We start from the raw sequence: 57,395 nt of genomic DNA, 5'->3' as shown, positions 1-57,395 counted from the left end.
GACAGATTCCTCTTTGGTACGGGTTTTCAGACCACAATCCGGATTAACCCAGAACAAATCTGATGGCAGTACGCGCAGGGCACGCTGGATCATGCTTAGCATTTCAGATACATCGGGGATGCGCGGACTGTGGATATCGTACACGCCCAGACCAATGCCTTTGTCGTATACCTGATCTTCAAAGCTGACAATCAGTTCTCCGTGGCTTCGCGAGGTTTCAATAGATATAACGTCGGCATCCATATCGGAGATGGACTGAATCATATGCTGAAATTCGGAATAGCACATATGCGTATGGATTTGGGTCGCTGGCTCTACGGTGGCCGTGGTCACAAGGAAGGCTTGAACCGCCCAATCCAGATAGGCTTGCTGCTGTTCTTTTTTCAGCGGAAGCCCTTCACGAATTGCAGGCTCATCGACCTGAATCATGCCGATGCCCGCTTGTTCCAGTGCCTCTACCTCTGCCCGTAATGCCAGAGCCAACTGTAAAGCAACTTGACTGCGTGGAATGTCATTACGTTCGAAAGACCAGTTCAAAATGGTCACAGGACCCGTAAGCATTCCCTTAACAGGTTTGGAAGTTAACGATTGGGCGAATGCCGTTTCTTCCACGGTCATGGGCTGATCGAAGGAAACGTCTCCGTATATAATCGGCGGTTTGACACAGCGGGAGCCGTAGGACTGCACCCATCCGTTTTGCGTAAAAGCAAAGCCGTTCAGCTTTTCGCCAAAAAATTCAACCATGTCGGTCCGCTCAAATTCCCCATGTACAAGCACGTCAATGCCAATGTCCTCTTGGATATCAATCCATTCCTTAATTTGCTGTTGGATGAACGTTCGATATTGCTCGGCAGACCATTCTCCTTTGCGATAGTGCAGGCGGGCCTTGCGGATCTCGGCGGTTTGCGGGAAGCTACCAATGGTCGTCGTAGGCAGTGGAGGCAACTTCAGCTTATTTTGCTGAATCTCACGACGCTCGGCGAAAGGAACGCTGCGTGACAGAGGCTCTTTGGCCAACAGGTCGGCCAGATCGGCAGCTGTCTGTACGCGTGCCGCTGAACTGTTGAAACGGGCTACCGCATCTGCACTTTGTCCAAGCTTGGTGAGTGCGGATGGATCGTGTTTGCCAAGTGCAGCCGTCAGGATGGCGATTTCCTCTAGCTTTTCATCAGCAAAGGCCAGCGCTTGTACCAGCTCCTTGTCCAGCTTGTGCTCTGCCTCCAGGCTGACTGGCACATGAAGCAGACTGCATGATGGCTGTACGATAAGCTGCTCGGCAGTGGTCTGTTCTGCTAACTGACCCAGCAGAGCAGCTACAGCGTTCAGGTCGCTGCGCCATATATTGCGTCCGTCAATGACACCAGCGCCCAGCGTTTTTCCTTTAGGGAAGCCATGCTGCAATATATGCTGAAGATTTTCGCCATCATCATATACAAAATCAAGACCCAGCCCCTGTACCGGAAGTGCGGACAGACGCTCATAATGATCTAGGCTGCCAAAGTAGGTTTGCAGCATTATATTTAAGGAGGGCGCAGCCTGGTTCAAAGCTTCATAGACTTCCTGAATAATGTCCAGATCCTCTACTGGGAATGAGGTGGTCAGGACAGGTTCATCGATTTGGACCCACTGAACACCTTCTGCTGCTAGTTCAGACAGGACACGGGTGTATAAAGGCAGGAAGGTTCTTATAATAGAGGCAAGCTCCTTACGATCATAGCCTTTGGAAAGGGTAACGAATGAATAGGGGCCGATGAGGACCGGTTTCCCATCAATACCTAGTTCTTGTTTTGCTTCACGATAAGCCTGTAAAGGTTTATTTTCAGTGAACACCGGAACTGCGTTCGCCAATTCAGGAACGATGTAGTGATAATTGGTATTCATCCATTTGGTCATTTCACTGGCGGTTGCTCCCTTCTGTCCACGAGCGATCCCGAAATACACGGACAGAGGAACCGGACCCGCGGGACGATAGTTGAACCGTCCGGGAACCAGACCGAACATCACAGATGTATCCAGCATGTGATCGTAATAGGAGAAGTCTCCGACAGGAATGCGATCAATCCCCTTATTGCGCTGCTTGCTCAGATGCTCCAACCGTAATTTTTTCATTTCCGTCTGCAGTTCGCTTTCGTTAATGCTGCCGTTCCAGAAGCGTTCCAGTGCTTTCTTCCATTCCCGATTTTCGCCGATACGCGGATATCCCAGATTACTGCTAATTAAGCCGGACAATTCAGGCCATTCAATAATGGACATGTACTTTTCCTCCTAGTGGGTAGCTGTTTTATTTTTACGTACCAAAAAAAGGCATTCTTCCCCCCAAGGTTAAAAATAAGTAGGGGAAAGAATGCCTCCGTGATTAAAAAATCAAAAATACGGCGACTGCTCTTAACACCTCCCTATCTTCCGTAGGTACTTGCGATGTTGTTAAAATAGGCAGGTCTCCTGACTTACGGATCATGACACTCAGCATTCCTTCCCGGTCTGTGGACCAGTGGATATATGAACAGCTGAAAGTTCCCCGTTTACAGTGGCGGGACCGTGCCGGATTTGCACCGGCTTCCCTTTTAAGCCTGATCTGAATAGAACAGACACCTATCTCCAAGCTATGCGGTTAAGGTATGACGAATAATTATGCACTCGTATACTTGTTCACCATCATAAGTGAAACTTACAGGATGCGCAATAGAAACTCCAATGGAATCTGTTAGCCATATGAAAAAAAGACAAGCCTTACCCATGATGGGGGCTTGTCTTAGATTAGATATAGCATCTTGCTTGCTGGGTAAGCATCGCCTTATGTCAATGAAACGACATAACCTGCCTGAATACTGGCTTTCACATCTACCAGACGCTGGTTGCGACTGCCCCGGAAGGGAAGGGTCAGGTCCTTTTGCTGTTCTACAAAACGACCGTCCACAATCACATCGCACAAAAGCGCCAGTTCCTGTCGCTCCGGATCTGTGAGTAGATCTTCATAGACAAAGCCAGTGTAAGCCCACACGGTTCGGTCGGGACAGGCTTCGCGGAAGTCACGCACAAATTGCGAGCATTCTGCTGCTGAGAAAAACGGGTCTCCCCCGCAGAGAGTCAGTCCATCCAACAACGGATTTTCCATGATGTCACGAATGACCTCCTGTTGTCGTTGGGGGGTGAATGGCTCGCCTGCACGGAAGCTCCACGACGCTGGATTAAAGCATCCAGGACAGGCATGACGGCAACCGCTAATGAACACAACGGTGCGCAGGCCGTATCCTTCGTTCAGAGATTCCGGAATGTAGCCACACAAATTCACTTATGTTTCACCCGGTCTCGAACTTCTGCCTGTTTTGCGGCATTAAAGCGAACGGTATAATCTCCTGTCAGATATCCGGTTACCCGACGTAAGCGCTGAAAGTGTGTGTGCTCCTCATCTGTGCCACATTGGGGGCAGCTTGTCCCGATAATCCCTTCATAACCACATTCCGTACAACGATCCACCGGATGGTTGATGGAAAAGTAGCCGATGTTCTGATGCAGCGCATACTGAACAATTTTAAGAAACGCATCCGGGTTATTCCGCGCATTACCGTCCAGCTCAATGTATGAAATCGCACCAGCGTTGCATAGGTTATGGAACGGAGCTTCCAAGCTGATTTTACGAGCAGCCGGGAGCGTATAATACACGGGAATATGAAAAGAATTCGTGTAATATTCTCGATCATTTACTTCAGGAATAATCCCGAAATCACGTTGATCCAGCAATGTGAACTTGCCCGACAGACCTTCGGCAGGCGTAGCGAACAATGTAATATTTAAATTGTGATGTTCACTCATTCGATCGCAATACACGCGCATGGAAGTGATGATTCGCTGTGCCTCTCGGTATACAAAATCATCCTCCCCGTGGTGTTTCCCGTATAGTGCCTTCATGCACTCAGCCAGCCCGATGAACCCAATCGAAAGCGTACCGTGTTTTAGTACGCCTCCCACCTTATCATCTGGTGCCAGTTGTTCTCCACCTTCCCATACCCCTTCGCGCATCATAAAGTCCGAGGCTTTGGCCGGTTGGCTGGTCTGGATTTGATAGCGATGAATTAGGCCATCTACCGCAATGCGCATAACTTCTTCTAGTCTCGCATCAAAGCGATCACGGTCAGGTGTCAGGCGTTTGCCTGTGCAAATACCATATTCAATGCCAAGCCGCACCAGATTAATGGTATTGAAGGAGAGATTCCCCTTGCCACTTTGCCGGTTTCTACCGAAACGGTCAGAAATGGTGCGGGTACGGCAACCCATTGTCGCTATAATGGTATCTGGATCATCAGCACGGTAAAAAGGCAGGTTGAAGGTGGCATCCACATTCACAAAATTGGGATACATCCGTCTGCTAGAGCATTCTACCGCCCGTAAGAACAAATCATAATTGATGTCGCCTTCTGCCTGGTTGATTCCCTCTTTACATTGGAAAATATGTTGTGGAAAAATAGGAGTTTCCCCGCTGCCCAAGCCGCGAATGGTGGCCTCCAGCAGCGATTGAGTAACAAGCCGTCCCTCAGCAGACGTGCACATTCCGTAATTCAGTGAAGTGAATGGAATCTGTCCCCCCGCCCGACTGCTCATGGTGTTCAGGTTATGAATGAGCGATTCAGCAGCCTGCCGGGTTTCCGTCTCCGTTTCTTCGCGTGCGAATGCGTAGGAACGAGGGCAGACTTCTTGCAAATGGGGATTGGCCATATGTAGTTCGTCGTCAGACAGACTGGATTCTATCTCTTCCTCGAACAACCGGAGTCCCTTGCGCAGATGCTTGCGGAAGGACCGGGCAACGTATGGGGCAAGGTCCCAATCGATTTTATTGGCAGAGACACCTCCGAATTGGCTGTTTTGCTGAGACTGGAATATGATGGCGACTAGTGCCATAGCAGACATAATCGTTTGCGGTGTGCGCACAGAGCCGTTGCCTGTATTGAAGCCGTCTCGCAGTAAACGACCAAAAGGAATAAAGATACAATTTGTAGTTCCGAGTGCATATTGGTCCAAATCGTGAACATATACATACCCGTGGTCAATCGCGTTCGTCAGCTCAGGCGGAAGTACCCGCAGGCGCACATACCATTTGGCATACTCGGACCCAAGCTTGCTCATTTTGCCGCTGAACGATTCTCCATTCAAATTTGCATTCTCCCGTAGCATGTCCAGATCTTGTGCCCCAATGACCCGCTCGCCGATGTCGTATAATTGATGTTCCTCCAGCACCTTCATCGTAAAACCCTCCATATAGTAAAATATATATATTTTTCACAAAAACAACATATTGATGATATCTTGTGTTAACCAATTGTTTCGATCTATATATTGTATATACGTATACATTGAGAGTATGTGACTATTGTCACATTGGTAGGGGCGGGCAGCATAAAAAAGCCAGATACAGAGTAAGGGACACATCCACGGATATGCACCTTACTCTATATCTGGCCATCGTAGTTGCGATGAAAATGATAGGCTTGCGAGTACATAGTATATGATCTTGGGATATTGTTTTGAGAAGGTTTAGAGTAGCTTTTTCAACTGGGACACCCGGCCTTGAGAAATATCTAGCATTTCTGCATATACTTTTTGTGGCAGGTTCGGGTGTTCCTGAATTAGCTTGCGTAGCTTTTTTACCATTTCACCTTGTTGCACTCTAGATTGCTTGGGTTGCCAGGTTGTGTTGGTTCGGGTCGGCTTAGAATCTTCTTGAGCCTGGATAGCATCGGTGCTTGTGGCATGCACATTTTCATCGGTCTTTAATACCTGGATGCACTCTGCGCAAATAAAGCTGTCGCGAAAATAAGTTAAATGATCCACCGCGCCGCAAAATTTGCAGGAGACACCGGTGTATTTTCTTAGTACAAACCCTTCTTCATCTACGAAAAATTCAAGTGAATCACCGATATTGATATCCATTGTGGTCCGCATTTCCTTAGGAAGTACAATCCGGCCCAATTGATCTAGAGGCCGTGTCATTCCAGTATTTTTCATTAGAGCTTCCTCCTTCCATGATATATCCTGATTATACCAAAAAATATTATTTTTAGCTTTGTATATTGAAGGTAAAATACAACTTTTTTTGTCTTTATGCTGCGGTCTCTCTTTCAACCAGTATAGGATGTTTTCGGTATTGTTGCCGGGGTATCCCTTTTTAGCTATGATATATTAAAACGCTTTCATAAATAAACTTTTTATCATCTTAATTAAGCTTATGCCACAATTGAGCTGCGTTTGGATGCGCCGGACAACGAAGCTGTGGCACGTGTGAACGTGGGCAATACAGGAGGGGCGCAAGCATGGACTACGCTCGCGGAAGCGGTACATTCAGTCTCTGGCACACGTGATGTATACCTGTTGTTGAGCGGAGAAGTGCGGCTAGCTCATTTTACTTTGGGCGCTAATGCTACAGAGGATTCCGGCTTTCAGGCTTGAACTTACTTCTGACATCACGTACAATGCATTCAACGAAGTTTCTACAGCTTAGGGGTGTCATCTCATTTGAATAGTGAAAAACGACTACGCACCGCAACGCCCAAATGGCTTGGGGTGGCGGTAAAGGCGCTTGTCTATTTGGAAAAGCACGGAGAACTCTGTGCCAGCGGTTCAATTGCCCGTTCCATTGACTGCGAAGTCACTTTGGTGCGCAGGGTGCTGACGCGACTTGTACAGGCAGATTTGATTGCAGCACGCGAAGGTCGTGAGGGAGGCTATGTGCTTACCCGCTCGGCCGACCATATTACACTTGCCGATATATATCACGCCATTGAAATATGTGATCCGATTTTCCCGGGTATGATGCATGAACCGGAAACCAATCCTTTTTGTGAGGAGTTGGCGATAGCCGTATCCGAAATTTTAGCCGAGAGCGAACGACGTATGCTAGAAGTATGGGGGTCCCATACGCTGGCTTCGCTTGCCAATCGTACATCACTCGTGGTGGAAAAATGCAATCATAATGAAGATTCAAAATGATAATAGCCGATACGACTCTCAAGAGAGGGTTGTATCGGCTATTTCTATGAAATGGTCATGCCTCAAATTATATTTCATATGAGCAAACCCGGTTACGTCCTGCATTTTTAGCTTCGTATAGTGCTTTATCTGCCTGCTCCAGCAGGGCTGCCCCGGACATATCTTCCCCGGTACCAGGAAAGGTCGTCACGCCGATGGACACCGTGATTTTAAGAACAAGATCGTCCGCTAAAATAAACTCGTGCTGATTTACTCCACTTAGAATCTGATTAGCTATGCGCAGCGCTTGTCGAAAAGCACAATTCGGCAAAAGCACAGTAAATTCTTCCCCCCCGCTGCGGGTGACTACATCATTAGGACGACATTTTTCCATTAAAATCTGCCCAAGCTGGCGCAGCACTGCATCTCCTGCCGCATGTCCGTAGGTATCGTTGACTTCCTTGAAGTGATCAATATCCAACACCAGTACAGATAAGTGCTCATGACGTTGGCGAGCTTGAGGGAGCTTTTCTTCCAATGAAAACTCAAGCTGTCTTCTGTTGCTTAAATTAGTGAGATGGTCTGTGTAGGAGGTATGCTCCAGTCGAAGTAACAGCTCATTGGATGTGTTGATAGATTCAGCAATGAGGTACAGAAGACATCCGCCGACCATGGAAATGAAGAATTGGAGCGGATACACGTGCAGAACATCATCAAGATCTTTTAAATTAACCATCAGGGAACAAAATATAAAGCCCAAAGCAAAAATGTTCATCATAATCAGCTTGGGCAAACGTGACCACGACAAATGTGACAGTATAGCGCACCCCAGACCGGCAAACAGCATAAAAACAGCGCCTACGATGGCTTGAGTGTTAATACCAAACAGTAATAATCTACCTACACATATAAACAGGGTAGCCATGAGTGCTGCTGGGGCGCCGATATACGTTGCGGTAGCTACGATGGCCAAATGACGAAGATCGGCAATCGTATTAAATCCTACTGGAATTGAATAGTACATCATAACTATGCCGTAGCACCCAAAAAGGGCGCCTCCAATCCAATGTACCTTACGTTTCAAGGTGTGCAGTCGGATTTTATATCTTTGTGATATAAGGCCTGTTATGTACAAAAAGGTGACAAGGATACAGGTATTTACAAAAAACGTACTGAACAAGATGCTAACCCTCCCGAGAGGCATATTCCTTCATTTTATCAAAAAAACTGACATTAAGCTTGCAAATGAAGAATTTATTGAAATTTATTACGCGGGTGCGCTTATAGCGTTTCGTTCACATGTTTGGTGCATAACTGGGAATAGATTGAGCATACTCCAAAGATACAAGAATAAGGAAAAATGGGCGGTAGCTATTGCTGCCTTACTGGAGATGAGGTTTGCTCATGATTCGCTATCCCTATCGCAAACATAATAAAAAGTCGGGTGCGGACAGGAATAAAGAAAATTCTTCACGTTCTTTAAAGATCGAGGCTCATTTGGATACCAACTTGCAGCAAATTAAGGAATCGACGTCTAACAGCCCAGACTTCTTGATTCGCCGTTTTAATATCGGACTAAAGGCGGATGTTCCTGCCGCCATTGTATTTCTAGATAGTATGGTCAAGACGGATACGGTGAATGAGCTCGTCATGAAATCATTGCTTAGCCGCCCATCTGCCGAGGTGGCTGCTGAGGTAGAAAGTGCAGAAGAGCTTTACAATCGGATACAGGCTCATGCGCTGGAACTGGGTGAAGTGAAGGATTGCGATGATTGGAATTCCATGATGGAACAACTCTTGATGGGAGATACGATCATTCTGCTGGAAGGCTGTAAAAAAACCATCGCATGCGGCACACGCGGAGGAGAGACGCGGGGGGTTAACGAGCCCTCCACACAGTCTGTCGTCCAGGGGCCGAAGGATGGATTTGTGGAATCCCTGTTCACGAACGTCTCTCTTGTACGTCGGCGGATTAAAAGCTCCGATCTTACGATGGAGATGTTCAAAGTGGGAAGTACGTCCCTCACGAATGTGGCCATACTGTATATGAAAAATATTGCAGATTCAAGTGTCGTAGATGAAGTTCGCAAACGAGTAAAAGCCATCAATATTGACGCCATATTTGAATCCGGCATGGTAGAAGAGATGATACAGGACCAAAATCTCACACCATTTCCAACGATCTATAACTCGGAAAGACCGGATACGATTAGCAGCAACATTATGGAGGGTCGGGTGGCACTCATCGTCGATGGAAATCCATTTGTACTGGTGATGCCCACTGTATTTGCTCAATTTTTTCAAAGTTCTTCCGATTATTCGGAACGTTATGACATGGCAACTGTCATCCGAGTCATACGTTATATCAGCTTTATTATTCTGATTTTGGGGCCTTCTCTCTACATCGCCTTAACCACTTATCATTATGAAATGATACCAACCCCACTGCTGATCAGCATACTAGCGCAGCGGGAATCCGTCCCTTTTCCGGCATTTCTGGAGGCGTTTATTCTGGAAATCACCTTTGAAATCTTGCGAGAAGCAGGTATTCGAATGCCCCGTGTGGGCGGACAAACGGTATCCGTTATCGGTGCGCTTGTATTGGGACAAGCGGCTGTGGAGGCTGGAATTGTCACCCCGCTGCTCACGATTGTAGTAGCGCTAACGGGGATTGCCAGCTACGCGATTCCGGCATATAACATGGCGGTAGCCGGGAGACTGTTCCGGTTTGTTTTTATGGTGCTGGCTGCATTTATGGGGCTGTATGGCATTACATTGGGGCTCATTGCGCTGATCGCCCATATGAACAGCCTTCGCTCTTTTGGGGTACCCTACATGGCCCCTTTCAGTCCTTTTGTGCTGGAGAGTCAAAAGGATGCGGTATTGCGAATGCCATTTTGGATGATGCGGAAACGTCCTAAAAGTATTACATCAACGAATCAGACACGAATGAAGGATGGAAGCGGGATGTCCCCTTCCGATAAAACTTCACCGATGCGGGAGGGGGGCGTTCAGGGTGCATCTGGAGAAGGGGAGTGAACGAAACACAGTAACCTTTAAACGGAGAATATGGATGCTGAGTTTGGTGGGGCTACTAGTCATGCCGCTTCTCTCTGGCTGCTGGGATTCAGTGGAGTTGAACCAGCGGGCAGTAGTCGCGGCTATAGGCATTGATGCGGATGGTGAATCCGATTATGTGGTTTCACTACAGATTATCGTAGCGGATGAAATTGCCGGGGCTAAAGCCCGAGGAAATACCCCAGTTGTGCTGTATCAGCAAAAGGGAAGCAACCTTTTTCAAGTGATTCGCAAAGCTTCACAGAAGATTCCGCGGGTAGTTTCTCTGGCCCATGCGAGGATAGTCGTTTTTGGAGAAAAGCTGGCTCGACGTGGTATCGGGGATACGTTGGATTATTTGGAAAGGGCTGCGGAGCCCCGACTAACGATGAAAATGCTGGTAGCACGCGGTGAAACGGCCAAGAACGTACTGACATCCATGACTGCAATCGGTCGTATTCCTGCTAATGATATCTCGGGTAAGCTAGAAGCGTCCCAGCGTATGTACGCCGGGGATTACGCAGTGAGTCTAGACGATGTTATCCGGAGTATGTCCAATAAAGGTAGTGGCCCTGTCCTTACTGGTGTAGAAGTAGAAGGTAATTTGGAGCAGGCCCCCCTTAAGGCTAACGTGGATACTATTTTGCCCGAAGCGGTTGTTCGCATTAACGGTATGGGTGTGTTCCGTAAGGATCGTCTCGTCCATTGGCTGGACGATAACCGAGCTATTGGATTATCTATAGTAAACAATAAAGTGAAAAGTGCTGAAACCGCGTTGGGCTGCGGCAAAAAAGGTGAAACCATTGGAATCGAAACCTTGTATTCTAAAACACATGTACACAGTCTGATCGAGCAAGGGAAGCCGGTATTTGTTATTAATTTGGAGCAGACCGGGACGATTCAGGAAGCCGAGTGCTCGATTGACTTAAAAAGTCCAGAGGTTATGTATAGCTTGCAGAAACAGTGGGGAGAAGAAACAAAAAAAGTGATTACTTCAACGGTTAAGGAGGTTCAGCGTAGCCGTAGTGATGTACTCGGCCTAGGCCATGCACTGGAGAAAAGCCATCCTGAACAGTGGAAAAAACTCTCACCTGAATGGAGCCGCTATTTTGCAGAAAGCACCGTTCGTGTTCAGGTGACTTCGGTACTGAAGCATACACAGTCACGGACTAGCCCTTATTCAAAGGGAGAGTCCAATTAGTGAAATCGGGAAAGGAGGGAAGGCATTGAAAAAGATACAAATCGACGCAAAAGAGATGATTTCCCTGATGATGCTGTTTGAGTTGGGGACGTCCATGATGTCTATTCCCGGAAGAGATGCGGGCAAGGATGCGTGGATTGCTATTCTTATCGCCGCAGGTTTGGGAGCCCTACTTTTTCTATGCTACGGCAGCCTTCACCGCCACTTTCCCGACCTACTCATGACACAGTACTGCAAGGTGCTTCTGGGCAAAACTGCTGGGAGCGTGCTTGCCTTTTTATATATTGTGTTTTTTCTTTACGGTGGAGCACGCGATCTTCGAGATACTGGAATACTGATTGCCGACCGGACATTACAGCATACGCCGTTAACTATCGTCTGTGTCCTGATGATTGGTCTTGTTATGTATGTGATGCATTTGGGAATTGAGGTCGCAGGCCGCACGGGACTTATGCTGTTATTTTTGCTGCTGCTGCTGGGCTTCGCTACGAATATCATGATTTTATTGTCAGGCATTGTTCATATGAGCAATATATTGCCTATTGCTCAGCATGGCTGGCAGCCGGTATGGGAGGTTGTCTATTCACAAGCCTTGATGTTGCCATACGGTGAGATGGTCACGTTTGCGATGATCCTTCCCACATTAAAGAAAGGCTACCGTGCCAACGGGGTTGGGGTCACCGCTGTATTGTTGGGAGGCGCAATCCTGTCTTTTGTTACACTGTCAAATGTGGTTGTGCTTGGGGAGGACGTATTCAAACGGGCCACTTACCCGCTGCTTTCTATGATCAGCAAGGTGGAAATATCAGATTTCGTCGATAGAGTGGATGTAATTGGGGTCATGACTGTCATTATTTTTGATTTTTTCAAAATTTTTATTTTCTATTATGCGGCGGTTAAGGCTGCTGAAGATGTATTACGTGTTTCATACCATAAACTGATTCTGCCGTTTGGGCTTATCATGCTTGTTTCTTGCGTGTTGATGGCTCAGGGCTATCAAGAACATCTTACAACAGGCAAGTTTGTACTGAAATGGGTGTTTCCGATATTTGCTGTGTTCTTTCCTTTCTTGTTGCTTATGGTGTCATGGCTGAAAAAGTTTCGCAACAAAAAAAGAAAGGAGTATGCCTCGTGAGTCATCGTCTTGAAAACAAAACATACATCAGCACGGGGCAATTGCTCATTCTTATGTTTCATTTTCTTACAGGCAACGCAATTACCATTAATATGGATAGTTATATGCAGCGGGACACCTGGATTATCCAACTCGTTGCTATGATTCTGGGTATGGTATTGTTCCGAATGTACTGCTACACAGCTGAAACGTTCCCTGGTAAGCCTCTCACAACCTATGCTAGCGAATTGGTCGGTCATGCATGTGGAACAGTCATGGGAGTATTATATATTTTGTTTTTTTTATTTCTAACAGGCGGGAATTTGCGCGATGAGACAGAGCTAATTCGTATTTCCGTACTGGAGCAAACGCCCAACCTCGTCGTTGCCTTCCTTATGGTTTTGTGCGTAATGTATGTCCTTTGGTTAGGATTTGAAGTATTAGCTCGAACAGGACAAATCATGCTTATTGCAGTGGTGACCGTCATTTTTGTGGGAAATGTACTGTTGATTTTATCGGACAGCATTCATTTGCATGAGCTGACGCCGGTGATGGAGCATGGTTTTAAATCTGTGCTTCATTCAGCCATTCGGGAACATTTGGCATTTCCATACGCAGAAATGATTTGTTTTATGATGTTCGTGCCCCATTTGGAAAAAACGTCGCAGATGGCCAGAACAGGCTATGCGGGCATTATCGTAGGTGGTTTCGTTTTAGCTGAAGCCGCAATACTAAATGTGGCTGTTATGGGCACTGACATTGCACAGCGCTCCATCTTTCCTTTACTCAGCACATTTGGGAATGTACAATTTTCAGAATATTTACAACGTCTGGATGTGATTGTTCTGATGACGATGATTGTGGGCGATTTTTTTAAAATTGCCCTGTTCTTCTATGCTGCGGTGCTCGGGATCTCCGATATTTTTAACCTCCCCTACCGGAAAACACTACTTTTTGTCGGGATCATTGTCTTACTGTGGTCACAGGTACAAACACCCAGCATGATTGAGCACCTTTCTCTTGCACGATTATCTTTTATTTATATTCATCCGTTATTTGTTTTCATCTTTCCCTTGCTGCTCTTTTTGGCCGCTCTTTTGCATCGAAGCAGAGTTAGAACCCGAGGAAGAAGCGGAAACTTTAAGAAAACGGGACCATCGTGAAAAAAGGAAGTGAAATCCGTATTTAATTTGTTTTTTTGCCACGGTCACAAAGAATACGAGCAGCATTCCTGCCAAGACGATATATTCGGATGGACGCATAGTGCTAAAAGCCAATGCCATCGGCTCCCACGGGGTATGAGTACTGAATAGCCAGTTCACTAGCAGATTGGTGCCGAGCATAAGCATCATAAAGAGTGTGAATATCCACAGTATTTTCATAAAATATTCCTCCGATGTGTATGAGCTGAGATGTACCATGTATACATTGTGTTGCAAAGCCGTTCAATTTATCCGATCCCATTGACTTGAAATAAATTAAGATTTATACTTATTCTAAATTGATCTTTATTATGATTGTAAGTTTGTAATTAATATAATCTGCGTTGGTTAAGGGAGATGCGGCATGAGAACTTTAAATTTAACTTCGCAGCGCCAAGCGGTATATGATGTGGTTCGTGAAGCCCACGATCATCCTACTGCGGCCGATGTTATGAATCGGTTGATGGAGCGCGGATATAATCTAGCCTATGGAACGGTATATAATTCACTGCGTTATTTGACGGATAAGGAATTAATCCGTGAATTGAAGCTGGGGGAAGCTGCTAGTCGTTATGACGGACGGATGGACGATCATCAGCATATTATTTGTCAGGTTTGCGGCCGGGTAGATGAAGTAATGAGTGAAGTCCCCCATGATTGGATTGACACGGTTGCGCATGAAACGGGGTATAATATTGCCCATGCCCATGTCGTATTCGGAGGAGTGTGTAAGGAATGCCAAAGCAAGCGAATCAGATAACGAATCGTTTCAAAGTGGCTGACATGCCTAGACGGGTGAAGGGCAGTTGGACATCGATGTTAGCAGCTCCCTCTACACCTACGGTGCAGACCGTTCCCTCCAATGAGCCTTTGTATTGTCCGACCACACGTCGTATCATTCTAATCAGTTCGGTACCGGGTGTAGTTCACGGGTTGGTGCGTACGTTGTCAGATGCGTGTTTTGATGTGATGGTTTTTCATCGCTGGGAGCCTGAAGTGCAGCGTCATCTGGGAAGCGATCTGTTGATTTACGATTTGACCGCCACCGAACCACAGAATGAATTACTGGATATCCGCAATCGTCTGGAGGTAGAACACATGAAAGACACACCGGTTATGTACGTGGTTCAGGATCGGGTGTCTGTACATGCGAATGAGCTGCTTCCTTCAGAAGAGGTGCTGGTGTGGCCGCTGGCTTCCAATCATATGGTGCATGACATTGAACGGATGATTGTACGCCATCCTGCCGTTTCCCGTCAGGCAGCGCAAGCCAGCCGTCGTACGGTGTTCAAGGACATCTGGATTGACCGAGATAAAATGCTGGTATATAAAGAAGAGAGTCAACTGAATCTGACTAAAACAGAATACGATTTGTTGCTGAAGCTGATTGATGCTCAAGGCAAAGTGATCTCTCGCGAGCAAATGATGCACGATATCTGGGAGACGGATTTTGTAGGCGGTAGTAACGTTGTAGATGTGCATGTCAAAAGTTTGCGTAAGAAGCTAGATGATCGACCTGCGGAACCTGAATATATTGCAACCGTAAGAGGTGTAGGATACAGATTGGCAGATTGACCTGAAAGTTATGAATACCGATGAATTTCCGCCGGATGGAGACATTCGGCGGTTTGTATATGATTCCATGAAGAAACTGACATTAGGTGTGACGGTTGACTTTAGCCGGATATATACACTACAATCGGTAGTGTGAGGTGCTTCTTATGAAACGACTGAATTTTAAAGCTGGCGAAACTGGGCTTAACCGATTTTTCGGGCCTCTGGAAGCCAAGATTATGGATATTTTATGGTCCACTTCGGATCGGAGTATCAAAGAAGTGCAGACCGCGTTGGAGGGGGATCGGGACTTTAACTTCAATACGGTAATGACCGTGATGAACCGTTTAGTGGACAAGGGGATACTGAGTAAGAGTATACGTGGGAGAACGTCTTTATATCGTCCAGTTTTAAGTAGGGAAGAGTTCATGGATGAGCAATCCAAGGGACTCAGTCACGAATTGGTGGATGAATTTGGTCCGCTTGCTGTCAATCATATGATTGATGCTCTGGAGGTGGCCGATCCGAAGTTGATCGAACGTCTGGAACAAAAAATTAAACAATGGAAAAAGGATATGTAGCGATGTGGAAAACACGTTCTAAATTACTGTTTACAGCAGGCGCCTTGATTTCGGGTTTCGCCCTTATACAGATGGGTATGTACGCCGGGCAGCATGTTTTCGGCTGGAAATTGAATTATAACGTGTTTCAAATTTGCAGAAGTTTGTTGCAGCACTACGGAATTGGCTACATGGTGGATGCGCTCAGCGGGCTGGTTTTCGTTACCTTTGCTATCGCTGGAGGAGAAGCAGTCAGACAGTGTATGGCTACCAGGGCAGCCTTTCGCAGACTGCACCGAATGCGTGACCTCTCTCTGACCGAGGCACTGGGTGAGCGATATCGTGAACTCGGGACCGATCGGATATGGGTCATTGATTATGCCAAGCCAGCCGCCTTTACCATGGGATTATGGAAGCCACGCATTGTATTGTCCTCTGCACTATTGTCCGTACTGGACAAGCACGAGGAAGAGGCTGTCATATACCACGAAGCCTATCATATGAAACATTATGATCCGTTGAAGACCTGGTTGCTGCAAGTGTGTGCTAAACAGCTGTTTTACTTGCCGGTGCTGCGTCACATTACCAATCATTATAAGACGGCCCGTGAAATTTTGGCTGATAACGAAGCGATCCATCGAGCTGGTTCACCCGTTGGGATTGGGAGCGCATTGCTCAAGCTTCTGAGTATGACACCTGCCAATACTCGCCTGGTAAACTCGGCCGCTTGTTCCTCGTTTGCAGAAACGTCCATTAATTATCGTATCTCACGTATTTTAGACCCTCAGCAAGAACCTGTCATTCAAATGCCTTGGCGTTCGATTATGTTTTCCAGCTATGTGCTAGTGATGCTGACACTTATGTTCGCACTGGCGCTAATCTAGTTGGACAAGATGTTTCTTACGGGTGGCGCTTTTCGCGCTCCCGATTCTCGATGTGCAATACACTACACTATGTAGTTTGTTGCAGGATTTTTATACAATTTAAAAGGAGATGAGCAAATGAATCAAACGCTTATGAATATTGGATTATTGTTGGTACGAATCTTTACAGGGGTTATTTTTATCGTTCACGGTGCACAAAAGTTTCAGGGATTAGACGGAACCTCCGGCTTCTTCCAAAGTATCGGACTCCCTGGTTGGATGGCCCCTGTGGTCGCTACGGTTGAGCTGGTGGGAGGAATTGCACTGGTTCTGGGTATCGGAACACGACTGGCTGGAGCGGCATTGACCATTGTTATGATTGGTGTATTGCTAACCGCTAAAAAAGGACAGCCTTTTGGCTCGATTGAATTTGATCTGCTGATTCTGTTCACCAGCCTTCAGCAAGCGCTTGTCGGTGGACGTTTTCTGGCAGTGGATCAGTTATTTGGCCGCAAAAAGGCTGAAAACAGTAACGTACAGGTCTAAATGTTCATATAACCGCGTCCTTAGTCTTATAGGGCGCTTTTTTTGTTTTTCTCCTTTGTGAAATTTTATTGTAAATCATTTGCTACTTTCAACCGATATAACTAACACGGAATGTAATTCAAATATATTGTTTTATGAGCAAAGGGGAAAAAACATGGGAACAACGCGAAAGAGAAAAACGATATGGACACTCAGGAACAAGCTAAGTTTAGGCTTTTTACTTGTTTTGCTGATTCCGAGCTTAAGTATTTCCACTGCGACCTATAAATCATCATATAATGCTATGGAGAAACAGCTCCACGGGAGTGCGAATCAGGGGGTAGCGACAGCTAACTCCATTATTGAATACGCAATCGCCAGTAAAATTAAAGATGCGAGTTATTTGGCGGAGCGTCTGGACGGCTCGATGATAGATGGTCGAAACAGCCCTTTGATTCAGCCCAAGCTGATCCAATACAAGGGTTTGCATGAAGATGCCACGGATATTTTTGTTGGAACACCGGAGGGGCTGATGATTCGGGGGGTGCCCAAGGAGGATGAAGGGACATTTGATCCTCGCACACGCCCATGGTACATAGAAGCGATGAAGCAGCCCGGTAAGGTTGCAATTACGCCTGTGATCATCAATTCATCGGGTATTCCTGTTGTCGTAGTATCTCAGACGCTTTCCGACAAGTCCGGCGTTATCGGGATTTCTCTAAATCTGGAGAGTGTACGTAAACTGGCCTCTATCAAAGTGGGCCAGGAGGGGTATATCATCATTTTGGATCATACGAAGAAATTCGTAGTCCATCCTACGGCTAAAGCGGGCTCATCTCCTCAGGAGAATTCGCTTGATAGGTTGTATACTGCGCCGAGCGGGAACTTCAACTATATGCATGAAGGTCGCGAGAAATATTTGACCTATGTAACGAATACGGATACCGGCTGGAAAATTGCAGGTACCTTCTATCAATCCGAGATTAGCGATGCCACCGCTGCCATGCGTTATGTAACCATTTTCGTGCTGGCTGCCTCACTGGTGATTGCGCTTATCGCGATTTTCCTGATTACCCGTTCTGTTTTGGTACCGATTCGTAAGCTGCAAAAATCAGCAGAACGAATCAGTGAAGGAGATTTGACGGGCGATTTGGAAACTGGAAAAACGGATGAGGTGGGCGAATTGTCTGCTCACTTTCAAACCATGGTGGATAGTTTGCGCACGATGATTCGAAGCGTACACGAAACGACAGATCGGGTGAGTTCTTCAGCGGAGGAGCTGGCTGCGGGTGCAGATCAGACAACCCAAGCGATTGAGCATGTCACCATTGCTATCCAGGAAGTAGCTGTGGGCAGCGAACGTCAGGTGGAGAGCGTCAAGCACGGCTCCGTAAATATGGAGGAGCTTGCTCAGCAAGCAGCGAACGTATCCGAGCGTATGGTGGGCGTATCTGAACATGTGAAGATGAACGCCGAGTCGGCTCAGGAGGGCAGCAAGGCTGCTACGCAGGCTGTCCAGAAGATGCATGACATCGATGAGACCGTTAACGATCTCGGACAGGCCATGGACTCTCTCAATGAGCGCTCCGGTGAAATCGTGAATATTATCAGCGTTATATCCGGTATTGCCAAACAGACGAATCTTTTAGCTCTGAATGCGTCCATTGAGGCCGCACGTGCTGGGGATCATGGTAAGGGATTTGCCGTGGTCGCTACGGAGGTACGTAAGCTAGCTGAGGAATCAGCGAAATCGGCTACTTTGATCTCGGAGCGCATTGAAGCGATGCAGGTGGATATGAATCATGCTCTGGGCGCTATGCATCAAGCGCGGACACGGGTGACGGAAGGCATTGATTCGGTAACCACGTCTGAGCAATCCTTTGCGGAAATCAGCCAGGCCGTGGAACGAGCTATGGTACATATCAATGACATTACCGGAGTGACTCAGGAAATGGCACGGGGGACTGTAGGTGTCGTAGATATTATGAGCGATATTGCCCACATTTCGGACGAGGCAGCGAGCAACACCGAGTCGATCTCAGCGGCAGCTGAGCAACAGCTCGCTTCTATCGAGGAGATTGCTTCATCTACAGCGGACCTGAGCCAAATGGCAGAGGAATTGCGCGAACTGGTTGGACGTTTTCAGGTTGAAGGAAAATCCTAAAATGATAAAAAGCGCCCGGATACAGGAGATTGCACTCTGTATCCGGGCGCTTTTTAATGTGTTTAGCATAATTTCTGGTTTGCAGGGTTAGAAGTTAACGTTGGAAGGACTTGCGGCGATCCAGACGGAAACGGACATCCCGTGAGCTGTCGGAAGGACGCAGCGAACTTCTCTGAAACATATTGTTCAGAATCAGTGCGAAAATGACTAGCACTGTCCCATATAGTTCAAAACGGCTAATGACATAACCTTGGAAGTACATGAGTACCAGCGTGGTGATCGGTACAAAGTTAATAAATAGAATTCCGTTCAGTGGAGACAGCTTTCGGATTCCGGCATTCCAGCTAAGCAGGGCAGCTAGTCCTGGAAGCAGGATCATAAAGCTCATTTCGTATTTAACTGACCACACAGCCTGCCAGTCCGGCACCACAATCCAGTTGAAAGCAGAGGCAAATGTGACGACTACGAAGGAGACGAGAGTTCCCAGCAGGCAGGTTAGGGTTGAATACCGAAGAGTAGACCATCCTGCAAAGTGGCTGCCTCCCATGGAATATAAGACCCATCCGACGACGCCTACGAAAATAAGCAGCAGCGGCAGTAAATGTTGTCCGGCAAGTGTGAAAAAGGTCCATTTTCCGTTCGTGATCACAAGTAAAGCCCCAGCCAGCGCAATCACCATGCTGATTAGTGTATATTTCGGAGGCATTTTACGGGTCATGATCCACACCATCGCAATGGAAATCATCGGCATTAGCACTTCCATTATAGAAGCTACCAGAGTACCTGCTGCCCCCATCGCGTGCTGTCCCTGGAAAACGGCCATATTATAAATGGTGAATCCCATGGTCCCAAAGAATAACAACGTCTTGCCCTTGCCCTCAAAGCGAAATGCCGTCCGTCCCTCTTTGATCCACAATAGCACGACTAAAATGAGTGTAACCGATAAATAGCGCAAAAATGAAAAGTACAGTGGATTGATATGTTGTAATGCAATGTGCGAAACCGGAAACATCGCCCCCCAGGACATACTGGCGATTAGGCATAATAAAGATCCGGTCATGATTTGTCTGTTCATGATGTACAAATGCTCCTCCTTGCCGGTCTCAGCGGACATATCTTATGGACACATCATAAAGGATAGGAAGCTGTTGGTAAAATGATTGAAAATAAACATTATGATCATTTAAAATGATAATAAGTGACAAGGCGCGTCAATTTTGGATGGCCCCTTGTCCTTCACAATAAGGGGGAGCAGTAGTGGATCTGAACGATTTAAACATTTTCCAGACGGTGGCTGCGCATGGCAGTGTCAGCAAGGCTGCAGCCGAGCTTAGCTATGTCCAGTCCAATGTAACGGCCAGAATCAAGCTGCTCGAAAAGGAACTGCAAACGCCTTTATTTAATAGACATAAGCGGGGAATGATCCTCAATGCAGAGGGCAAGCGTCTGCTGCAATATACGAAAAGCATTTTATCGCAATTTGAGGAAATGAAACATGCGTTTCAGAATACCTCTGCACCTTCGGGGGTACTGGAGATTGGCATTGTGGAGACTGTCATTGCCCTCCCGGCCATTTTACATGCTTACTATAGCAAGTACCCGGATGTCGAGTTGTCCCTCAAGGCCGGGGTTACAGAGTCTCTGGTGCAGGAGGTTGCAGAAATGCGGCTGGATGGAGCTTTTGTGACCGGGCCGGTCAAGCATCCGCTGATTGAACAGTTTGATGTGTTTCAGGAAAAACTGGTCCTCGTATCCCAAGGAGATGACTTTTCTGTCGAGGATCTTACAACCCGTCCACTCCTGCTGTATAAAAAAGGTTGCGGCTACCGGGGACGGCTGGAAACTTGGCTCAAGATGGAGGGGATTATTCCCAAGCAGATTATGGAGTTTGGGACATTTGAGACAATTATCGGCAGTGTGGCGGCCGGTATTGGAATGACTGTTTTTCCCGAATCGTCGATCAGCGGGCTGGTATCTCAAGGCCTTGTATGCGGTCATGCGATGCCTGAGCCGTACAATGAAGTAACAACGGTGTTTATCCGGCGTAAGGAAGCCTTTGTTACCAGTACTTTGCAGTCTTTTATAGATGAGATTATCACTCAGACAGAGGCGTAGCTTTATCGCTTGGGCTCGGTTACAATGAGAGGGATTTGATCTCATTTTTCTTCCTGAAGGAGGGCTATTATGTTTACAATATATCCGGCGGCTTCCCGATTCAGCTTCGATAAGGGCTGGTTGCGGGGAAGTCACAGCTTTTCATTCGCGGAGTATCAGGATGAGAACAATACAGCATTTGGCCCTATGCGTGTCTGTAATGACGATGTCATCGCACCGGGACGGGGATTTGGGGCGCATCCACACAGTGATATGGAGATTGTTTCGATTGTGCTGTATGGGGAACTGCGTCATGAAGACAACCGTGGACATGTAGCGGTAACCCGTTTTGGAGGCATTCAGCGAATGTCAGCGGGCCACGGCATCATTCATACGGAGCACAACGCTTCACAAACGGAGGATGTCAGTCTGCTGCAATTGTGGTTTAGCCCGCATACGAGAGGACTGAAACCGTCATATGAGGCTACAGCATTCAATCCTGAGCGTCTTTACGGTCAGCTTCTGCCTGTCGTTGCCGGAAAGCGCGTACCAGGCACGGAGGGTGAAATAGCTGCAATCAACCAGGATTTAACGATTTATTTAAGCAAGCTTCAGCCTGGAGAACAAGTAGAATTCACACAGGCCGAGGGTCGGCGCGTGTTCCTGTTCATCATCGAAGGCTCGCTGCGTGTGAACGGTGAACATATTCTGCAAGGACGCGATTCCGCTCGTATTGAGCAGGAGCCGAAGCCGAAGCTCTCACTGAAAGCAGAAGATTCTGTTTTTTATATGTTGATTGATTTGCCCTAAAAGGAGGTGCGCACAATGGCGCAGCAGGAAACATGGCTGATTAAGCATGCCGTCACGGGACGTAGCTTTGCTGACAGCCGCAAGCAGAGTTTCGATTGTCATTTTGAATCGGTGGACGGTGTGTTTCGCTTTACGCTTCAAGAGTTGCCGCGTGAGATGGCGGAGGCGATTGTGCGTTATAGCGGGGAGTTGAACGTATTTCGTTTTGTAACCCCGGTAGATGATGGCCCCCTGGTGAAGCATTGGTATTACGTCACCCCGGAAAGTGTGGAATATCATGATCAGACAGATAAGCTTACGTTCGAAGCTAGTTCTGAGATTGAATACCATCCCGAGGAGTATTGGGGCGATTAATCATTCCTTTATCATAAATTTTCAGATATATAATGGATTTCCGAAGGCTCTGCATCATTGCAGGGTCTTTTTGTTATCCGTTCAATATGTTGAGTTCATTGGATACATAATCCTTTGCAGGCTGGTGCATCCTATATGTCATATTATCTGTTCGGCTCATTCGTAAAGGGGGAATAACGATGAAGAAAGGGCGCTTTCCCAAGTTGCCGAAGCCACCGTGGAGCCGGAGAGCGATTCCAGCCGCAGACCGCAAGACACGAAATTCCAATGTGCCTAAAGGACTGCCTGAGTCTTCGTGGCTGGAACAGCCGCTACGTAGCAGTGTGGAAGACAATTTGATTGCTTTGCGTGATATTTTCAAGGATTGCTCTGATATCGTCTATCGAGAGCTCATGATTTCCCCTGAACGCAAAGGGTTGTTGGCTTATTTTGAAGGTACGGTAAAATCGGAGGATTTGCAGGATCATATCCTGCGGCCTGTCATTCTGGGTATGATGCTCAAGGACCCTGAAGTGAACGGCAAATTGGAGCCGCTGGATGAAACTCGTATCTCTATGTCCCAGACCAAAACGATGGACGAATGGAAGATGGTATCGGCAGCGATACTGGACGGCAATGCCGCCTTGTTCGTAGATGGCACGCCTCGTGCGTATATTTTTAGCGCCAAGGGCGGTGTCCGCCGTGGCGTAGAGGAACCACAGACAGAAGCGGTTATTCGAGGTCCGCGTGAGGGATTCACTGAGACTCTTCGCGTTAATACGGCACTGTTACGCTTCAAGCTGAAGACCTCCAAGCTCAAGATGTACAGCATGACCATCGGAACAGAAACTCAAACGAGCGTCGTCCTTACTTATATTGAAGGGATCATAGATTCGAAGCTGGTGGAGGATGTAAAAAAACGGCTCAGCGATATTAAAATTGATGGTGTTCTGGAGACGGGGTATATTGAGGAACTGATTGAGGATCATCCGTTTTCACCGTTTCCGCAAATGGAATACACTGAACGTCCGGATACCGTCACTGCGCAGTTACTGGAAGGACGTTTTGCCATTTTTGTGGACGGAACGCCTTTTGCTCTGATTGGTCCAGTCACCATGTGGCAGATGATGCAAGCGAGCGAAGATTATTACGAGCGCTTTTTCATCAGTAATATGGTGCGCTGGATACGTTTTCTTTTTCTCGTAATGGCTCTCTTTCTGCCCGCATTATATGTAGCGGTGACGACCTATCATCAGGATATGCTGCCGACGACGCTTATCCTGAGTATTGCGGCGGCTCGCGAATCCATCCCTTTTCCAGCACTGGTGGAAGCATTGATGATGGAGATTTCCTTTGAGGCATTACGGGAAGCAGGGATTCGTCTCCCCAAAACGGTCGGTCAGGCCGTCAGTATTCTTGGTGCACTCGTCATTGGGCAGGCCGCAGTACAGGCAGGAATCGTATCGGCGCCCATAGTCATTGTTGTGTCGCTCACAGGTATTGCGTCGTTTACCATACCGCGTTTTAACTTTGCCATCACGGTTCGTCTGCTGCGATTTCCCATCATGCTAATGGCGGGTTTATTCGGATTGTTTGGGATCATTATTGCGACAACGCTGATTGCTACGCATCTAACCAAGCTAACCTCGTTTGGTGTCCCTTATATGAGTGGATATAGCCCATACAACCATATGGATCAAAAGGATATCGTCGTCCGCGCGCCTTGGTGGAAAATGACCAAACGTCCTTCCTGGATTGGTAAAGACAACAACAAACGAGCGAAGGAAAAGATGAATGGAACGCCCAAAAGCGAGGAGGGATGGTGATGAAGCCCAAATCGAATACACAACAAATACGTAAAGTCGCTGTGCTCTGTTGTCTGCTGCTATGCTCTGTTCTCTTGGGAGGATGCTGGGATCGCCGTGAAGTGAATGATGTGGCTTTCGTGATGGGTACCGGGCTGGACAAGGAAGGCGATCAATACCGGGTAACGATGCAAATCGCTCTACCCGGACAACTCGGATCTTCGGGCAGTACAGGAGGAGGGGGAGGTACCAGTGGTACGAAATCCTACTATCTGGAGTCCAAAATAGGCCCAAGCTTTCGAGGAGCAAGTACCGAGGAACAGCGCGGAGTTTCGCGAACACTCAATTACTCCCATCGGCGGGTGCTGCTGTTCGGCGAGGCGCTGGCACGAGAAGGGATTAGCAAAATGATGGATGTACTGGCACGTGTTCCGCAGAACCGTCTGTCGTCCCTGGTTGTTATTACGAAGGGTTCAACGATGGAATTGCTTCAGGCAGATGCTCCGATAGAGCAATATCCAGCAGAAATGGTGCGTGAGCTCAATATTTCCTATATGAAAAAACCTCGTTCCGTTAAGCTGTTGATGAATTCCGTCCTGCTGGAAGGCGTTGACCCGGTGGTACCAGTAATGTCTCTGGTGAAGAATGGGCCCCCTAACCTTAAAGACAAGAAAACGAATATTCAGGTCGATGGACTGGCTGTGTTTCGCAAAGACAGGTTAACAGGAATTATTGATAACCACCTCAGTCGGTTTCTGCTTTTGGGTATGGAGCAAGCCAAGGAGACAGAAATATTTATTCCCCCTCCCAAAGGTAGAGGTTACATATCTGTACACCTCATCGAAAATAAAGTCCAAATTAAGCCCCATATTCAAGGGGATGAGATTCGAATGACCATTCATATGAACTGCAATGGGAATGTGAAGGAAAATGAGACGAGTTTCGATATTTCCAACGAGGAAAATTTGAAGTGGCTGGAGCAGCAGACAGCCGAGGAAATTAAGAGGGAGCTGGGAGAGGCTGTTCAGGTGATTCAGCAAAAGTATCGTTCAGACGTACTTGGTTTGGGCCGGGCTATTATTACGAGTCAACCGGATGAATGGAAACGGATCAAACCCCAATGGGAACAACTGTATCCCAAGGTGAAGGTCACCATAAATCCGGTCGTGCATATTGAGAATATCGGTGCGGTCACCAAACCATTCGGGGTCAAAAAGGAGCAAATCCAATGAATAAAGTATTTCTGTTACCTTTGGTGCTGGTTATGCTCTTCATGTATCTGATGGACCGTAAAAATATTCACAATGCACCAGCCATCAATCGCTGGGTCTCCCGCGTAATGTATGTTATTAGCATTGGTATCTGGATTTACGGAACATCAACGAAGAGCACCGTTTATGTGGCTACATGGCTAACCCGTTTTATTGACATGTGGCTCCCCCCTACGTTGTAAATCGTGTAATGGATGCCTGCGGGCAAAAGGAGGATGTACCTGCATGAAACAGTTCACAACCAGACAAATTGTGCTGCTTGGTGTATTGATGGAGGTCGGTATTACCCTTATACATGCTCCGGCGCAGGCAGCGGATCACGCGAATCAGCATGCTTACTGGACCTGTATAATTGCGGCTATCGTGCTATGCTTGCCGATCTGGGCGATGTTGAAACTTAAACGACGGTTCCCTAATCAGGATCTGATGCAGGCGATGGTGAGCTCTCACCCTGTGCTGGGCCGTGTGCTGCTTGCAATCTACCTTATTTTATTCCTGATCATCTTTGCACGGGATTTGAGGATTATTACGGATCTGGTGGAGGTGGTGCTTTTGCCGCTGACTCCGATTGTGGTCACTTCTCTTATTGTGCTGTTGACTCTAGTATTTATGGCTAAAGGCGGAATAAGCACCATCGTGAATATGACCGAGAATTTTATACCGCTGTTGATTGTGACGCTGTTGACCATGCCGCTTTTTTTTGGGCGTAATATGGATTTTTCAATGCTGAGACCCTACTTACATCCAGAAGTAGAGGGAGTAATCAAGGGGAGTTGGCGCATGCTGGGTTATATGGCCGATATTATGATAGTCCCCTTTGTGATTTCTGGGAAGAGCTATAATGGGCGTAGTGCGTGGTTTGGGCATTTGCTCGGAACCGCTTTTCTGACCATGCTGGTGCTGCTATCCGAGTTGGTTATTGGTGTTCCTATCTTGTCACGGCTGTTTTATCCAGCGTATGAACTGGTGCGTCAATTGCAGCTAACGGACTTTCTGGATCGGTTCGATTTGTTCGTGGCAGTACTGACCGTACCGACCTTTCTTACGAAGATTGGGGTTGATCTGTACGTTACCAGTTTGGCGGTAAAACGGATGTTTGCCCAAGCCTGGGGGAGCCTGATGGTTTGGCCCGTAGGTTTGTTAGGCTATGTCTGTTCGTTTATGCTGTTCTCCAACATTGTGCAAATTTATGAGTTCAGCCGGGAGTGGACCGCGGTGATGATCATTTTTTTTGTTATCATGCCTTTGTTGCTATGGATGTTGCTCCGACCCAAATCTAAAGGGAAAGGCGGAGATGATAGGGCATCTAACGGAGAGCGGGATAGTAGTAGTCAGAAAGAAAGCCAGCATGGAGGCAGAACAGAACACGGCCACTTATAAGATTACTGTATTCATCGGAAAAGTAATTCTTATTTGTCTTTTACCCCTCTGATTGTATACTTGGTAGAAAGAAATACGACATCTACAAGGGAGGCAACAGAATGGCACAACGCATGGCAGGCAAGAGAGTCGCTCTTGCTGGTCCCCGTAAAGCAGAAGAAATGGCGCTGCTAGTTGTGAAGATGGGGGGGGAGCCAGTACAGCGCCCGGCCCAGGGTACCGTTTTTCTGGATGATATCGAGCTGCGCAACGCTGTTGTATCGTGGGTGAAGCACCCTCCGGACTGGTACATCTTCACGACAGGTATGGGGCTGGATGCCCTGTTCGATATGGCAGAGGATATGGGCGTGGCTGAGCAGATTATGGAGTTGCTGCAATCTTCCAACATTGCAGCGCGGGGCTACAAGACGGTCAATGGACTCAAAAAGCGTGGCTTTACGCCAGCAGTACGAGACGAGGACGGAAGTTTGATCGGATTGACAGGAGCTTTCGCCCCATACGATCTGAAGGGAAAAGAAGTATTGTTGCAACTGCATGGCGATCCAGCCCCACGGTTGGTAAAGTGGCTGGACGAGCAGGGGGCAGTAACCCGCCAGGTACTTCCTTATAAGCATATCCCACCTGAGGAAGCAAAATTGCAGGCGTTACTGGAGGATGTTATCCATCGTAATGTTGATGCTGTTACGTTCACGAGTGGTCCGCAAATTCGATTTTTAGCCCAATATGCGAGAGAGCAAAATCGAATCGAGGATTTACTGGAAGCTTTCCGTGAGGATGTGATTGCTGTATCAGTAGGGAAGGTGACTGCACAGTCCATTGTGGAAGAAGGGATTGATCGAGTCGTGTTTCCAACCGAAGAACGCATGGGCGCGATGATGGTGGAGCTGGGCAAATATTTTGAACATAACGATTCGGTACATGGCTGTGGTCTGAAGATCGTGAATGGTCATTGAAATGAGATGGAAATGAGATAGAAATTATAAATATAGTATGCTAAAAATGAACTTATATTTTTGGATAAAGCGTAAAATAAAGATAAGGGCCTACGAGGTCTTTATCTTTTTTTTTGTTGGACATGCATCGACAAAGATTTTTGTTATGGCGAAAATATTTAGCTAATATAATGAATAAGTTTCGATGCATGATACTTAGGACAGGAGCTGAGACGTTAATGAATTCTATTTGTGTATTTGCCGGGTCCAGACCTGGACATTCATCGGTATATGTTGAAGCGGCAGGCAAGCTGGGAGAAGCCATGGCTCGCCATCATATCCGTCTGATCTACGGTGGCTCCAGTAGGGGGCTGATGGGAGAGGTGGCGGATGGAATGCTGGCGGGTGACGGTCAGGTCACTGGCATTATGCCCACCCTGTTATTTGATGCAGAGATCATTCATCGGGGAGTTACCGAATTTATTGAGGTAGCAAGCATGCATGAGCGTAAAGCGGCAATGAGCGAGATGGCCGATGCGTTTATTGCCCTTCCGGGTGGCTTGGGAACCTTTGAAGAGCTGTTCGAGGTATTGTGCTGGGCGCAAATCGGCATTCATCGCAAGCCGATTGGGCTGCTGAATGTGAATGGATATTTTGACCCATTAGTAGAAATGGTGCGTCATAGCGTGCAAGAAGGGTTTACTGGGTCTGAGCATCCAGCGCTACTAAGCATCTCTGCCGACCCGGACGAATTGCTACATATGTTAAAAAATAAAGCAGAGAACTTGAAATAAAGCGTTTTTCGTGCTTGCACAACTGATTGAGGCAAGGTTATGATAAGACCCATAATCAAATAGCGGACAGACAAGGTGCCTTTGCGGTTGAGCAAAGGGTAACAGGGAATCGGGTGCAAATCCCGAGCGGTCCCGCCACTGTAAGGAAGAGGATTTTTTTAAATGGTCACTCGTGAAAAACGGGGAAGACGAAAGAATCTGTTGATGCCAAGCCAGGAGACCTACCTTGATCTGTATGCACCGTTAACCTTCGCGGAGAGGATGGGTGTACGAAATCAGGAAATCAGGCACACGTTGCTTTTTCCATGTTGGTTAGAGGTTTGCGTGGATATGAACGTGCAGCAGCGTTTGAAGCGTAAACAGACAGGTGGAAAACAACGGCAGGCTGGAGGAAGACAAATAGTGTCTTCTTACGCTGTTTGTTCGTCTGATGAGAGATACGTACATAGAAACCCCATCCGGGTAGGATGGGGTTTTTTGAGTTACAGGATGTCCATAAATCATTGAAATAGATAGGATAGCTACCCTGAAAAGGGTGAATAGGAGGAGCACGATGAGCCCATTAGGAAAATTGCTGGTGATTGGATTTGGACCAGGAGATATGGAACATATCACAAAACGGGCGCTGGATGCGCTGGCCGAAAGTGAGGTCATTATCGGCTACAATACCTACGTTGATTTGATCCGTCCGTTGTTGAACGGACAGGAGATTGTACGCACAGGGATGACAGAGGAAGTGAGCCGTGCGCAGGAGGCGGTTCGCCAAGCAGAGATGGGCAAGAAGGTAGCTGTCATTTCCAGTGGAGATGCAGGAGTCTATGGTATGGCAGGGCTGGTGTACGAAGTGCTGATGCAAAAAGGCTGGCGACGCGAGGACGGGGTTGAGGTAGAAGTCGTGCCAGGGATCTCGGCTATTCAGTCCTGTGCTTCACTGTTGGGGGCGCCAGTGATGCATGATGCTTGCACGATCAGTCTGAGTGATCATCTGACCCCCTGGGAAACGATTGTGAAGCGTGTAGAAGCAGCGGCTTCGGCCGATTTTGTGATTGCATTATACAACCCGCGCAGTGGTCGGCGTACCCGCCAGATTGTGGAGACGCAGTCCATTTTGCTGCGTTACCGCGATCCGCAAACTCCAGTTGGGTTGGTGAAAAGTGCTTATCGTGAACGTCAGCAAGTTATTGTAACTACGCTGGAAGATATGCTGAATCATGACATCGGGATGCTGACGACTGTAATCATCGGCAATTCCTCGACAACGGTGTATGACGGCTTGATCGTGACTCCGCGCGGATATCAGCGCAAATACACGCTGGATGCGACCGAGCAAGCGCTCAAGCCACATCAGCGGCTCCGCACGGAAGCGGAGCCGTGGTCGCTGGGCGCACAAGAGGCTGCACCGCAGGCAGGCGCAGCCCCGACTACGCCCGCTGGACCCTCCGCGAGCGGCGCTGCGGTTGCGACGCAGGCACGCCCGCAAGCGATGGCTGCCGTGCAGGCAACGACCGCTGTGCAAACCGGCGCAGCAACCCCGGCATCGCTGGCGGCAGAGGCACTAAGCCGCCTCGCTGTTGGCGGCAAGCTGCCTGGCGCAGCCAACGCTCGCTGGAGCGGGCAAGCGCCTACCGCCGAGAGCACCGCCGGAACGGCAGCGGTGGCCGGAGCGGGGGCCCCGGCCGGGATGGCGACAGGCGGCTTTGGCAAGCCTGCGCTATTTGAGGTGGGCGTTTCCCCGGGGGTGGGAAACAAGAAGTTCACCGCTCGCCAGATGGCGCTGCTCGCCGAGGTAGCGGGTGATGATGGCGAACTGGAATACACGCCAGATCATCAGATTGTGCTGCGCGTGCCGTGTGCAGACCCCGAGGAACTGGTCGGACGGCTGCGGGATGAACGATTCATTGTCATGCCGATTGGCGATGTGTTTAAGGTGAAGGCGTGCGACTTCTGCAATATGGAGAAGGATGACGCTGTGCCTGTGGCTGAGCATCTACAGGTTGTACTTGGCGGATTACAGGCACCCAAGGAAACGAGCATTGCTTTGAACGGATGCGGTATGGCCTGCTATGGAGCGGTGCTGGAGGATATCGGCATCGTCTATCGCAAGGGAGGATACGACCTCTTCCTTGGTGGCAAAAAATTCGGTCGCAATGCTCATGCCGCTCAGCCCGTAGCGGAAGGGATTCCGGGTGATCAAATTACTGACATTGTGGAGAACGTCATCGCTGAATATAAGGAAAAAGGGCATCCGAATGAGCGTTTTCATAAATTTTTTAAACGTGTAGGTGTCGTTGCGGGTTTCCGGCATGAAGATGCACCAGCAACGGTAGAAGTGAATGCGGTTTGTGGTGATTAATGGACTGAAGGCCTGATGAACTGGATACAAGCATATATATAAAATAGGGCGTCATGCAGGCTATCCCTATTAAAGAGGAGGAAAAAACAGCAGTGGATGCAATATTGTTAGTTGGACATGGAAGTCGGGACCCGGAGGGGAACCAGGAACTGCTGGAATTTGCACAGGCAGTGGCAGACCGGGTACCGGATATGTGCGTGGAAACCTGTTTCTTGGAGTTGGCACGTCCCAGCATTGCTGATGGGATGCAAACATGTGTGGAGAAAGGTGCGACGCGTGTCGTTCTCATTCCGATTATCTTGTTCGCAGCGGTACATGCCAAAATTGATATTCCGATGGCTATTGATCGGGCAAAAGCAAAATATCCACAGGTGGAATTTGTATATGGACGCCCGATTGGCGTTCACGAGAAAATCGTCAGCATTCTGCAAAGCCGCTTGAAAGAGGCCCGTCCGGTTGCAGTTCCAGCGGGAATGAATAGCGCTGTAGGGGCATTTGCCGAGGTATCCGACGAAGAAACGGCGGTACTTGTGTTAGGACGCGGAAGTAGCGATCCAGATGCGAACAGTGACTTTTTCAAAATCACCCGTATGCTATGGGAACAGCTTTCTTATACGTGGGTAGAGAGCAGCTTTATCGGTGTGACGCAGCCTTCTTTTCCCGATGGATTGGAGCGTTGTGTACGACTGGGGGCCAAAAAGATTATCGTGCTTCCCTATTTTCTGTTCACGGGTGTGCTGATTAAGCGCATCGGAGAAATGACCCAGGAATTTGCCGAGGCTCACCCTACATTACAAGTGGAAATGGGAGGATATTTTGGTTTTCATCCTCAATTGATTGAACTGGTGCTGGAGCGAGCTAAGGAAGGCTTGTTCGGCAAGGTTACGGCCAATTGTGATAACTGCCAGTTCCGTCTGGAGGCGCAGGAGCACCACCATCATCACCACGATCATGAGCATCATCACCATCATCATGCACATGAGCACGATCATCATGATCACCATACACACAGCCATGATCACACTCATGAGCATGTCCATGCTCACAGCCATGATGACCATGATCACCATCATGAGCATTCACATACGCCATCTGTAGTGAATGGAAGCGGGCAGGTGAAGGGCTCATGATATTCATGCTATGTGGAACGAGCGATGCTCGGGAATTGGCGCTGCAAATCCGTGACAATGGCTTCAACGTATTGACCTCGGTTGTAACCGAAAGCGCGGCAGCCAGCTTGTCCGAAGCAGGGCTGGACGTACGTACAGGCCGAATGACAGCCGATGAAATGAGTGCAATGATTCGGGAGCATGGAATACAGGCGGTTGTTGATGCCAGTCATCCTTTTGCAGAAGAAGCACATGCGAATGCGATGACAGCTGCTCGCGAATCCGGAGTTCCTTATATTCGCTACGAGCGGGCGGGACTGGTGTATGACAATCATCCATTGCTCCACATTGTGTCTTCCTATGAAGAGGCCGCATTAGAAGCGAAGCAACTCAAAGGCTCTGTAATGCTTACAACAGGCAGTAAGACGCTCGGCACGTTCACCAAGCATTTACTCGGAGACCCGGAGATTCGTCTGGTTGCACGCATGCTACCGCGCTTGGACAATATGGAGAAATGCGGCGAACTGGGCATGGAGCAAAAGAATATTATTGCCATGCAGGGACCCTTTTCCCGCGAGATGAACGAAGCATTGTATAAGCACTATGGCACGACCGTGATGGTCACCAAGGAAAGCGGACGTACGGGAGCAGTGGATGAAAAGGTTCAATCTGCATTGGAGCTGGGGATTCACGTACTTTTGATTTCCAGGCCGGAAGTGGAATTTGGCACAGTATTTGATCATTTCGACGGAGTCATTAACGCACTGCGCACAGCAAAAGAGAAAACTTCAATTTGAGTTGAGTCTTGCCCTTGCGAGTTCAGTTAATCAGGAACGACTTCTGGCATGTATTTAAAATATAGTCATCTTAAAACAGGTGTTTTTAAGAGGTATCTATGATTTTGTAGCAATGAATTGTCATTTTCCTAAACTATTTTCTAATTTTCCATAAGGGAGTGGTCGATACGATGGATTTTAAAACAGAATTCAAACCGCTAACGGTGCAGCCGCAGGAAATTGAGGGCAAAAGCTTCGAGATGATCACAGAAGAATTGGGAGAGCATCCTTTTACAGCAGAGCAATATCCCGTTGTACAGCGTGTCATTCATGCATCTGCTGATTTTGAGCTGGGCCGCAGCATGGTGTTTCATCCAAAGGCGATTGAAGCCGGGATTGCAGCTATTCGTGCAGGACAGCAGGTAGTGGCGGATGTGCAGATGATTCAAGCGGGGCTGAGCAAGGATCGTATCCGTCAATTTGGCGGGGATGTGCATGTGTACATATCTGACCCTGATGTCATGGAAGAAGCGAAAAGACTGAATACGACACGCGCCATTATTTCGATGCGCAAAGCGATTCAGGCGGGCGAAGGTGGCATTTATGCCATTGGTAATGCGCCGACAGCGTTGCTGGAGTTGATCCGTCTGGTAAAAGAAGGAGCGGCTAAACCCGGACTGGTGATTGGCATGCCCGTCGGTTTCGTATCGGCAGCAGAATCTAAGGACGAGCTGCGCAAGCTGGATATTCCGTTCATTACGAATATTGGACGCAAGGGCGGCAGTACAATTGTCGTAGCAGCATTGAATGCGATCTCCTTAATGGCTGTCCGCTAGATGCGGTTGTCCGTTTGCTGTATCATGAAATGAATTAGAACATGATCAGCAGAAGAGGTTAAGGAGGAATTGGCATGGAAAAGGAAGCGGCGTCCGCCAACAGGCCCAAACGGATGAAAAGCGGTGAAGCTCCCGCGCCGGACAAGCCAATGCGGTCAGGCTTTACGACTGGAGCTTGTGCGGCTGCAGTGGCCAAAGGAGCGGTGCAACTGCTCATCACGGGCATTCCACCGAAGGAAGCAGTGATATCGCTGCCCGCGGGATTCGATCATGCGTTTGAGCTGATCGAGCCTGTGTTGGTCGCGGACGAAGCTTCCTGCACGACGATCAAGGACGGTGGCGATGATCCAGATGCCACGCATCAGGCGAAAATTATCGCCTCTGTTAGCTGGCGCGAGGAGCCGGGTATTGAGCTGGATGGCGGCATCGGCGTAGGGCGGGTAACGAAGCCCGGTCTGCCTGTGCCTGTCGGGGAAGCAGCGATTAATCCGGTGCCGCGACGGATGATTACGGAGGCTGTGACAGGCGTGCTTGAAGAGCACGGATCGGCCAAAGGTGTCCGTGTCGTCATCAGCGTACCGGACGGCGAAGAAATCGCCAAGAAAACGCTGAACGGGCGTCTTGGCATTCTAGGCGGTATTTCCATACTAGGCACGCGTGGTGTGGTCGTTCCGTTTTCCACGTCAGCTTATAAAGCCAGCGTCGTGCAGGCCATATCGGTTGCACAAGCGATGAACTGCCAGGAAATAGTCCTGACCACAGGCGGCAGCAGTGAAAAATATGCCATGCAAATGTACGATCAGCTGACGGAAGAGGCCTTTATTCAGATGGGGGATTTTGTCGGCTTTGCCATTAAGCATGGGAAACGGCTGGGAATGAAAAAGATTATTCTCGTCGGTATGCCTGGCAAGCTGTCAAAGGTAGCTCAAGGTGTCATGATGGTTCACTCCAAGAGCGCTCCGGTGGATTTTGGCTTTTTGGCTGAGGTCGCGCGTGAAGCAGGTGTGGACGAGTCGCTTGCAGCGGCAGTGGCAGAGGCCAATACAGCTACGCAGGTGGCGGATATGATGACCGAAGCGAATGCGCTTAGCTTTTTTGAAAAGCTGTGTACCTATGGATGTCAGCATTGTCTGGACCATGCAGGTGGTGGAATTGTCGTGGAAATGGTACTGGTAACGATGAAAGGGAACGTGCTGGGGAGGGCGAGAGTCGGTGAGTAGAGTGATTCGTGTCATTGGTATCGGTGAAAATGGAGCGGCAGGTCTGTCGCAGGAGACGCTGGAGCACATTGAGCGTGCCGACCTGCTGGTTGGTGGAGAACGCCAGCTAGCCTTTTTCAAGGCATTCGCAGGGGGAAAACGAACATTAAAGAGCGGCTTATCTGCCGTGGTAGAAGACTTGGGACGGTTGCGCAAGGACAAGGATATTGTCGTGCTTGCGTCAGGCGATCCGCTTTTTTTTGGAATTGCAGGTTATTTGTCCGCCAAGCTGGGGGCTGAACATTTGGATATTTTGCCGCATATCAGCTCGGTTCAGCTGGCGTTTGCGCGTCTCGGTGAAAGCTGGCAGGATGCGGTGCTGGAAAGCGTACACGGCCGTCCGATGACCGGATTGGCGCAGCGGATTGACGGACAGAACAAGGTCGCACTGTTGACGGACGACCGGAATCATCCCGCCGCAGTCGCTGCCTATCTGCTGCATTATGGCATGACGGAATATGATGCCTTTGTCGGCGAGCATTTGGGCGGACCGGATGAGGCGTATCAGCATTATACGTTGGATGAGATGGCGCAGAGAACGTTCCAACCACTGAATGTGGTTATTTTGCGCCGCCGTAAGGGTGAAGACGTGCCTGCAATTCGTCGGGGATTTGGCTTCGAGGATGCGGAATTTCACCAGCGTAAGCCGGAAAAAGGACTGATCACGAAGCGTGAAGTACGCGTATTCAGCTTGTCCGAGCTGCGTCTGACCGAGCGAAGCATCGTATGGGATATCGGCGCAGGTTCCGGCTCTGTAGCGGTGGAATGTGCGCGGCTGGCCAAGTATGGGCAAGTATTTGCCATTGAGAAGAACGAAGGCGATCTGGCTAATGTCGAAGCAAACAAAATCAAATTCCGTACCGATTTCCCGGTTATTCATGCCAAAGCGCCTGCCGGACTGGAAGATCTGCCAGACCCGGATGCGGTGTTTATCGGTGGGAGCGGGGGAGAATTGGCCGAACTGATTCGTCTGTGTGCTTCCCGTCTGCGGAAGGATGGACGAATTGTAGTGAATGCTGCAACGATTGAGACGCTGCATGATGGGATGAAGGCGATGCAAGCAGCAGGTCTCGATACTTCGGTGACGTTATTGCAAACAGCGCGCAGCAAGCCGATTTTGAATATGACTCGTTTTGACGGACTCAATCCGATATATGTCATTACAGGACAGCCGTCGGTGGACGTGGCTGACGAAGTAGCAGGGGAGTAAGCTGGTAATTCAAGAGGGGGAGAGAGACAGCATGAATACGGCGGCAACAGGAACACTTTACGGCGTAGGCGTGGGGCCGGGTGATCCCGAGCTGATTACAGTCAAGGCGTATCGCATGATTCAGGAATGTGCAGTTGTGGCTTATCCGAAGAAACGCCGGGGAGGTAAGTCGTATGCTCACGAAATCGTGGAGTTGTACGTCAACCCGGAGGAAAAGGAGATGCTGGGACTCATTTTTCCAATGACCAAGGACCCGGTTGTACTGGAGCGTGAGTGGAACAAAACGGTGGTTGCTTGCTGGGAGGCACTGAGCCAAGGCAAGGATGTAGCCTTTGTCACAGAGGGAGACCCTAATCTGTACAGTACCTTTATTCATTTGGCACGTCTCATGAAGGATCTCCATCCTGAGGTGCCGATTGTATCTATTCCGGGCATTTCGTCTGTGTTGGGAGCGGCGGCAGCGCTGGAATTGCCTTTGGCAGACGGAGATCAGCAGGTCGGTATTATTCCGGCTACGGATGATCGGGAAGCGATGAAGCGGGCGATTGAGAATCACGATACGGTCGTGTTTATCAAGGTTGCCAAGGTGCTGGATTTGATTTTGGATGTGCTGGATGAACTCCATCTTGGGGACCGTGCATCAGTCATTACCAAGGTCACTTCTCCTTATGAAATGGTATGGCGCGACGCACGTGAGCTGCGCGGACAGGAGCTTGAATATTTGAGTTTAATGGTGGTGAGCAAATGACGTTGGAGCCCAAAGTGTATATCGTAGGAGCAGGTCCCGGCGACCCGGAGCTGATTACTGTCAAAGGCTCCCGGATTCTACGCACGGCCGATGTGGTATTGTACACGGATTCGCTCGTGAACGACGAGCTGATTGCCACGGCCAAGCCAGAGGCGCAGGTACTGCAAAGCTCAGGCATGGATTTGGAGCGGCAGGTCGAGATTATGAGCGAGGCTGTGCAGGCTGGACGCAGTGTAGCTCGCGTACATACAGGTGATCCGGCAGTGTACGGTGCGATTTTGGAGCAAATGGTGTTGCTGAAGCAGCGCGGAGTAGCATACGAAATCGTACCAGGCGTCAGCTCGGTCTTTGCTTCTGCGGCGGTGCTGGGTGCAGAGCTAACTGTGCCTGACCTGACGCAGACGGTCATTCTGACGCGTGCCGAAGGCCGTACACCTGTACCGGATCGGGAAAAGCTGCGTGACTTGGCATCCCATCACTGTACAGTGGCACTGTTCCTCAGCGCAACGTTGGCAAAGAAGGTGGTCGTTGAGTTTTTGGCAGCAGGCTGGAGTGAGGACACGCCTGTAGCGGTTGTGCAGCGCGCGACCTGGCCGGACCAAAAGATCGTACGCACGACGCTTGGTCAATTACCCGCCGATTTGCGTGCAGCAGGCATAACGATGCATGCCATGATTTTGGCAGGCTGGGCGCTCGATCCGGGACTGGTGGATAAGGACGCGCATCGTTCCAAGCTGTATGACAAGTCGTTCACCCATGGCTACCGGAAGGGAGTGAAGCCCGGTGAGTAATCCATTTGCCGCTGTGGCGATCACGAAGCATGGAGTGGAAATGGTCCGCAATTTGGGAGCCAGCTTTCCGGGCACGGATGTGTATTACATGTCCAAGTTTGAGCGTGGCGACGAGCAGCAGCGTGGCATTCAATTGTTTGAAGGCTCGGTCAAGCTGATTTTGCCGGATTTATTTAAACAATATAACGGTATTATTTTGTTTATATCTCTCGGTGCAGTGGTTCGTATGATTGCACCAATTTTGGTGGATAAAAAGGTAGACCCAGCGGTAGTTGTCATTGATGATCGTGGCGAGCATGTCATTAGCGTATTGTCTGGCCATTTGGGTGGCGCCAATGAATTGACCCGCCATGTAGCAGCTGTACTAGGCGCACGTGCTGTAATCACGACTGCATCGGACGTGCAGGGCACGATCCCGGTGGACATGTTTGGTCGGGAATTGGGTTGGGTGGTCGATAGCTTCGACAAGGCCACTCCTGTGAGCGCTGCTGTTGTGAACGAGGAGCCTGTTGCGCTCATACAAGAGACAGGCGAACGGAACTGGTGGCGTTATGACAAGCCTGTACCTGGACATATCAAGGTATATGCTTCGACGGCAGAAGCATTGCAAGAACCGTTTAACGCCGCATTGGTCGTGAGTGACCGTTTATTGGAGCCGGAGGAAGAGGAGCAGCTTCTTTCTAATGGCGTGCTGTACCGTCCGAAAAGCTTGGTGCTCGGCATCGGCTGCAACCGTGGGACTGCATTGGAGGAACTGGAGGCGGGTGTGCTGGACACCTTGCAAGAGCTGCGTTTGTCCGTGAAAAGCGTACGGAATATTGCCACCATTGATCTGAAAAAGGACGAAGAGGGCTTACTTGCCCTTTGCGCCAAATACGGTTGGGAACTGGTGACGTATACTCCGTCAGAGCTGAATACGGTGCAGCTTCCCAATCCATCGGAAACCGTCTTCAAATACACTGGCGCATATGGGGTCAGTGAACCTTCAGCCTTGTTGTCTTCTGGTGCAGACCATTGGCTGCTGGAGAAGAAAAAAAGCGGCAATATGACGCTGTCCGTAGCGCGGGTTTCCTATGACTGACATCATGAAGCAGGCTGTACAGTCTGATCCGTCTGCTGCTACGCGCAGAAGCCGTATTGTTGTTGCCGGAACAGGCAGCGGCGCAGGCAAAACGACTGTTACCCTCGGGCTGATGAAGGCGTTCGCCGACAGCGGCCTGCGAGTGCAAGGGTTTAAGTGCGGGCCGGATTATATCGATCCGACCTATCATACTGCCGCGACCGGGACCTCTTCCCGTAATCTGGATTCATGGATGACCTCACCGGATACGGTGCGTGAAATCTTTATCCGTGCTTCCGAAGGCGCGGATATTTCCGTGATTGAAGGCGTCATGGGGCTGTATGACGGCAAGGACCCGCTCAGCAACACCGGCTCGACCGCTGAGATCGCCATGCTGACGGACAGCCCTGTATTGCTGGTGGTCGACGTGCGCAGTATGGCACGAAGCGCCGCCGCTATTGTGCTCGGCTTTCAGCGCTTGGAGCCCAAGCTGCGCATTGTGGGCGTAATTGTGAATCGCTGCGGTAGCCAAGGGCACTATGGCATCGTCAAAAAGGCGATTGAGCAGGAGTGCGGCATCCCCGTGCTCGGCTGGTTAAAGCGTGATGACGGGCTGGATATTCCTGAGCGTCATCTGGGTTTAGTACCCGCTGTGGAACGCGGCGAGCTGGAGCTGCTTTTCCAACGGGCGGCAGAGCTGATCCGCGCGGGTACGGATCTGGATGCACTGCGGGCATTGGCGGATTCGGCTCCGCCGTTGTCTCTGCCCGCACAACCGTTGTTTCCCCCGGATTGGCTTCCATCAGCAGGGCATGAAGCTGATACCGGGGAACGTCCCGTCATCGCCGTCGCCAGAGATGCGGCGTTCAATTTTTACTACCCGGAAAATATGGATTTGCTACGTCAGGCGGGAGCAGAGATTGTCTATTTCAGTCCGCTGGCGGGAGAACGCGTACCTGAGCAGGCAAGCGGCCTATACCTGGGCGGCGGTTTCCCCGAAGAGTTTGCCGCAGATATCGCTGCAAATACGGGCTTTTTGGAAGATATCCGCAACGCGGTAAGCCAGGATATGCCAGTATTCGCCGAATGCGGCGGTTATATGGTACTGGCACGGACACTTAGGGATCGTATGGGGAATGCCTATCACATGGCCGGGGTTATTCCGTCGGACGTCCGCATGCAGGAGAAACGGGCTGCACTGGGATACCGGGAAGCAACCGCTTTGCAGGATTGCTTGCTGCTGGAGGCTGGAGAGACCATCCGGGGACATGAATTTCATTATTCTGTCATGCACTATGATGAATCATCCGCCCCCTACTCCTACGCCTATCAAACCAAGGGGATGCGTGGTCTCCAGAGCGAGGGTTATGCGAAAGGGAACCTTTTGGCAGCCTACACGCATGTTCATCTTGCATCTCTTCCCAAGGCGGCAGCACGCTGGGTGGAACAATGCCGGGTTTACGGTCAATAGTTTTGCAAACGAGTGCACCACTTCATATAAACGAAAAAAGCCGAGTCCCCTAAAGGGCCCGGCTTTTCTAAATTCAATAGATTTAAACCTTACATAGTATGGAAGCGTATACATTACTTTTTTGGTGATTCGCTTACATGAGTTTTTTCAGTTGGGAAATCCTTCCCTGACTCACGCCAAGCATGGAGGCGAGTTGTTTTTGTGAAGATGCTGGATGTTCTTCCATAAGCTCTCTCATTTTCTCCAAAATAACGTCTGTGCGCTGATAAATTTTTTTCATATGCATATTTTGCTTAAGTGGAGGTGAATGGGTTTCAGTCGCTGTGACCGGAATTAAATCTTCCGTTTTCATCGAGGCTGCACATTCATCGCAGATAAACTGATCTTTAAAGTAGGTGTTGGTATCAACCGCACCGCAAAATATACAGTTGGTTGATTTGTACTTACGGAGCATGAGTGTCTGGTCTTCAATAAAAAACTCTAATGGATCGCCGATGTCAATCTCCATCGTCATGCGCAACTCTTTAGGAAGCACAATTCGCCCCAAGCTGTCCAAGGGCCGGGTCATTCCAGTCCTTTTCATTCATGCAACCTCCCCGGTTTTTTAAGATTTATAGAATGTATAAGGTTTGAGGCAATTCTTATCAATTCTATAACCGCAAGCATAAATTCTTACAAAAAGCGGCCCTTCATTGTTAATCAAGCATGGACGCACTTTTTTTCTTACGAGTATACCATAAACAGGCCGAATCGCCATCGTTCAGATTTATAAAGTTTGAATAAGTTTTAATAAGTTTATTGCGAGCGAACATATATGCTATAATCGTCTGCTAAAGGATTTAATAGGCCGTCTGTAGAATTATTTATATATGCCGTAGCTCGGACAATGATGGCGGTGTTATGAGAAATGGATAAGGGCCAAACGGAATTTTCTGAGCGTTTTGACCCCACAAACAAGAATAAATGACACGGGCCCCGCCTTTAAAGTCCTTATATACAAGTCAGGCAAGGAGGATTTATCATGGAAAAAAGAAAAGCATTGTTGTTAGGAGATTATTCGTATCCGGAGTTTCACCCGCTGCAAGGGGTGGACGAAGAGATTAGCCATATTTTACAGGATTGGATGACCGTACAGTGCAGTGAGAATCGTAAAATGCTGCTCAAGGAAAATCTAACCTCATTTGATCTATGTATCTCGTACTGCGATAGCCGCAAGGAGGTTCTGTCACCTCAACAAACAGCAGGATTGCTGTCTTATGTTAGTGGCGGGGGTGGATTGCTTGTGCTGCATAACGGAATCACATTGCAAGGACGGTATGAAATTGCACAGTTAATGGGGGCACGTTTCTTGCGACACCCGGCTGCAGGTCCACTTTCCTTCAAAGTAACGGAGCCGGATCATCCGATTATGGAAGGAATCGAGCCGTTCGAGATGCAAGAGGAGCCGTATCGTTTTGATTTTGATCCTTTCACTGAAAAAACACTACTGATGGAATATGAACACGAAGGCCAGTGGTGGCCGGCGGCATGGTCACTGTCCTATGGCTTGGGTCGGGTCGTCTATTTGATGCCTGGACATAATCAGCCAAGCTTCCAGCACGAGGGATACCGCAAGCTGCTGCTTCAGGCTGCCAAGTGGGCTGGACGCTTTCCGGGTTAAACATAGATCATTCCATTCATTGAGGAAGGGGAGCTGCGAACTTTATGCGGCTCCCCTTTTCAGGTTATACTATAGGTAATCACAGGTAGGGGAGGATATATTATGAGCGATTTGTTCAAAAAAGCCATCTCATTGGGGTGGGGCCTCACCGTTGTCAGCAAAGAAAAGGTGGAGAAAGCCGTCGAGGATCTTGTAAACCGGGGAGAACTTGCGCCCTCGGAATCCAAAGCACTGGTCGATCGTCTGATCGAACGAGGGGCAGAGGAACAGGGACAATTCAAAACAGTGATCCGCGAACAGGTTAGCCGCATTTTGCAGGAGCTGGAAGTACCTACCGAAAATGATGTTACAAGTTTGGAGCAGCGTGTGGCATTGTTGGAAAAACAGGTAGCGGAGCTGGAAAAAGAAAAGGCGGCGCTTACGGGTTCGAGCGACGCTGAAGAAGCGAACCGGCTGGATTAAAATGGCGGTTCGTATGAAGCACGCCGGTCGTTACCGGGAAATTGCCATGGCGCTGGCGCGTCATGGCTTTGGCTATATGGTGGAAGAAATGGGACTATTCCAGCTGCTGTCATTGCCTCGCAAGTGGCTGACGAGAGAAACTCCCGAGTCCAAAACGCTAGGTGAACGGATTCGACTTGTGCTGGAGGATCTGGGGCCTGCATTCATCAAGCTTGGACAGTTGGCAAGCACACGTGCTGACCTGCTGCCGGAGCCTATTATCCGTGAGCTGGTTAAGCTTCAGGATCAGGTACCACCGTTTTCATCTGAAACGGCGCGTGGCATTCTGGAGCAAGAGCTGGACACGTCATTAGAGGACATACTGGTTCGTTTTGACGATGTTCCGCTGGCTGCTGCTTCGATCGGGCAAGTGCATCTGGGCAAGCTGCACAGCGGCGAAATGGTCGCCATTAAAATCCAGCGTCCTGGCGTTAATCGCATCATTCGGCGAGATTTGGACATTTTGCGGGAACTAACCGCTATGGCAGCCAAGCGCTGGGAGTGGGTAGAGCGGTATCAGCTTCGCCAGATGGTAGAGGAGCTGGGGAGATCGCTCATTCAGGAGCTGGATTACAACCATGAAGCCCGTAACACAGAGAAGATTGCGCTCCAATTTGAGCAGGACCCACATATCTATATTCCGAAAATATACTGGGATCATACCTCTTCCCGTATACTGACTATGGAGTTTCTAGACGGAACTCACTTGGGTAGTCGTGAAGAGCTATTACGCCGTGGATATAACTTGAAAGAACTGGCGCAGCGGCTGGTGAACAGCATGCTGCATCAAATTTTTATAGAGGGATTTTTTCATGCCGATCCCCATCCGGGGAATTTACTCGTTTTGAAAAATGGCAGTCTCGCTTATTTGGACTTTGGCATGACGGGAAGGTTGAGCGAAGAGATGAAGAATCATCTCGCTTCCCTCATTATTGCCCTGATGCGCAAAAATACCGATGCCATGGTTCGGTCTATCGAACGTTTGGGTCTGGTCGAACCGGACACCGACCTGAATGCGCTGCGTGCCGATCTGGACAAGATACGCGAAGATTACTCAGACGTTCCTTTCTCACAGATCAGTATTGGTGATGCTTTGAACGACCTATTTGGCGCAGCGCAGCGCCATCGGATTGGTTTGCCGTCGGACGTCCTGTTGCTAGGCAAGGCGTTGCTGACACTGGAGGGGGTCGTGGAGCACCTGGACCCCGATCTCAGTATTATCGCTTTGGCTGAGCCCTTTGGTAACAAGCTGTTGAAGGAACGCTTCAGCGGTCGTCGTATCCGAGGCAAGCTGCTGGGTGGTGCGACTGAGCTGATGGAGACGCTGATGGAACTGCCAGGACATGCGAGGCATTTGGCCTCGATTATCAGCAAGGGCAAGCTTAAGCTGGAGGTTACTGTGCCGGAGCTGGAAATGCTTCTGCGCAGGCTGGATCAGATCAGTAACCGTCTGTCATTCAGTATCGTGCTGTTAGCGTTCAGCATTATTATGGTCGGACTGATTATCGGTTCATCGCTGAATCATCAGGCGACCATGCTGTGGAATGTACCTGCCATTGAAATCGGCTTTGTTGTTGCTCTCTTAATGGTTGCCTTTTTACTGTACTCCATTTTTAAATCGGGAAGATTCTAGATACTGACCAGAAAGGAAAACTTATGGATACACATAAGATGAATAATCTCCAAATTGCAGATGTGCCATGGCACCGCCTGACTACTCCTTATGGTAGGGGCACGAAGTTGCCACAATTGATATCCAACGGGGAGTACGCAGCAATTGCTGATCTGATAGAGCATCAAGGCACACTGTGGCAGGTTACGCCATGGGTGTTACTTTTCTTATTGCGTAATATGCATATGAGAAATTCGGATGATATCAAGCGGAGTGAGTTGGAACTGTACCATGCGGTTGTTGGAGCATTGGACATGGAAAACGCACAAGAGGATTCACAGAAGTCTGTAGAATCCCTAACCATGCTGCTGGACGAAAAATATCTATGGCCGGCAGACAGCGATCCAGAAGAAGATGAACTGGAGTGGGAAGAGGAAGAAGCACGCGGTTATGATCCGGTAGCTTTTTGGAGTTATTATGACTATAGTTATCGATTATTGAAGCAAGCACTGCCTGACTTTGAAAGCTTACTCCAGCAGCATGCGGACCCTGAGATTGCGGAATCCCTATCGGAGCTTGTACAGGAATTGCGGAAATTTTAAACATAAGAAAACGAATAAGATGAAGATAATGATTGTTATTTCAAGGAAATAGATGATTTCTTTCTGTAAACAGCCTTTTAACTCATTCGTCTCTGCGATTTCCTTACGTTATAATGATGGACTGAATGTAACGGACCGGGTTCGTTTGAGAGAGACGAGCTGAATGATAGGAGAGCCTTGGCGATTGGTCGCTGGACGGAGACCCGAAACACACGGGGTGCGAGTCAACACGCTACTCTCTGTAAATATAGGAGGCTGGAACGAGACAGTATGAATCTTAGACAACAATGGTTCGGTAATATCCGGGCTGATATACTTGCGGGCATGACCGTGGCGCTAGCACTAATTCCCGAGGCGATTGCCTTCTCGATCATTGCGGGGGTTAATCCCATGGTGGGACTGTACGCCTCCATCTCGATGGCAATTGTCATCTCTTTTGCAGGTGGACGTCCGGCCATGATCTCGGCAGCAACCGGGGCCGTAGCTGTACTGGTCGTTGGCCTGGTGAAGGATCATGGCGTGGAGTATCTGTTTGCAGCTACCATTTTGGCAGGAATCATTCAAGTGCTGCTGGGTGTTTTGAAAATAGGTCGCTTTATCAGCTTTATTTCGCAGCCGGTTATGACCGGATTTGTGAATGCGCTGGCGATCCTCGTCTTTATGGCGCAACTCACCCACTTTCATGGAGCTAATTGGATCATGTACGCGATGGTAGCGGGGACGCTGCTCATTGTGTATATTTTACCGAGATTTGTGAAAAGCATTCCTGCTCCATTGACGGCAATCATCATCATGACGATCATTACGTATGTATTTGGATTGAATGTGAAAACGGTAGGAGATATCGGTACGCTAACCAGCTCGCTGCCTTCATTCCATTTGCCGCAAATTGAGTGGTCGTGGCACACTTTGCGGATTTTGTTGCCGTATTCCTTTACGATGGCACTGGTTGGACTGCTGGAATCGCTGCTGACAGCCAGTATTTTGGATGAAATGACCGAAACGAAGAGCAATAAAAACCGGGAAGCCCGCGGGCAAGGGATTGCCAACTTTGTAAATGGCTTTTTTGGTGGTATGGGTGGTTGTGCCATGATCGGACAATCCGTCATTAATGTCAGCTCAGGTGGAAGAGGGCGTTTGTCCACTTTTACGGCTGGGGTATTCTTGGCCTTTCTGCTGCTCGTGCTTGGCGGGGTTGTAAAGGAAGTACCAATGGGTGCATTAGTAGGAGTCATGTTTATGGTGTGTATCGGAACCGTAGACTGGAAATCGCTCCGAAACATTGCCAAGGTACCCAAGGCGGACACGTTTATTATGGTGGTCACGGTGATCATTGTGGTGGCTACGCATGATTTGTCCAAGGGCGTGATCGTAGGCGTACTGCTGAGTGCTCTGCATTTTGGCTGGAAAATGGCTAAAATTCGCATCAGCGCAACGGAGAACAACGACGAAAAGGTGTACCATGTCAGGGGTCCGATGTTTTTTGCTTCAACGACTCATTTTGTCGATCATTTCGAACCTTCGGATGATCCAGAACGTGTCGTGGTGGACTTCAGTCATTCTCATATTTGGGATCACTCCGCAGTTACTGCCATCGGCAAGGTGTTGCAAAAGTATACGAAATCCGGCAAATCCATCACCCTGCGGGGATTAAATGAGGAGAGCCGTTTAATTGTAGAGAAGCTCGGCGGCCCTCTTGTTACCGAGCCGCTCGTATGATGAATCGTATAGCATAAATCAAAGCTTGAAATGAAATTTATTCATTTCAAGTTTTTTTTATTTATTTCTGAAATAAAGTAACACTTTTCTTCCTGAACCATAAATAAATATGACAAATTTTCATCAAAGTATTGACGTAATAATTGGGCAGGAATACAATCGTTGTTATTAAGCAGAGCAAGTACATAGGAATAATTGAAAATCGAAAGGTATACACATATGAACTTAGACTGGGAGTTTATTGTAGAGAGCTTGCCGTTATATGGAGAAGCTATGTGGTTGACGTTGAAGATCGCCTTTTTTGCTATTCTATTTTCATTAGTCGTCGGTTTGCTGTGCAGCACAGTACTGTATTACAAGGTAAGGGGAATTAGCGGCATCGTTGTTGCCTATATTGAGCTTTCCCGAAATACGCCGCTGCTTGTACAGTTATATTTTCTGTATTACGGGTTTACGAAAATAGGTCTGCATATGAGCGAAATGACGTGTGCCATCGTGGGCATGACCTTTTTGGGCGGGGGTTATATGGCTGAGGCGTTCCGTGGGGGAATGGAAGCAGTGAGCAAAACCCAGACGGAATCCGGGCTGAGTCTCGGACTGTCCAAGATACAACTGGCGAGATATGTTATTTTGCCACAGGCTTTTGCCATCAGTGTTCCGTCTCTGGGAGCGAATGCGATTTTTCTGCTCAAGGAGACCTCCATTGTTGGCGCCATTGCTTTATTAGATCTGATGAATGTGGCAAAAGACCTGATCGGCATGTACTACAAAACGACAGAATCGCTAATTCTGCTGGTATTGGCATATCTCGTCCTGCTGTTACCTTTGTCGATACTGCTGACGTGGGTGGAAAGGAAGGTGAGATATGCTGAATTCGGGGATTAATGTGCTCTTTGAAGGTTCCAATTTCGAGCGTCTATTAGGGGGATTACTGGTTACGCTGGAGATTGCGTTACTTTCCATTATTATCGGTACTCTACTAGGCATTTTGATGGGGTTGCTGCGCACCTTAAAATCAAGACCGATTCGGTTTGTGCTGAAATTATATTTGGAGACATTCCGCATTATTCCAATTCTGGTGTGGTTGTATGTTGTATATTTTGGATTTACTCCTTTGTTGAATGTGAATATCAGCGGGGAATTGACAGCAATTATCGTATTCAGCCTGTGGGGAGCGGCCGAGATTGGTGACATCGTTCGTGGTGCATTGGAATCACTGCCCAAGCATCAGGTGGAATCCGGGCAAGCATTGGGTCTGACATATGGACAGTTATACCGCTATGTGCTCATTCCCCAGGCGGTGCGCCGAATGCTTCCCGGTTCTATTAATCTGGCGACACGGATGATCAAAACCACTTCATTAGTGGTGCTGATCGGTGTAGTGGAAGTGGTCAAGGTCGGGCAGCAGATTATTGAGCTTGGTGTAATCAAGGCGCCCTCGGCATCCTTCTGGGTGTATGGCTTTATTTTCATATTGTATTTTCTCGTATGCTATCCGTTATCCAGACTTTCCAAAAGATTTGAACGCAGATGGCAAAATTAGCAGGATGGGGTGGATGTCATGGGAGAGGCTGTGGAGGTTTTACTCGAAATTCGAGGGCTGCACAAAAGCTTCGAAGACCGAAAAGTACTGCAACAGATTAATCTGGACGTAACGAAAGGGGAAGTCGTGGTCGTTCTCGGTCCTTCGGGATGTGGAAAAAGCACGCTCCTCCGATGTCTCAATGGTCTGGAACCAGTCCAGAGTGGAGAAATCCGTTATAGAGGGCAGGACCTGACGGATAAGAAAGTGAATTGGCGTGAGGTGCGGCAGCATATCGGAATGGTGTTCCAGAACTACGAGCTGTTTCCGCATATGACGGTCTTAGAAAATATATTACTTGGCCCGCTTAAAGTTCAGCGGAGAAGCAAGCAGGAGGCACTTGAGCAAGCGGAGCAGCTATTGGAGCGAGTGGGTCTGCTGGATCGCAAAGATGCGTATCCGAGACAATTATCAGGTGGGCAAAAGCAACGGATTGCCATTGTGCGCGCCCTGTGTATGAACCCAGAAATTATGCTCTTTGATGAAGTCACCGCATCCTTGGACCCGGAAATGGTCAGAGAGGTACTGGATGTCATGCGAGAGCTGGCACAGCAGGGCATGACCATGATTATCGTGACGCATGAAATGGGATTTGCCAAGTCGGTAGGGGATCGTATCGTTTTTATGGATCAAGGACAGATATGCGAAATGACTACGCCACAGCAATTTTTTACCCAACCGGAAACAGAGCGTGCCCAGCACTTTCTGGATATATTTCAGTACGAAACGATATAAACAGGGGGATGAATACAGATGAGAAAAGGAATGAAGTTCACGACGTTATTACTGGCTTTGAGCTTGCTGATTGTTGGTTTGGCGGGATGTGCAGGAGGCGGAAATACCAACGGTAGTTCAGGCTCGGCTAAATTTGCTTCGATTGAGGACATTAAAAAGAATGGCAAGATTCGAATAGGTGTATTTGCAGATAAGCCGCCTTTTGGCTACGTGGATTCGGAAGGGAAGAATCAAGGCTTTGACGTCTATATTGCGAAGCGGTTTGCCAAAGATCTCTTGGGTGACGAGTCCAAGGTGGAATTTGTTCTGGTGGATGCTGCCAGCCGGGTCGCCTATTTGGAATCCAACAAGGTAGATATCATCATGGCTAACTTTACGGTGACGGATGAGCGTAAGGAAAAAGTCGATTTTGCCAACCCGTATATGAAATTATCCTTTGGCATTGTGTCGCCTGATAGCGCTCCAATCACCACGATTGACCAATTGAAGAATTCGGATCAGAAGCTGATTGTCGCAAAGGGAACAACGGCTGAAACCTATTTCACGAAAAATTACCCTGATATCAAGCTGCTTAAATTCGATCAATATACAGAAATCTTCTCAGCCCTCAAAGACAAACGCGGGGCTGCCATTGCCAACGATAATACAGAGCTGATCGCCTGGGCAAAGGCCAACCCTGGCTTTACCGTAACCATCCCGGCCTTTGGTGGTCAAGATACGATTGCACCCGCAGTCGCAAAGGGAAATAAGGAGTTATTAGACTGGATCAACAATGAGCTGGCTACATTAGGCAAGGAAAACTTTGTGCATCAAGCCTACAAGGACACATTGACCTCTGTTTACGGAGAAGGCTTTACAGATCAACTGGTCGTAGAGGGCGGCAAAGTGGATTAATCATAGTATAAGTTGCTTATTAATTATAAAGAAGCGTTGGGCTTGCTGTCCCAACGCTTCTTTCATTTGGGGAAAAGGGAGCACGGGCAACTACTTATTTAGTCATGGAGATGTCCGCTGGGCCAATAGTAATCTTCATTCTCATGTTACAGTCTCACTGTTTCTCCATTCCATCTTCGGAGATGTATTCTATAATATCAGCAAGAGTAATAGTCCTTGAAAATCTTCGTTGGTAGGCAATTCTGTTCAAAGCATCCAAGATATGGACAAGTGTTTCTAATTCAAGTCTTTTGGTTTTGCCATTTACCATATCTATTACGGTAGCCGGACGTATTTTTGCTTCTACTGCCAGTTTATTTCGGGAAATATCAAGTTCTTCTAAAATATCGCCAAGTTTAAAATGATATCTCTCATGAATATTCATGATAAAAAATACTCCTTTATCAGTATAGATTCTAGTTACACGTACTCTGAAATAATGATAACGATTATGCTAAATAACAAGGAAAAAAATATCCCTGCCAGGGCAGAGATATAAGGTGCAGCGGACTATTCTGTGAATGTATCAGTGTTTCTCTGATTCATCCTCAGGTATATATTCGAGAACATCATGTAGGGTTAATGGACGACCAGAGAGCCGAATCAGTGTTTCCATCACGGTATTAAATGTTTTAAATTCGATTCGCTTGGATGTATTGTTACACATCTCATAGATGGTATTAGGCCTGATTTTTGCCTCACGAGCGAGAGCGTTTTTAGTAATCCCGATTTCTCGAAGTAATTCTTCAAGTTTAAAAACAATTCCCATACATACACCTCATTATAGAAATTTAAATAGAAATAGCATTAACTATTGAAGTTTATCTTTAAAGGATATAAAATAACTACAAAGGTTAATCTTGAAAAGTTATAAAATTTACAAATCTAATCTTTAGTAAAGACCGATTTAATAGATGTGAAGGGAGCTAAATCTAAATGAACAAAGGCAATTTTGAAAAAGTAAGTGTCATTCTTGGTCCCTGTGATCTTCCGCATATGTATGAGCTTTTTGAAGGCTATCTGATCAAGGACCGTTACGTCATGATGATCGACAATAGCGTGCTTACTCTTCGACATGTAAAAAAGGAAAGGCATTATTCGCATTTATATGTTGATGGTGACACGGGAGGAATCACTCTTGCAAGACATGTACAACGTGAAGACATAGATGTGATTACTGAGTTGGTCGAACGATTGCGCAACATGGATGCATTAAGTTTTCTTACAGATGAACTGTTATGGAACACATGTCGGGAAGATATAGACTTTGACTTAGTTCGGAATAAAGGACTATGAAAAATGGCGAACGTAAATTCTGATTCGAATTTTTGTTCTCGTTTTACTTATATAATGTAACACAGAAGCGTAAAAGGGTGAAATGGACACTGCCGTAATAAAGATACATACTTCCCCCAAAGCTCTTGCATGCTAGTAGATTTCATTATATAATCTTAAATGATAATGAGAATCATAATCATTAATAACAGTCTTAGGTGCATGCTCCCAATACGAGCCTAAGTGAATAGGATGGTGATGTACACATGGCTAAAGCAGATGTGGCAACTGCCAGAAGACAGCTTCGGAGTCCGAACAAGGTAACTCGCAGACGAGCTTTGAGAACGATCAAAGCTGTGAAACGCGCGAAGTAGCAGGTTCCAAGTTAACTGCAAATGGCAATACCAGTGTCAAATTTTTCAGTCTCCTCGTTTTGATATTGCACCTGCCTTCCTGATGGTGGTACACAGGAAAGTAGGTGTCTTTTTTTGAATAATAAAAAGCGCCAGGCGGGTATCGAACCGTTCTGGCGCATTATTTGGAGATATAAAAAAACCAAACTTAAAATGAACATAAAAACGGAGTAGACGGAATAGTGCTGTACAAGCGAAGCGATCGCTTTAAAAGCTTTCCGTAGGAAAGCGCGCTTCGGAAGCATCACCTCCCCGGATTACTACTCTATAAAAGGCTTTGTTCAAGAAAATCCGGGGGCGGTGGCGATGGGAGCACTATCCGACTGTGTAGTGGCACAATATGAAACTTTTAAGTTCGGTTTTAATACAAAAACTACATTTATTTCTTTTGTGCAAACAACCATTCAATCATATCCTGATTTTGCAGAGCCGGAACCCAGGAGAAGTGTCCTGTAGGTTTGATAATCCCTGCTTCGTATTCAGTGAAGTGAATGAGGTTTCCGTTTTGTGCTTTAATGGCAGCGACCATTTCTTGCGAGTTTTTAGGACTTACTGTGGTATCGTCTGCAGCATGGAAGGCCCAAATCGGAACGTTTTTCAATGCCTCGACGTGTGTAGGTTCAACAGGCGCATACATGTTAACGGCTTTTTCATAGTTGGTCAAACCGGCAATCGGCACACCTGCGGCGAACAAGTCCAGATTTTTTTCCAACAATCTCCACGTTCCCATGGCTCCTTGAGAAATACCAACAATATAGATTCGGTTGGTATCGATCGGGTATTTTAACGCCGTATCACGTACCAAATCGGCTACAGCGCTGTTGCGTGGCTCATCCGCCCAAATGAATTTATGCTCCAGGTCAATCGGGCTTTGTGGAGCGATGACGAAGGATGGGTGTTTGGCTTGCTGCTCAGGAGAAGCCCAAGTGACAGCACCAGCATTCGCTAACAGGTTGACTCCGTTTCCATCACCGCGTTCGCCGTTTCCGTGCAGGAATACAACCAACGGGTAGGTTTTGTCAGGCTCTACCTTAGGCTCAAACGTAAAGTAGTTCAGCTTGAAGCCTTCTTTATTTTCAAAGGTGTTTTTTTGGAAATCGTCCACGATTGGTGTAATTTTATCCGTTGCTTTTACAGTCTGTGTAGAGGCTGGGATGACTGTTTTCTTTGAAGTTGCAATATCTTTCTTTTGACTAATCGTATAATTCAACGTGTTGATGCGGTTAACTGCGCTTGTTGCATCGTAAGTAAGGGTACTTGCATTTTTATCTTGCGTATCCAGCTCAATCACGACATATTTACCATGAGTACTGCGGTTGGTGATGGCTCCAGTATCATTGGTATATACACCGGTTACGGTTCTGTCTGTATATACATCATTGAGTACAGATTGAACCTGAAAGCTGGACGTGGATAAGGATGCCCCGTCAATATTGGTGCTGTATTTCAGTACGACAGCAGAAACGACTTCACCCAAAGGCTGTACCTGAGTAAGCAGGGTAGCCTGTGGCGCTGGGGCATCGGCTGCTGCGGCAGAGCTGGAGGATGGGAAAAAGATCGTAAGCAGGAACACGAAAGATAATAAAACAAGGGCAAAACGTCTTCTTTGCATGAGATTAATCTCCTTTGGTGTCATTTTTTAAAGCGCTTACTACATGTTCGGGATGGTTGACTGTATGCTGTGGAATTCATACAAATCAAAAAAAGGCAAACTCCGGGTACACGTGTGTACTCGGGTTTTGCCTTTTCAGTAACAATCCCACTTGAAGGATAGCACCTTCATTGGAATCTGACAAGTGAAAGCGCTACATTTTTAGGTGTTTTTTTAAAAAAAGTTTTACTTTCGTTACGGAGGATTCTACAAAAATCCTTAAAGCAGCTTGCAATTAGAAGTGGATATGTCGAACTCATGGTATTCATCTATAGCAGGAAAACCAAGTCATAGGGGCTTTTCAACGGTAATATTGTGGTATATAATCTCCTTAACTTAACAGTGTTAACTTATATAACGATGTTAACAAAAGGGGATGAAATCATGAACCCATACGATGTTATTGTCATCGGTGCAGGACTGGGTGGCTTGTCCTGTGCAGCAAGACTTTCCGCGCTCGGTTACCGAACAGCTGTTTTTGAAAGCCATACTTTGGCTGGTGGTTTCGCAACTGAATTTACAAGAAAGGGATATACCTTTGATGTCTCCTTGCACGGTGTCGGCGGACTCGAGGAGGGCAGCTTCGGTCGGCTGTTAAAGGACTGCAATGCGGACCAGCGAATTGTTCCTCTCCGCAAAAAGCACCCGTACTCCATTCGTTGGGAAGGACAGACCATTGATATTCCGTCCGATGTTCAGGAGTATGTGCAGCTCCTCAAAAATATGTTTCCTGCTGAGGTGTCAGGCATTGACAGTTTATTCGCGGGCATTCGCCGTTTTGAAACAGGCTTTTCTGCTTTTTCTACTCTCACTTCCTGGCGCAAGGCGGTTGGCCTGCTTAAAGCAGGAACCTTCTTCCGCTGGACGCAAATGACGACCTGGGAAGCTATAAGACAATTCGGGTTGTCTGAACGATTCACGGAATTTTTTACCGCGCTGTGGGCCTATTATGGATTGCCTCCAAAGCGGCTTGCGGCCTTGTATTTTTTCATTCCCTGGATCGGCTATCATTTGGAGGGGACGTATTACATTGAGGGAGGTGCACAGGCTTTATCCAATGCATTGGTTGACGCTATTAAGTCAGCGGGAGGAGAAGTTCACCTGCGCAGTCAAGTATCTGAGATTATACTCGAACGCGGTAAAGCAGTTGGAGTCCGTCTGAAAAAAGGCGATGTATATAAAGCCAACTGGATTGTGTCTGGTATCAGTCCCCATCATACGTATGGCCGCCTACTGGAAAACCATGATGCTGCCCGTCGTGAGCTGGAAGCTGTCAGCAGTCTGGAGACTGGCACATCTCTCACCCAGCTATATCTGGGATTATCATGTGAGCCTCATGAGCTTGGCATCACCGAAGAAGACTTAATCCTGTGCAATGAGCCGGATTCGGAAACGGATTATGAAGTTATGATGAGCGGCCAGTATACCAAAGGCAACTGGATGCTCACGAATTATAACGCCATGGACCCTAAGCTTAATGAACCGGGAAAGGGTGTCATTGCAATTACATTTTTGGACAGATTGGAGAACTGGCCTGCCGCACGTCCCGAATATAAAGCCAAAAAAGAAGCCGTGACACAGCAGATACTGGGATGTCTAGAACAGCTGTATCCGGGTTTTCGCAGCAAGGTAGTGGTGGCCGAGTTGGGCACACCGCGCACGATGCAGCGTTATACCGCTAATCCCGACGGGGCCGTTTATGGCTACGCACAAACGGTCCGGCAGTCCGGTATAAAAAGACTGAAGCACAAATCAGCCGTGAATCGTCTATCATTGGTAGGGGCCTGGACACAGCCTGGGGGCGGGTTTCAAGGGGTTATGAACTCGGGTATAATGGAAGCTGATCGTATCGCCGCCAAATTGGGGTAGGCAGAAAGGGCAAGTACATCTACTCATGAAACATATCAAACGCCGAGAACGTGAAAGCAGTGAGATCCGCCGGAAAATCATTGAGGCCGCCCGGATGCTTTTCCTGAATCAAGGATATGCCGAAGTCTCCATGCGCAAAATTGCGGATCAGATCGAATATTCACCAACAACTATTTATCATTATTTTGCCAATAAGGAAGCCGTGGTCCGTGAACTGCTGGTAGAAGGAAATACCTTGTTCCTGCAGGCTCTTCAGCAGCGTGTGGATGAAGCACAGGCAGCGGGATTGAACGCTCTGGACACACTGAAAACGGTATCTGATGCGTATGTTCGTTTTGGAACGGCTAACCCGGAATATTACAACATCCTGTTTATCAGCAACCTGGAATCTGTAAGCTTGGTCAGCCTTATAGACAGTGGGCGTTTTAAAGGCTTTGAGCTGCTTGAAACTGGGCTCAAAGCCGCTATGGAGGAAGGCTGCATCATGCAAGGAGATGAGCGCCTGATCGCCAGATCCGTATGGAGCATGCTGCACGGATTGACTTCTTTGCTCCTGAATTTTGAACTTCCTATGGCAAAATCCAATGATGAATTGATCGCATTCACTATAGATACTTTCCTCAGGGGGTTAAGCCGCTGACGCAGCGGCTAACTTTCTTTACCTCGCATCACTGTACATGCGAATCCGCGTCTGAAAGCTGCTTAAGCACGGCTTCAATGCGACGTTTATCTTTTTTGAGCATAACGAGCTGCAAAGAAGCAAGAAGCAGATCTGAGATATTAGCCCAAGCGTCTGCTTCCAGAGCGGGAAGAAGATCCCGATGAATCATGATATCCAGCGCCTCCGTTGCAATTTTCTGATGAAGCTCGCTATAGGATAGCCATTCAATCAACTGCTCAGCTGTAGGACGGGAGTGCGCGAAAAGTATTGCCCAGCCATCCACCGGATGATTAACTTTATCCCGCATCCAGTTAACGATCTGTGGTGAACGAAAATGCTGTAGCTGCCCATTAGCGGTGTATCCTTCTAATCTGTCTTCTGCAGCCGGATCCTGTAGCAGGTGATTGTAAACACATACCAAGCCTTCCTGCTCGGGTAGGCAACGGGCGCTCAGATAGGCACGTGTGGATGCAAATGCACCCTTAGCATGTAGGGTATTGTTTTGAGCTAAAGATGTCCATGCTTGCGCGGTTTCCGGTTCCCACAAGGAGCGGACCCAATTAGCGGCCCCCATCCCCGCAGTCTCCCCTACCAAAACGGCCCAAGTAGAGAATGGAACCTGGCTATGCTGAATGTTCTGCCAGTGCTGCTCCCAGGCAAGAAAAATATCCTTTGGATCATAGGCTTGAAAAGCCTGCAACACAGCAGGATGATCTACGCCATGCATGGTGGTGTAATGGATCAGCGTCTCCAACGACTGTGCATCCTCTAGTTTCATCGTGCAAAACATGTTCAACCAGCGTAGCCAGAGTTGTAGTGGTGGGCTGTTTAGCTGAATGCCATGCGCATCGGCCACTTTAAACCAATCCCATAGCCATAGCCATAGCCCATGCAAGGTGAGCATGGTGTCTATATAGGCAGGTAGATTTTCCGCAAGCAGCGTGAACTGGTCCAACTCGTGATGATAGCAGAACACCGCTGGCTCTGTAGTGGATGTCGCCATATCAAGCAGTATCGGATCACCCGCACCATTATAATTAAGGATCAGATATCGTTGCTCGTCCGCTACCGAGTCGGGTTTCTTCCCCATAGGATGTAAAATAGCTAATATACTCATGATTCCAGCCAAACTCTCCTGTGATATCGTTTAGAATACTCTGTTCTTGTTCAAGATCATTGCTGTTTTTATATGAACACTCCGGTCCATCCGCTACAATACAGTGTGGGGGGAGGCACCATAGTAAATTTAAGCTGCCACACCGCTGTATTAATTCAGACAGGGAGGCAGGCAAAGGCATCCGCAGCCGTTCCTCCAGCTCAGTTAGTTCACCTGTAGAAATCCCCTCGTCCATTGGTATACCACATCAGGCATCCCACTTTGTCTCAGACGATCAACGACTTGTTCCAGTTTTTCTAAGGTTTGTGCAAAATGTACTGTCATTCGTATTCGTCCTCCTCTTACTCTACAACCCGACAATGCTCTTTTTGCAAGAATGCTAGAATTTCATCACGAAGTGCTATCGCTTTCGGTTCATAAATGATCGCCACTTCGCGTCCATATGCATAGTTAAAACGCACGTATCCGCCTAGAGTCTGAAGAAAAGCCATGCAGATATGCTCATTTTCAATCCATAGGTTTGAGGAAAAATGCTGTTTAAACCGCTGAGCCAATGCTTGTATGGATGCCGGAGCGAAATCCAGGGTTTGCTCGTTCGGATGGGCTGGATTGTAGGCCTCGGTCGTATCCGGGGGATTAAACAGTAGGAATGTTGAGGCTTTGTCTGGGCTGACAGGTTCGAAATAACGGGGAAATGGTTCCATCTTTCCGAATTCATCCCGTAAAATATGTTCCAGTGTTTCTGTGAATGGGACTTGAACATCTAAAGTCTTCGTAGTAATGATCTCCGAGTGTCGTGGCAGCCACCGTCGTATGTTGTGTGGAAACCCAAT

59 protein-coding genes and 2 riboswitches (1 of these 61 running past the window's edge) are annotated in these 57,395 nt (G+C 48.1%); of the genes, 45 read left to right on the top strand and 14 right to left on the bottom strand.

Features of this window, described 5'->3' with window-relative positions; all coding sequences use genetic code 11:
- The 4 genes from metE to NLX78_RS12620 all read right to left on the bottom strand — a co-directional run.
- Nucleotides 1-2,253, bottom strand: partial view of a 5-methyltetrahydropteroyltriglutamate--homocysteine S-methyltransferase gene (metE, locus tag NLX78_RS12635; protein ID WP_254350568.1) — the 5' portion only. 66 nt of this gene lie to the left of the window's left edge; the window shows 2,253 of its 2,319 coding nt (coding positions 1-2,253); the start codon lies at nt 2,251-2,253; its stop codon lies off the left edge, out of view.
- Between the two features lie 162 nt (nt 2,254-2,415).
- Nucleotides 2,416-2,611, bottom strand: a riboswitch (cobalamin riboswitch).
- Between the two features lie 183 nt (nt 2,612-2,794).
- Nucleotides 2,795-3,292: an anaerobic ribonucleoside-triphosphate reductase activating protein gene (gene nrdG / locus NLX78_RS12630; protein ID WP_254350567.1), complete on the bottom strand. Its 498-nt coding sequence runs from the start codon at nt 3,290-3,292 to the stop codon at nt 2,795-2,797.
- Nucleotides 3,289-5,238 carry an anaerobic ribonucleoside triphosphate reductase gene (locus tag NLX78_RS12625; protein WP_254350566.1) on the bottom strand — a complete coding sequence of 650 codons (1,950 nt, stop codon included), beginning with the start codon at nt 5,236-5,238 and terminating at the stop codon, nt 3,289-3,291. The genes nrdG and NLX78_RS12625 overlap by 4 nt, the downstream gene beginning before the upstream one ends.
- A gap of 291 nt (nt 5,239-5,529) precedes the next feature.
- Nucleotides 5,530-6,000: an AbrB/MazE/SpoVT family DNA-binding domain-containing protein gene (locus tag NLX78_RS12620; RefSeq protein WP_023990816.1), complete on the bottom strand. Its 471-nt coding sequence runs from the start codon at nt 5,998-6,000 to the stop codon at nt 5,530-5,532.
- 228 nt (nt 6,001-6,228) lie between these two features.
- Here NLX78_RS12620 and NLX78_RS12615 point away from each other — a divergent pair, with 228 nt between their 5' ends.
- Nucleotides 6,229-6,441, top strand: a complete 213-nt coding sequence (locus tag NLX78_RS12615) for a carbohydrate-binding protein (protein ID WP_330998691.1) — start codon at nt 6,229-6,231, stop codon at nt 6,439-6,441.
- A gap of 66 nt (nt 6,442-6,507) precedes the next feature.
- Nucleotides 6,508-6,981 carry an Rrf2 family transcriptional regulator gene (locus NLX78_RS12610; protein ID WP_061830466.1) on the top strand — a complete coding sequence of 158 codons (474 nt, stop codon included), beginning with the start codon at nt 6,508-6,510 and terminating at the stop codon, nt 6,979-6,981.
- A gap of 67 nt (nt 6,982-7,048) precedes the next feature.
- Here NLX78_RS12610 and NLX78_RS12605 read toward each other — a convergent pair whose 3' ends face one another.
- Nucleotides 7,049-8,140 (bottom strand): diguanylate cyclase, encoded by a 1,092-nt coding sequence (locus NLX78_RS12605; protein WP_323873393.1) that lies wholly within the window; start codon nt 8,138-8,140, stop codon nt 7,049-7,051.
- A 224-nt stretch (nt 8,141-8,364) separates the two neighbouring features.
- On the opposite strand from NLX78_RS12605, the gene NLX78_RS12600 reads away from it, so the two are divergent.
- From NLX78_RS12600 to NLX78_RS12585, 4 genes are read left to right on the top strand one after another with little or no spacing between them, the layout of a single operon-like run.
- On the top strand, nt 8,365-9,999 hold the full coding sequence (locus NLX78_RS12600; RefSeq protein WP_254350565.1) for a spore germination protein: 1,635 nt from the start codon (nt 8,365-8,367) through the stop codon (nt 9,997-9,999).
- On the top strand, nt 9,977-11,218 hold the full coding sequence (locus NLX78_RS12595; protein WP_250260197.1) for a Ger(x)C family spore germination protein: 1,242 nt from the start codon (nt 9,977-9,979) through the stop codon (nt 11,216-11,218). The genes NLX78_RS12600 and NLX78_RS12595 overlap by 23 nt, the downstream gene beginning before the upstream one ends.
- Before the next feature lie 25 nt (nt 11,219-11,243).
- Nucleotides 11,244-12,353 carry a GerAB/ArcD/ProY family transporter gene (locus NLX78_RS12590; RefSeq protein ID WP_250260198.1) on the top strand — a complete coding sequence of 370 codons (1,110 nt, stop codon included), beginning with the start codon at nt 11,244-11,246 and terminating at the stop codon, nt 12,351-12,353.
- Nucleotides 12,350-13,495, top strand: coding sequence for a GerAB/ArcD/ProY family transporter (locus NLX78_RS12585; RefSeq protein ID WP_254350564.1), 1,146 nt, complete (start codon nt 12,350-12,352; stop codon nt 13,493-13,495). The genes NLX78_RS12590 and NLX78_RS12585 overlap by 4 nt, the downstream gene beginning before the upstream one ends.
- Here NLX78_RS12585 and NLX78_RS26890 read toward each other — a convergent pair.
- Nucleotides 13,385-13,714, bottom strand: a complete 330-nt coding sequence (locus NLX78_RS26890; protein WP_483311678.1) for a YczF family membrane protein — start codon at nt 13,712-13,714, stop codon at nt 13,385-13,387. The genes NLX78_RS12585 and NLX78_RS26890 overlap by 111 nt on opposite strands.
- A 184-nt stretch (nt 13,715-13,898) precedes the next feature.
- Here NLX78_RS26890 and NLX78_RS12580 point away from each other — a divergent pair, with 184 nt between their 5' ends.
- The 7 genes from NLX78_RS12580 (at nt 13,899) to NLX78_RS12555 (ending at nt 19,200) form a co-directional block, all read left to right on the top strand.
- On the top strand, nt 13,899-14,294 hold the full coding sequence (locus NLX78_RS12580; RefSeq protein WP_023990809.1) for a Fur family transcriptional regulator: 396 nt from the start codon (nt 13,899-13,901) through the stop codon (nt 14,292-14,294).
- Nucleotides 14,270-15,109, top strand: a complete 840-nt coding sequence (locus NLX78_RS12575; protein ID WP_250260200.1) for a response regulator transcription factor — start codon at nt 14,270-14,272, stop codon at nt 15,107-15,109. Before NLX78_RS12580 ends, NLX78_RS12575 begins: the two co-directional genes overlap by 25 nt.
- 10 nt (nt 15,110-15,119) lie before the next feature.
- A complete protein-coding gene (locus tag NLX78_RS26520; RefSeq protein WP_257785376.1) occupies nt 15,120-15,245 on the top strand; it encodes a hypothetical protein in 126 nt (41 codons plus the stop codon).
- Between the two features lie 10 nt (nt 15,246-15,255).
- On the top strand, nt 15,256-15,669 hold the full coding sequence (locus NLX78_RS12570; RefSeq protein ID WP_039271686.1) for a BlaI/MecI/CopY family transcriptional regulator: 414 nt from the start codon (nt 15,256-15,258) through the stop codon (nt 15,667-15,669).
- A gap of 2 nt (nt 15,670-15,671) precedes the next feature.
- Complete coding sequence (locus NLX78_RS12565) at nt 15,672-16,532, top strand: M56 family metallopeptidase (RefSeq protein WP_069290603.1); 861 nt, start codon at nt 15,672-15,674, stop codon at nt 16,530-16,532.
- Between the two features lie 117 nt (nt 16,533-16,649).
- On the top strand, nt 16,650-17,057 hold the full coding sequence (locus NLX78_RS12560) for a DoxX family protein (protein ID WP_028540751.1): 408 nt from the start codon (nt 16,650-16,652) through the stop codon (nt 17,055-17,057).
- Nucleotides 17,058-17,211: 154 nt separating this feature from the next.
- Complete coding sequence (locus NLX78_RS12555) at nt 17,212-19,200, top strand: methyl-accepting chemotaxis protein (protein WP_250266867.1); 1,989 nt, start codon at nt 17,212-17,214, stop codon at nt 19,198-19,200.
- A gap of 94 nt (nt 19,201-19,294) precedes the next feature.
- Here the strand turns inward: NLX78_RS12555 and NLX78_RS12550 are convergent, their stop codons facing one another.
- Nucleotides 19,295-20,275: a DMT family transporter gene (locus tag NLX78_RS12550; protein WP_254350563.1), complete on the bottom strand. Its 981-nt coding sequence runs from the start codon at nt 20,273-20,275 to the stop codon at nt 19,295-19,297.
- Between the two features lie 182 nt (nt 20,276-20,457).
- On the opposite strand from NLX78_RS12550, the gene NLX78_RS12545 reads away from it, so the two are divergent.
- From NLX78_RS12545 to NLX78_RS12455, 19 genes are all read left to right on the top strand, one after another.
- The gene (locus NLX78_RS12545) at nt 20,458-21,315 is read left to right on the top strand and encodes a LysR family transcriptional regulator (protein ID WP_039271679.1); all 858 of its coding nucleotides are present in this window, start codon (nt 20,458-20,460) and stop codon (nt 21,313-21,315) included.
- Nucleotides 21,316-21,384: 69 nt separating this feature from the next.
- Entirely contained in the window at nt 21,385-22,104 is a 720-nt protein-coding gene (locus NLX78_RS12540) for a pirin family protein (protein ID WP_254350562.1), read from the top strand.
- 15 nt (nt 22,105-22,119) lie between these two features.
- Nucleotides 22,120-22,458, top strand: a complete 339-nt coding sequence (locus tag NLX78_RS12535) for a hypothetical protein (RefSeq protein WP_039271675.1) — start codon at nt 22,120-22,122, stop codon at nt 22,456-22,458.
- Between the two features lie 179 nt (nt 22,459-22,637).
- The gene (locus NLX78_RS12530) at nt 22,638-24,263 is read left to right on the top strand and encodes a spore germination protein (RefSeq protein ID WP_250260203.1); all 1,626 of its coding nucleotides are present in this window, start codon (nt 22,638-22,640) and stop codon (nt 24,261-24,263) included.
- Nucleotides 24,263-25,474, top strand: coding sequence for a Ger(x)C family spore germination protein (locus NLX78_RS12525; RefSeq protein WP_250260204.1), 1,212 nt, complete (start codon nt 24,263-24,265; stop codon nt 25,472-25,474). Before NLX78_RS12530 ends, NLX78_RS12525 begins: the two co-directional genes overlap by 1 nt.
- Nucleotides 25,471-25,695, top strand: a complete 225-nt coding sequence (locus NLX78_RS12520; RefSeq protein ID WP_069290596.1) for a hypothetical protein — start codon at nt 25,471-25,473, stop codon at nt 25,693-25,695. The genes NLX78_RS12525 and NLX78_RS12520 overlap by 4 nt, the downstream gene beginning before the upstream one ends.
- A gap of 43 nt (nt 25,696-25,738) precedes the next feature.
- Nucleotides 25,739-26,893, top strand: coding sequence for a GerAB/ArcD/ProY family transporter (locus NLX78_RS12515; RefSeq protein ID WP_250260205.1), 1,155 nt, complete (start codon nt 25,739-25,741; stop codon nt 26,891-26,893).
- 101 nt (nt 26,894-26,994) lie between these two features.
- Nucleotides 26,995-27,846, top strand: a complete 852-nt coding sequence (locus tag NLX78_RS12510) for a uroporphyrinogen-III synthase (protein WP_069080101.1) — start codon at nt 26,995-26,997, stop codon at nt 27,844-27,846.
- Between the two features lie 218 nt (nt 27,847-28,064).
- Nucleotides 28,065-28,619 (top strand): LOG family protein, encoded by a 555-nt coding sequence (locus NLX78_RS12505; RefSeq protein WP_250260206.1) that lies wholly within the window; start codon nt 28,065-28,067, stop codon nt 28,617-28,619.
- A 57-nt stretch (nt 28,620-28,676) separates the two neighbouring features.
- A riboswitch (cobalamin riboswitch) is annotated at nt 28,677-28,862 on the top strand.
- Nucleotides 28,863-29,172: 310 nt separating this feature from the next.
- Nucleotides 29,173-30,972: a precorrin-3B C(17)-methyltransferase gene (cobJ, locus tag NLX78_RS12500; RefSeq protein ID WP_254350561.1), complete on the top strand. Its 1,800-nt coding sequence runs from the start codon at nt 29,173-29,175 to the stop codon at nt 30,970-30,972.
- A 92-nt stretch (nt 30,973-31,064) separates the two neighbouring features.
- Nucleotides 31,065-32,102: a sirohydrochlorin chelatase gene (locus tag NLX78_RS12495; protein WP_254350586.1), complete on the top strand. Its 1,038-nt coding sequence runs from the start codon at nt 31,065-31,067 to the stop codon at nt 32,100-32,102.
- A complete protein-coding gene (gene cobK, locus NLX78_RS12490; protein ID WP_254350560.1) occupies nt 32,099-32,878 on the top strand; it encodes a precorrin-6A reductase in 780 nt (259 codons plus the stop codon). Before NLX78_RS12495 ends, cobK begins: the two co-directional genes overlap by 4 nt.
- 170 nt (nt 32,879-33,048) lie before the next feature.
- The gene (locus tag NLX78_RS12485) at nt 33,049-33,693 is read left to right on the top strand and encodes a precorrin-8X methylmutase (RefSeq protein ID WP_039271658.1); all 645 of its coding nucleotides are present in this window, start codon (nt 33,049-33,051) and stop codon (nt 33,691-33,693) included.
- 74 nt (nt 33,694-33,767) lie between these two features.
- The gene (locus tag NLX78_RS12480) at nt 33,768-34,913 is read left to right on the top strand and encodes a cobalt-precorrin-5B (C(1))-methyltransferase (protein ID WP_254350559.1); all 1,146 of its coding nucleotides are present in this window, start codon (nt 33,768-33,770) and stop codon (nt 34,911-34,913) included.
- A complete protein-coding gene (gene cbiE, locus NLX78_RS12475) occupies nt 34,906-36,162 on the top strand; it encodes a precorrin-6y C5,15-methyltransferase (decarboxylating) subunit CbiE (protein ID WP_254350558.1) in 1,257 nt (418 codons plus the stop codon). The genes NLX78_RS12480 and cbiE overlap by 8 nt, the downstream gene beginning before the upstream one ends.
- A gap of 31 nt (nt 36,163-36,193) precedes the next feature.
- A complete protein-coding gene (cobI, locus tag NLX78_RS12470; RefSeq protein WP_039271654.1) occupies nt 36,194-36,910 on the top strand; it encodes a precorrin-2 C(20)-methyltransferase in 717 nt (238 codons plus the stop codon).
- Nucleotides 36,907-37,701 (top strand): precorrin-4 C(11)-methyltransferase, encoded by a 795-nt coding sequence (cobM, locus tag NLX78_RS12465; RefSeq protein ID WP_069290588.1) that lies wholly within the window; start codon nt 36,907-36,909, stop codon nt 37,699-37,701. The genes cobI and cobM overlap by 4 nt, the downstream gene beginning before the upstream one ends.
- Entirely contained in the window at nt 37,694-38,782 is a 1,089-nt protein-coding gene (locus NLX78_RS12460; protein ID WP_039271653.1) for a cobalt-precorrin 5A hydrolase, read from the top strand. The genes cobM and NLX78_RS12460 overlap by 8 nt, the downstream gene beginning before the upstream one ends.
- Nucleotides 38,775-40,232, top strand: a complete 1,458-nt coding sequence (locus NLX78_RS12455; protein ID WP_254350557.1) for a cobyrinic acid a,c-diamide synthase CobB — start codon at nt 38,775-38,777, stop codon at nt 40,230-40,232. Before NLX78_RS12460 ends, NLX78_RS12455 begins: the two co-directional genes overlap by 8 nt.
- Before the next feature lie 133 nt (nt 40,233-40,365).
- On the opposite strand, the gene NLX78_RS12450 is transcribed toward NLX78_RS12455, so the two are convergent.
- A complete protein-coding gene (locus tag NLX78_RS12450) occupies nt 40,366-40,815 on the bottom strand; it encodes an AbrB/MazE/SpoVT family DNA-binding domain-containing protein (protein ID WP_039271650.1) in 450 nt (149 codons plus the stop codon).
- A 438-nt stretch (nt 40,816-41,253) separates the two neighbouring features.
- Between NLX78_RS12450 and NLX78_RS12445 the strand changes: the two genes are divergently transcribed.
- The 9 genes from NLX78_RS12445 to NLX78_RS12405 all read left to right on the top strand — a co-directional run bounded on the left by NLX78_RS12445 (nt 41,254) and on the right by NLX78_RS12405 (nt 49,537).
- On the top strand, nt 41,254-41,892 hold the full coding sequence (locus NLX78_RS12445; RefSeq protein WP_039271649.1) for a ThuA domain-containing protein: 639 nt from the start codon (nt 41,254-41,256) through the stop codon (nt 41,890-41,892).
- A gap of 102 nt (nt 41,893-41,994) precedes the next feature.
- Nucleotides 41,995-42,354, top strand: coding sequence for a phasin family protein (locus NLX78_RS12440; protein WP_013312404.1), 360 nt, complete (start codon nt 41,995-41,997; stop codon nt 42,352-42,354).
- A 1-nt stretch (nt 42,355) separates the two neighbouring features.
- Nucleotides 42,356-44,026, top strand: a complete 1,671-nt coding sequence (locus NLX78_RS12435; RefSeq protein WP_254350556.1) for an ABC1 kinase family protein — start codon at nt 42,356-42,358, stop codon at nt 44,024-44,026.
- Nucleotides 44,027-44,049: 23 nt separating this feature from the next.
- Nucleotides 44,050-44,607: a hypothetical protein gene (locus tag NLX78_RS12430; protein ID WP_254350555.1), complete on the top strand. Its 558-nt coding sequence runs from the start codon at nt 44,050-44,052 to the stop codon at nt 44,605-44,607.
- A 270-nt stretch (nt 44,608-44,877) separates the two neighbouring features.
- A complete protein-coding gene (locus NLX78_RS12425; protein ID WP_039271645.1) occupies nt 44,878-46,326 on the top strand; it encodes a SulP family inorganic anion transporter in 1,449 nt (482 codons plus the stop codon).
- A gap of 219 nt (nt 46,327-46,545) precedes the next feature.
- A complete protein-coding gene (locus NLX78_RS12420; RefSeq protein WP_039271644.1) occupies nt 46,546-47,211 on the top strand; it encodes an amino acid ABC transporter permease in 666 nt (221 codons plus the stop codon).
- The gene (locus tag NLX78_RS12415; RefSeq protein WP_250266856.1) at nt 47,192-47,869 is read left to right on the top strand and encodes an amino acid ABC transporter permease; all 678 of its coding nucleotides are present in this window, start codon (nt 47,192-47,194) and stop codon (nt 47,867-47,869) included. The genes NLX78_RS12420 and NLX78_RS12415 overlap by 20 nt, the downstream gene beginning before the upstream one ends.
- Before the next feature lie 18 nt (nt 47,870-47,887).
- Entirely contained in the window at nt 47,888-48,643 is a 756-nt protein-coding gene (locus NLX78_RS12410; RefSeq protein WP_254350554.1) for an amino acid ABC transporter ATP-binding protein, read from the top strand.
- A gap of 18 nt (nt 48,644-48,661) precedes the next feature.
- Complete coding sequence (locus NLX78_RS12405) at nt 48,662-49,537, top strand: cysteine ABC transporter substrate-binding protein (RefSeq protein ID WP_069290583.1); 876 nt, start codon at nt 48,662-48,664, stop codon at nt 49,535-49,537.
- 154 nt (nt 49,538-49,691) lie between these two features.
- On the opposite strand, the gene NLX78_RS12400 is transcribed toward NLX78_RS12405, so the two are convergent.
- Entirely contained in the window at nt 49,692-49,961 is a 270-nt protein-coding gene (locus tag NLX78_RS12400) for a helix-turn-helix domain-containing protein (RefSeq protein WP_254350553.1), read from the bottom strand.
- Between the two features lie 141 nt (nt 49,962-50,102).
- On the bottom strand, nt 50,103-50,345 hold the full coding sequence (locus NLX78_RS12395) for a helix-turn-helix domain-containing protein (protein ID WP_235306563.1): 243 nt from the start codon (nt 50,343-50,345) through the stop codon (nt 50,103-50,105).
- 167 nt (nt 50,346-50,512) lie between these two features.
- Between NLX78_RS12395 and NLX78_RS12390 the strand changes: the two genes are divergently transcribed.
- Nucleotides 50,513-50,872 carry a hypothetical protein gene (locus NLX78_RS12390; protein ID WP_254350552.1) on the top strand — a complete coding sequence of 120 codons (360 nt, stop codon included), beginning with the start codon at nt 50,513-50,515 and terminating at the stop codon, nt 50,870-50,872.
- A gap of 245 nt (nt 50,873-51,117) precedes the next feature.
- Nucleotides 51,118-51,225, top strand: coding sequence for a putative metal homeostasis protein (locus tag NLX78_RS12385; protein ID WP_254350551.1), 108 nt, complete (start codon nt 51,118-51,120; stop codon nt 51,223-51,225).
- A 418-nt stretch (nt 51,226-51,643) separates the two neighbouring features.
- On the opposite strand, the gene NLX78_RS12380 is transcribed toward NLX78_RS12385, so the two are convergent.
- Nucleotides 51,644-52,876 carry a PHB depolymerase family esterase gene (locus NLX78_RS12380; protein ID WP_254350550.1) on the bottom strand — a complete coding sequence of 411 codons (1,233 nt, stop codon included), beginning with the start codon at nt 52,874-52,876 and terminating at the stop codon, nt 51,644-51,646.
- Nucleotides 52,877-53,299: 423 nt separating this feature from the next.
- Between NLX78_RS12380 and NLX78_RS12375 the strand changes: the two genes are divergently transcribed.
- Both NLX78_RS12375 and NLX78_RS12370 read left to right on the top strand, forming a co-directional pair.
- The gene (locus tag NLX78_RS12375) at nt 53,300-54,784 is read left to right on the top strand and encodes a phytoene desaturase family protein (RefSeq protein ID WP_254350549.1); all 1,485 of its coding nucleotides are present in this window, start codon (nt 53,300-53,302) and stop codon (nt 54,782-54,784) included.
- Between the two features lie 25 nt (nt 54,785-54,809).
- Complete coding sequence (locus tag NLX78_RS12370; RefSeq protein ID WP_254350548.1) at nt 54,810-55,424, top strand: TetR/AcrR family transcriptional regulator; 615 nt, start codon at nt 54,810-54,812, stop codon at nt 55,422-55,424.
- Between the two features lie 28 nt (nt 55,425-55,452).
- Here NLX78_RS12370 and NLX78_RS12365 read toward each other — a convergent pair whose 3' ends face one another.
- The 3 genes from NLX78_RS12365 to NLX78_RS12355 form a co-directional block, all read right to left on the bottom strand.
- A complete protein-coding gene (locus tag NLX78_RS12365) occupies nt 55,453-56,535 on the bottom strand; it encodes an SMI1/KNR4 family protein (RefSeq protein ID WP_254350547.1) in 1,083 nt (360 codons plus the stop codon).
- The gene (locus NLX78_RS12360) at nt 56,483-56,797 is read right to left on the bottom strand and encodes an SMI1/KNR4 family protein (protein ID WP_254350546.1); all 315 of its coding nucleotides are present in this window, start codon (nt 56,795-56,797) and stop codon (nt 56,483-56,485) included. Before NLX78_RS12360 ends, NLX78_RS12365 begins: the two co-directional genes overlap by 53 nt.
- A 106-nt stretch (nt 56,798-56,903) precedes the next feature.
- Entirely contained in the window at nt 56,904-57,266 is a 363-nt protein-coding gene (locus tag NLX78_RS12355) for a hypothetical protein (RefSeq protein ID WP_254350545.1), read from the bottom strand.
- Between the last annotated feature and the right edge of the window lie 129 nt (nt 57,267-57,395).

It is taken from the genome of Paenibacillus sp. Lou8.1, from assembly GCF_024213565.1.
Classification (GTDB): Bacteria; Bacillota; Bacilli; order Paenibacillales; family Paenibacillaceae; genus Paenibacillus; species Paenibacillus polymyxa_B.
This window is presented reverse-complemented; position numbering and strand designations above follow the sequence as displayed.

Excerpts from the sequence above, each read along its gene's own strand:
- NLX78_RS12435 (WP_254350556.1), top strand. The coding sequence starts at position 42,356 with ATGGCGGTTCGTATGAAGCACGCCGGTCGTTACCGGGAAATTGCCATG.
- NLX78_RS12445 (WP_039271649.1), top strand. The coding sequence starts at position 41,254 with ATGGAAAAAAGAAAAGCATTGTTGTTAGGAGATTATTCGTATCCGGAG.
- NLX78_RS12510 (WP_069080101.1), top strand. The coding sequence starts at position 26,995 with ATGGCACAACGCATGGCAGGCAAGAGAGTCGCTCTTGCTGGTCCCCGT.
- cobK (WP_254350560.1), top strand. The coding sequence starts at position 32,099 with ATGATATTCATGCTATGTGGAACGAGCGATGCTCGGGAATTGGCGCTG.
- NLX78_RS12530 (WP_250260203.1), top strand. The coding sequence starts at position 22,638 with ATGAAGAAAGGGCGCTTTCCCAAGTTGCCGAAGCCACCGTGGAGCCGG.
- NLX78_RS12420 (WP_039271644.1), top strand. The coding sequence starts at position 46,546 with ATGAACTTAGACTGGGAGTTTATTGTAGAGAGCTTGCCGTTATATGGA.
- NLX78_RS12425 (WP_039271645.1), top strand. The coding sequence starts at position 44,878 with ATGAATCTTAGACAACAATGGTTCGGTAATATCCGGGCTGATATACTT.
- NLX78_RS12360 (WP_254350546.1), bottom strand. The coding sequence starts at position 56,797 with ATGGACGAGGGGATTTCTACAGGTGAACTAACTGAGCTGGAGGAACGG.
- NLX78_RS12540 (WP_254350562.1), top strand. The coding sequence starts at position 21,385 with ATGTTTACAATATATCCGGCGGCTTCCCGATTCAGCTTCGATAAGGGC.
- NLX78_RS12535 (WP_039271675.1), top strand. The coding sequence starts at position 22,120 with ATGGCGCAGCAGGAAACATGGCTGATTAAGCATGCCGTCACGGGACGT.
- NLX78_RS12550 (WP_254350563.1), bottom strand. The coding sequence starts at position 20,275 with ATGAACAGACAAATCATGACCGGATCTTTATTATGCCTAATCGCCAGT.
- NLX78_RS12575 (WP_250260200.1), top strand. The coding sequence starts at position 14,270 with ATGCCAAAGCAAGCGAATCAGATAACGAATCGTTTCAAAGTGGCTGAC.
- NLX78_RS12395 (WP_235306563.1), bottom strand. The coding sequence starts at position 50,345 with ATGGGAATTGTTTTTAAACTTGAAGAATTACTTCGAGAAATCGGGATT.
- NLX78_RS12555 (WP_250266867.1), top strand. The coding sequence starts at position 17,212 with ATGGGAACAACGCGAAAGAGAAAAACGATATGGACACTCAGGAACAAG.
- cobJ (WP_254350561.1), top strand. The coding sequence starts at position 29,173 with ATGAGCCCATTAGGAAAATTGCTGGTGATTGGATTTGGACCAGGAGAT.
- cobM (WP_069290588.1), top strand. The coding sequence starts at position 36,907 with ATGACGTTGGAGCCCAAAGTGTATATCGTAGGAGCAGGTCCCGGCGAC.
- NLX78_RS12525 (WP_250260204.1), top strand. The coding sequence starts at position 24,263 with ATGAAGCCCAAATCGAATACACAACAAATACGTAAAGTCGCTGTGCTC.
- NLX78_RS12565 (WP_069290603.1), top strand. The coding sequence starts at position 15,672 with ATGTGGAAAACACGTTCTAAATTACTGTTTACAGCAGGCGCCTTGATT.
- NLX78_RS12375 (WP_254350549.1), top strand. The coding sequence starts at position 53,300 with ATGAACCCATACGATGTTATTGTCATCGGTGCAGGACTGGGTGGCTTG.
- NLX78_RS12580 (WP_023990809.1), top strand. The coding sequence starts at position 13,899 with ATGAGAACTTTAAATTTAACTTCGCAGCGCCAAGCGGTATATGATGTG.
- NLX78_RS12410 (WP_254350554.1), top strand. The coding sequence starts at position 47,888 with ATGGGAGAGGCTGTGGAGGTTTTACTCGAAATTCGAGGGCTGCACAAA.
- NLX78_RS12365 (WP_254350547.1), bottom strand. The coding sequence starts at position 56,535 with ATGGGGAAGAAACCCGACTCGGTAGCGGACGAGCAACGATATCTGATC.
- NLX78_RS12570 (WP_039271686.1), top strand. The coding sequence starts at position 15,256 with ATGAAACGACTGAATTTTAAAGCTGGCGAAACTGGGCTTAACCGATTT.
- NLX78_RS12625 (WP_254350566.1), bottom strand. The coding sequence starts at position 5,238 with ATGAAGGTGCTGGAGGAACATCAATTATACGACATCGGCGAGCGGGTC.
- NLX78_RS12620 (WP_023990816.1), bottom strand. The coding sequence starts at position 6,000 with ATGAAAAATACTGGAATGACACGGCCTCTAGATCAATTGGGCCGGATT.
- NLX78_RS26520 (WP_257785376.1), top strand. The coding sequence starts at position 15,120 with ATGAATACCGATGAATTTCCGCCGGATGGAGACATTCGGCGGTTTGTA.
- NLX78_RS12450 (WP_039271650.1), bottom strand. The coding sequence starts at position 40,815 with ATGAAAAGGACTGGAATGACCCGGCCCTTGGACAGCTTGGGGCGAATT.
- NLX78_RS12400 (WP_254350553.1), bottom strand. The coding sequence starts at position 49,961 with ATGAATATTCATGAGAGATATCATTTTAAACTTGGCGATATTTTAGAA.
- NLX78_RS12480 (WP_254350559.1), top strand. The coding sequence starts at position 33,768 with ATGGAAAAGGAAGCGGCGTCCGCCAACAGGCCCAAACGGATGAAAAGC.
- NLX78_RS12430 (WP_254350555.1), top strand. The coding sequence starts at position 44,050 with ATGGATACACATAAGATGAATAATCTCCAAATTGCAGATGTGCCATGG.
- NLX78_RS12560 (WP_028540751.1), top strand. The coding sequence starts at position 16,650 with ATGAATCAAACGCTTATGAATATTGGATTATTGTTGGTACGAATCTTT.
- NLX78_RS12390 (WP_254350552.1), top strand. The coding sequence starts at position 50,513 with ATGAACAAAGGCAATTTTGAAAAAGTAAGTGTCATTCTTGGTCCCTGT.
- NLX78_RS12385 (WP_254350551.1), top strand. The coding sequence starts at position 51,118 with ATGGCTAAAGCAGATGTGGCAACTGCCAGAAGACAGCTTCGGAGTCCG.
- NLX78_RS12505 (WP_250260206.1), top strand. The coding sequence starts at position 28,065 with ATGAATTCTATTTGTGTATTTGCCGGGTCCAGACCTGGACATTCATCG.
- NLX78_RS12455 (WP_254350557.1), top strand. The coding sequence starts at position 38,775 with ATGACTGACATCATGAAGCAGGCTGTACAGTCTGATCCGTCTGCTGCT.
- NLX78_RS12405 (WP_069290583.1), top strand. The coding sequence starts at position 48,662 with ATGAGAAAAGGAATGAAGTTCACGACGTTATTACTGGCTTTGAGCTTG.
- NLX78_RS12515 (WP_250260205.1), top strand. The coding sequence starts at position 25,739 with ATGAAACAGTTCACAACCAGACAAATTGTGCTGCTTGGTGTATTGATG.
- NLX78_RS12520 (WP_069290596.1), top strand. The coding sequence starts at position 25,471 with ATGAATAAAGTATTTCTGTTACCTTTGGTGCTGGTTATGCTCTTCATG.
- NLX78_RS26890 (WP_483311678.1), bottom strand. The coding sequence starts at position 13,714 with ATGAAAATACTGTGGATATTCACACTCTTTATGATGCTTATGCTCGGC.
- NLX78_RS12485 (WP_039271658.1), top strand. The coding sequence starts at position 33,049 with ATGGATTTTAAAACAGAATTCAAACCGCTAACGGTGCAGCCGCAGGAA.
- NLX78_RS12380 (WP_254350550.1), bottom strand. The coding sequence starts at position 52,876 with ATGCAAAGAAGACGTTTTGCCCTTGTTTTATTATCTTTCGTGTTCCTG.
- NLX78_RS12355 (WP_254350545.1), bottom strand. The coding sequence starts at position 57,266 with ATGGAACCATTTCCCCGTTATTTCGAACCTGTCAGCCCAGACAAAGCC.
- cobI (WP_039271654.1), top strand. The coding sequence starts at position 36,194 with ATGAATACGGCGGCAACAGGAACACTTTACGGCGTAGGCGTGGGGCCG.
- NLX78_RS12370 (WP_254350548.1), top strand. The coding sequence starts at position 54,810 with ATGAAACATATCAAACGCCGAGAACGTGAAAGCAGTGAGATCCGCCGG.
- NLX78_RS12440 (WP_013312404.1), top strand. The coding sequence starts at position 41,995 with ATGAGCGATTTGTTCAAAAAAGCCATCTCATTGGGGTGGGGCCTCACC.
- NLX78_RS12415 (WP_250266856.1), top strand. The coding sequence starts at position 47,192 with ATGCTGAATTCGGGGATTAATGTGCTCTTTGAAGGTTCCAATTTCGAG.
- NLX78_RS12600 (WP_254350565.1), top strand. The coding sequence starts at position 8,365 with ATGATTCGCTATCCCTATCGCAAACATAATAAAAAGTCGGGTGCGGAC.